General features: G+C 67.1%; 50 protein-coding genes and 1 tRNA gene (1 of these 51 only partly in view). 17 read left to right on the top strand and 34 right to left on the bottom strand.

The window, feature by feature from the left end:
- A protein-coding gene (locus FB473_RS00525) for a metallophosphoesterase (protein ID WP_167168766.1) crosses the window boundary here: on the top strand, positions 1-686 show its 3' portion. It extends 220 nt beyond the left edge of the window; the window shows 686 of its 906 coding nt (coding positions 221-906); its start codon lies off the left edge, out of view; its stop codon occupies positions 684-686.
- A 357-nt stretch (positions 687-1,043) separates the two neighbouring features.
- Positions 1,044-1,120 (top strand) — tRNA-Pro (locus tag FB473_RS00520).
- A gap of 32 nt (positions 1,121-1,152) precedes the next feature.
- On the opposite strand, the gene FB473_RS00515 is transcribed toward FB473_RS00520, so the two are convergent.
- The 7 genes from FB473_RS00515 to FB473_RS00485 all read right to left on the bottom strand — a co-directional run bounded on the left by FB473_RS00515 (position 1,153) and on the right by FB473_RS00485 (position 8,407).
- Positions 1,153-1,695, bottom strand: a complete 543-nt coding sequence (locus FB473_RS00515) for a hypothetical protein (RefSeq protein ID WP_167163845.1) — start codon at positions 1,693-1,695, stop codon at positions 1,153-1,155.
- A 141-nt stretch (positions 1,696-1,836) separates the two neighbouring features.
- Positions 1,837-2,676 carry a hypothetical protein gene (locus FB473_RS00510; RefSeq protein ID WP_167163843.1) on the bottom strand — a complete coding sequence of 280 codons (840 nt, stop codon included), beginning with the start codon at positions 2,674-2,676 and terminating at the stop codon, positions 1,837-1,839.
- On the bottom strand, positions 2,673-3,536 hold the full coding sequence (locus tag FB473_RS00505; RefSeq protein WP_167163840.1) for a ParA family protein: 864 nt from the start codon (positions 3,534-3,536) through the stop codon (positions 2,673-2,675). Before FB473_RS00505 ends, FB473_RS00510 begins: the two co-directional genes overlap by 4 nt.
- A gap of 36 nt (positions 3,537-3,572) precedes the next feature.
- A complete protein-coding gene (locus FB473_RS00500; protein WP_167163838.1) occupies positions 3,573-5,381 on the bottom strand; it encodes an AAA family ATPase in 1,809 nt (602 codons plus the stop codon).
- A gap of 320 nt (positions 5,382-5,701) precedes the next feature.
- Positions 5,702-6,403: a DNA lyase gene (locus FB473_RS00495; RefSeq protein ID WP_167163837.1), complete on the bottom strand. Its 702-nt coding sequence runs from the start codon at positions 6,401-6,403 to the stop codon at positions 5,702-5,704.
- Positions 6,400-7,095, bottom strand: a complete 696-nt coding sequence (locus FB473_RS00490; RefSeq protein ID WP_167163835.1) for a metal-dependent transcriptional regulator — start codon at positions 7,093-7,095, stop codon at positions 6,400-6,402. Before FB473_RS00490 ends, FB473_RS00495 begins: the two co-directional genes overlap by 4 nt.
- A gap of 40 nt (positions 7,096-7,135) precedes the next feature.
- Positions 7,136-8,407, bottom strand: coding sequence for an Nramp family divalent metal transporter (locus FB473_RS00485; RefSeq protein WP_167163833.1), 1,272 nt, complete (start codon positions 8,405-8,407; stop codon positions 7,136-7,138).
- A 113-nt stretch (positions 8,408-8,520) separates the two neighbouring features.
- Here FB473_RS00485 and FB473_RS00480 point away from each other — a divergent pair, with 113 nt between their 5' ends.
- Positions 8,521-9,543, top strand: coding sequence for an LLM class flavin-dependent oxidoreductase (locus tag FB473_RS00480; RefSeq protein WP_167163831.1), 1,023 nt, complete (start codon positions 8,521-8,523; stop codon positions 9,541-9,543).
- Between the two features lie 273 nt (positions 9,544-9,816).
- Here FB473_RS00480 and FB473_RS00475 read toward each other — a convergent pair whose 3' ends face one another.
- From FB473_RS00475 to FB473_RS00455, 5 genes are read right to left on the bottom strand one after another with little or no spacing between them, the layout of a single operon-like run.
- Positions 9,817-11,547, bottom strand: coding sequence for an acetyl/propionyl/methylcrotonyl-CoA carboxylase subunit alpha (locus tag FB473_RS00475; protein WP_167163829.1), 1,731 nt, complete (start codon positions 11,545-11,547; stop codon positions 9,817-9,819).
- Positions 11,544-13,184 carry a 5-oxoprolinase subunit B/C family protein gene (locus FB473_RS00470; protein WP_167163827.1) on the bottom strand — a complete coding sequence of 547 codons (1,641 nt, stop codon included), beginning with the start codon at positions 13,182-13,184 and terminating at the stop codon, positions 11,544-11,546. The genes FB473_RS00475 and FB473_RS00470 overlap by 4 nt, the downstream gene beginning before the upstream one ends.
- 1 nt (position 13,185) lies before the next feature.
- Positions 13,186-13,959 carry a LamB/YcsF family protein gene (locus FB473_RS00465; RefSeq protein ID WP_167163825.1) on the bottom strand — a complete coding sequence of 258 codons (774 nt, stop codon included), beginning with the start codon at positions 13,957-13,959 and terminating at the stop codon, positions 13,186-13,188.
- Positions 13,960-14,006: 47 nt separating this feature from the next.
- Complete coding sequence (locus FB473_RS00460) at positions 14,007-14,816, bottom strand: putative hydro-lyase (RefSeq protein WP_341769989.1); 810 nt, start codon at positions 14,814-14,816, stop codon at positions 14,007-14,009.
- On the bottom strand, positions 14,813-16,090 hold the full coding sequence (locus FB473_RS00455; protein WP_167163823.1) for an NRAMP family divalent metal transporter: 1,278 nt from the start codon (positions 16,088-16,090) through the stop codon (positions 14,813-14,815). Before FB473_RS00455 ends, FB473_RS00460 begins: the two co-directional genes overlap by 4 nt.
- 226 nt (positions 16,091-16,316) lie before the next feature.
- Here FB473_RS00455 and FB473_RS18340 point away from each other — a divergent pair, with 226 nt between their 5' ends.
- Positions 16,317-16,973 (top strand): GntR family transcriptional regulator, encoded by a 657-nt coding sequence (locus FB473_RS18340; RefSeq protein ID WP_167163821.1) that lies wholly within the window; start codon positions 16,317-16,319, stop codon positions 16,971-16,973.
- Here the strand turns inward: FB473_RS18340 and FB473_RS00445 are convergent.
- From FB473_RS00445 to pstC, 14 genes are all read right to left on the bottom strand, one after another.
- Positions 16,913-17,110, bottom strand: a complete 198-nt coding sequence (locus FB473_RS00445; protein ID WP_167163819.1) for a hypothetical protein — start codon at positions 17,108-17,110, stop codon at positions 16,913-16,915. The two genes, FB473_RS18340 and FB473_RS00445, sit on opposite strands and share 61 nt — an antisense overlap.
- Before the next feature lie 30 nt (positions 17,111-17,140).
- Complete coding sequence (locus tag FB473_RS00440) at positions 17,141-17,914, bottom strand: phosphate ABC transporter ATP-binding protein (RefSeq protein ID WP_243863591.1); 774 nt, start codon at positions 17,912-17,914, stop codon at positions 17,141-17,143.
- Positions 17,915-18,309: 395 nt separating this feature from the next.
- Positions 18,310-19,128 carry a sortase domain-containing protein gene (locus tag FB473_RS00435; protein WP_167163817.1) on the bottom strand — a complete coding sequence of 273 codons (819 nt, stop codon included), beginning with the start codon at positions 19,126-19,128 and terminating at the stop codon, positions 18,310-18,312.
- Positions 19,129-19,385: 257 nt separating this feature from the next.
- Complete coding sequence (locus tag FB473_RS17570; RefSeq protein ID WP_208390378.1) at positions 19,386-20,252, bottom strand: hypothetical protein; 867 nt, start codon at positions 20,250-20,252, stop codon at positions 19,386-19,388.
- Positions 20,253-20,807: 555 nt separating this feature from the next.
- A complete protein-coding gene (locus FB473_RS00425) occupies positions 20,808-21,221 on the bottom strand; it encodes a response regulator (protein WP_167163815.1) in 414 nt (137 codons plus the stop codon).
- Positions 21,222-21,321: 100 nt separating this feature from the next.
- Complete coding sequence (locus FB473_RS00420) at positions 21,322-22,392, bottom strand: WxL protein peptidoglycan domain-containing protein (RefSeq protein ID WP_167163813.1); 1,071 nt, start codon at positions 22,390-22,392, stop codon at positions 21,322-21,324.
- Positions 22,393-22,717: 325 nt separating this feature from the next.
- Complete coding sequence (locus FB473_RS00415; RefSeq protein ID WP_167163811.1) at positions 22,718-23,560, bottom strand: Ig-like domain-containing protein; 843 nt, start codon at positions 23,558-23,560, stop codon at positions 22,718-22,720.
- A 728-nt stretch (positions 23,561-24,288) separates the two neighbouring features.
- Entirely contained in the window at positions 24,289-25,563 is a 1,275-nt protein-coding gene (locus FB473_RS00410; protein WP_167163809.1) for a hypothetical protein, read from the bottom strand.
- 167 nt (positions 25,564-25,730) lie between these two features.
- A complete protein-coding gene (locus tag FB473_RS00405) occupies positions 25,731-28,394 on the bottom strand; it encodes a hypothetical protein (RefSeq protein ID WP_167163807.1) in 2,664 nt (887 codons plus the stop codon).
- A gap of 53 nt (positions 28,395-28,447) precedes the next feature.
- Positions 28,448-28,723, bottom strand: a complete 276-nt coding sequence (locus tag FB473_RS00400) for a hypothetical protein (protein WP_167163805.1) — start codon at positions 28,721-28,723, stop codon at positions 28,448-28,450.
- Between the two features lie 177 nt (positions 28,724-28,900).
- Positions 28,901-30,739 (bottom strand): phosphate ABC transporter substrate-binding protein PstS, encoded by a 1,839-nt coding sequence (locus FB473_RS00395; RefSeq protein WP_167163803.1) that lies wholly within the window; start codon positions 30,737-30,739, stop codon positions 28,901-28,903.
- On the bottom strand, positions 30,736-31,083 hold the full coding sequence (locus FB473_RS00390; protein WP_167163801.1) for a hypothetical protein: 348 nt from the start codon (positions 31,081-31,083) through the stop codon (positions 30,736-30,738). Before FB473_RS00390 ends, FB473_RS00395 begins: the two co-directional genes overlap by 4 nt.
- On the bottom strand, positions 31,076-32,329 hold the full coding sequence (gene pstA, locus FB473_RS00385; RefSeq protein WP_167163799.1) for a phosphate ABC transporter permease PstA: 1,254 nt from the start codon (positions 32,327-32,329) through the stop codon (positions 31,076-31,078). Before pstA ends, FB473_RS00390 begins: the two co-directional genes overlap by 8 nt.
- 13 nt (positions 32,330-32,342) lie before the next feature.
- Positions 32,343-33,470 carry a phosphate ABC transporter permease subunit PstC gene (pstC, locus tag FB473_RS00380; protein ID WP_208390377.1) on the bottom strand — a complete coding sequence of 376 codons (1,128 nt, stop codon included), beginning with the start codon at positions 33,468-33,470 and terminating at the stop codon, positions 32,343-32,345.
- Positions 33,471-33,948: 478 nt separating this feature from the next.
- On the opposite strand from pstC, the gene FB473_RS00375 reads away from it, so the two are divergent.
- Both FB473_RS00375 and FB473_RS00370 read left to right on the top strand, forming a co-directional pair.
- Positions 33,949-35,367: a sensor histidine kinase gene (locus FB473_RS00375; RefSeq protein WP_167163797.1), complete on the top strand. Its 1,419-nt coding sequence runs from the start codon at positions 33,949-33,951 to the stop codon at positions 35,365-35,367.
- On the top strand, positions 35,364-36,038 hold the full coding sequence (locus FB473_RS00370) for a response regulator (protein ID WP_167163795.1): 675 nt from the start codon (positions 35,364-35,366) through the stop codon (positions 36,036-36,038). Before FB473_RS00375 ends, FB473_RS00370 begins: the two co-directional genes overlap by 4 nt.
- Before the next feature lie 68 nt (positions 36,039-36,106).
- Here FB473_RS00370 and FB473_RS00365 read toward each other — a convergent pair whose 3' ends face one another.
- A complete protein-coding gene (locus tag FB473_RS00365; RefSeq protein WP_167163793.1) occupies positions 36,107-36,604 on the bottom strand; it encodes a hypothetical protein in 498 nt (165 codons plus the stop codon).
- Between the two features lie 573 nt (positions 36,605-37,177).
- Between FB473_RS00365 and FB473_RS00360 the strand changes: the two genes are divergently transcribed.
- Positions 37,178-38,101: a hypothetical protein gene (locus FB473_RS00360; RefSeq protein ID WP_167163791.1), complete on the top strand. Its 924-nt coding sequence runs from the start codon at positions 37,178-37,180 to the stop codon at positions 38,099-38,101.
- Between the two features lie 328 nt (positions 38,102-38,429).
- Here FB473_RS00360 and FB473_RS00355 read toward each other — a convergent pair whose 3' ends face one another.
- A complete protein-coding gene (locus FB473_RS00355) occupies positions 38,430-39,470 on the bottom strand; it encodes a substrate-binding domain-containing protein (RefSeq protein ID WP_167163789.1) in 1,041 nt (346 codons plus the stop codon).
- Between the two features lie 207 nt (positions 39,471-39,677).
- On the opposite strand from FB473_RS00355, the gene FB473_RS00350 reads away from it, so the two are divergent.
- The gene (locus FB473_RS00350) at positions 39,678-40,955 is read left to right on the top strand and encodes an NAD(P)H-dependent oxidoreductase (RefSeq protein WP_208390376.1); all 1,278 of its coding nucleotides are present in this window, start codon (positions 39,678-39,680) and stop codon (positions 40,953-40,955) included.
- Positions 40,956-41,000: 45 nt separating this feature from the next.
- Here the strand turns inward: FB473_RS00350 and FB473_RS00345 are convergent, their stop codons facing one another.
- The 5 genes from FB473_RS00345 to FB473_RS00325 all read right to left on the bottom strand — a co-directional run bounded on the left by FB473_RS00345 (position 41,001) and on the right by FB473_RS00325 (position 46,267).
- Positions 41,001-41,771, bottom strand: coding sequence for an SDR family oxidoreductase (locus FB473_RS00345; protein ID WP_167163785.1), 771 nt, complete (start codon positions 41,769-41,771; stop codon positions 41,001-41,003).
- Positions 41,764-42,522, bottom strand: a complete 759-nt coding sequence (locus FB473_RS00340) for an SDR family NAD(P)-dependent oxidoreductase (RefSeq protein ID WP_167163783.1) — start codon at positions 42,520-42,522, stop codon at positions 41,764-41,766. The genes FB473_RS00345 and FB473_RS00340 overlap by 8 nt, the downstream gene beginning before the upstream one ends.
- A 60-nt stretch (positions 42,523-42,582) precedes the next feature.
- The gene (locus FB473_RS00335) at positions 42,583-43,944 is read right to left on the bottom strand and encodes an MFS transporter (protein ID WP_167163781.1); all 1,362 of its coding nucleotides are present in this window, start codon (positions 43,942-43,944) and stop codon (positions 42,583-42,585) included.
- A 192-nt stretch (positions 43,945-44,136) separates the two neighbouring features.
- Positions 44,137-45,264 (bottom strand): galactonate dehydratase, encoded by a 1,128-nt coding sequence (gene dgoD / locus FB473_RS00330; RefSeq protein ID WP_167163779.1) that lies wholly within the window; start codon positions 45,262-45,264, stop codon positions 44,137-44,139.
- Positions 45,265-45,544: 280 nt separating this feature from the next.
- On the bottom strand, positions 45,545-46,267 hold the full coding sequence (locus FB473_RS00325; RefSeq protein ID WP_167163777.1) for an FCD domain-containing protein: 723 nt from the start codon (positions 46,265-46,267) through the stop codon (positions 45,545-45,547).
- Positions 46,268-46,786: 519 nt separating this feature from the next.
- On the opposite strand from FB473_RS00325, the gene FB473_RS00320 reads away from it, so the two are divergent.
- The 8 genes from FB473_RS00320 (at position 46,787) to FB473_RS00285 (ending at position 54,371) form a co-directional block, all read left to right on the top strand.
- Positions 46,787-47,848, top strand: a complete 1,062-nt coding sequence (locus tag FB473_RS00320) for a FecCD family ABC transporter permease (protein WP_208390375.1) — start codon at positions 46,787-46,789, stop codon at positions 47,846-47,848.
- Entirely contained in the window at positions 47,845-48,675 is an 831-nt protein-coding gene (locus tag FB473_RS00315) for a heme ABC transporter ATP-binding protein (RefSeq protein ID WP_167163775.1), read from the top strand. Before FB473_RS00320 ends, FB473_RS00315 begins: the two co-directional genes overlap by 4 nt.
- A gap of 15 nt (positions 48,676-48,690) precedes the next feature.
- Positions 48,691-49,698 carry an ABC transporter substrate-binding protein gene (locus tag FB473_RS00310; protein ID WP_167163773.1) on the top strand — a complete coding sequence of 336 codons (1,008 nt, stop codon included), beginning with the start codon at positions 48,691-48,693 and terminating at the stop codon, positions 49,696-49,698.
- A gap of 198 nt (positions 49,699-49,896) precedes the next feature.
- Positions 49,897-50,694 carry an amino acid ABC transporter ATP-binding protein gene (locus FB473_RS00305; RefSeq protein WP_167163771.1) on the top strand — a complete coding sequence of 266 codons (798 nt, stop codon included), beginning with the start codon at positions 49,897-49,899 and terminating at the stop codon, positions 50,692-50,694.
- A 69-nt stretch (positions 50,695-50,763) separates the two neighbouring features.
- Positions 50,764-51,633 (top strand): glutamate ABC transporter substrate-binding protein, encoded by an 870-nt coding sequence (locus FB473_RS00300; protein ID WP_167163769.1) that lies wholly within the window; start codon positions 50,764-50,766, stop codon positions 51,631-51,633.
- A gap of 94 nt (positions 51,634-51,727) precedes the next feature.
- Entirely contained in the window at positions 51,728-52,381 is a 654-nt protein-coding gene (locus FB473_RS00295; protein WP_167163767.1) for an ABC transporter permease subunit, read from the top strand.
- Positions 52,378-53,334 carry an amino acid ABC transporter permease gene (locus tag FB473_RS00290; protein ID WP_167163765.1) on the top strand — a complete coding sequence of 319 codons (957 nt, stop codon included), beginning with the start codon at positions 52,378-52,380 and terminating at the stop codon, positions 53,332-53,334. The genes FB473_RS00295 and FB473_RS00290 overlap by 4 nt, the downstream gene beginning before the upstream one ends.
- Positions 53,335-53,675: 341 nt before the next feature.
- On the top strand, positions 53,676-54,371 hold the full coding sequence (locus FB473_RS00285; RefSeq protein ID WP_167163763.1) for a Pr6Pr family membrane protein: 696 nt from the start codon (positions 53,676-53,678) through the stop codon (positions 54,369-54,371).
- Between the two features lie 115 nt (positions 54,372-54,486).
- Here FB473_RS00285 and FB473_RS00280 read toward each other — a convergent pair whose 3' ends face one another.
- Positions 54,487-56,763: a family 65 glycosyl hydrolase domain-containing protein gene (locus tag FB473_RS00280; RefSeq protein ID WP_167163761.1), complete on the bottom strand. Its 2,277-nt coding sequence runs from the start codon at positions 56,761-56,763 to the stop codon at positions 54,487-54,489.
- Between the two features lie 245 nt (positions 56,764-57,008).
- On the opposite strand from FB473_RS00280, the gene FB473_RS00275 reads away from it, so the two are divergent.
- Complete coding sequence (locus tag FB473_RS00275; RefSeq protein WP_167163759.1) at positions 57,009-57,659, top strand: DUF624 domain-containing protein; 651 nt, start codon at positions 57,009-57,011, stop codon at positions 57,657-57,659.
- The last annotated feature ends 12 nt before the right edge of the window (positions 57,660-57,671 follow it).

Genomic DNA, 57,671 nt, shown 5'->3' with positions numbered 1-57,671 from the left:
GCGGGCTGCGTCCCGACCTGGTCGTCAGCACCGGCGACCATGCGTCGTCCCCTGAGGCGATCGGGCCGCTCGTGGACGCGCTGGGCCCTCTGCTGGACGTGCCGGGGGTGTTCGTGTTCGGTTCGAACGACTTCGCCGAGCCGACCTTCCACAACCCCGCGAGCTACCTCTTCCGCAACTCCACGCCCGACAAGGCGGGGGCGGAGCTGCCGTGGTGGGAGTTACAGGCGGCCTTCACCTCGCGCGGCTGGGCCGACCTCGACAACCAGCGTGCGCGCCTGGAGGTCGCCGGCCGGACGATCGACCTGCGCGGAACCGGCGACGCCCACGCGGGCCTGGACGACTACTCCGCCGTGGCCGGGCAGCCGTCGTCCGACGCCGACCTGACGCTGGGGGTCACGCACGCCCCCTACCGCCGCGTCCTCGACGCGATGGTGGCCGATGGCGTCGACATGGTGTTCGCCGGGCACACGCACGGCGGCCAGATCTGCCTGCCCGTCAACCGTGCGATCATCGACAACTGTGATCTGCCGACCAGCCAGGCCAGCGGCCTGAGTTCGTGGACGAGCGAGGGACGTACCGCGCCGCTGCACGTCTCGGCGGGCATCGGGACGAGCCCCATGGCGCCGATTCGGCTGTTCTGTCGTCCCGAGGCGACACTGTTGCGTCTGACGGCGCGAGCCTGACGCCAGAGACCAGAAGGCCACACGCCGCCATCAGCGCTATCGCACGTAGTGGTCGTCCCATCAGCACCGCTTCTCTATAAGAACTGGCACGAGGCGCACGACTCGGACCCCCGGCCGAAATCGCTGCGCGTTCGGCCGGTGCTTCAGCACGTCGCTCCGCGTCTCCGTTTCCGCGGACGAAATCTGTTGTTGCGGATGAGATCTTGTCCGCAACAACAGATTTCATCCGCGACAACAGGGCGGGCGCGCCCCTGCGGGCGATACCGCGCCCCTCCAGTGGACGCTCAGGCGGTGGCGTCGGCACGACTTGGTAGCCAGGACGCAGGTGCGTTAGGCTAGCGGTCGGCCTTCAACCATCGGGGTGTAGCGCAGCTTGGTAGCGCGCTTCGTTCGGGACGAAGAGGTCGCAGGTTCGAATCCTGTCACCCCGACCAGCGGAAAGCCGCTCTGACTAGTAAAGATAATGCTAGCGGGGCGGCTTTTGCCGTCCGGGCGTCGACGGCCCCACCGGATCGGACACCTGCGAGGGCCGCCAGAATCCCGACCCTGGCTGACGGGTTCGCCGGAGTTTGGCCCGCTGGACTGCGAGGTACACCAGGATCGTCACCGCGAGGGCAACTGCTGCGACGAACGTCACGCCGCTGAGAACCGACGACGCCTCCTCGAACCCCTTGCCGAAGATCTCTGTGGCCACCGATCCGACGCTGTCCAGCGTGTCGCCACCGTCCACCACGAAGAAGCCGAACAAGAAGACCTGAAGGTAGAGCACGGCAAGCAGTATCGCCTCGACCTCGCCTATCGTCTTGCGGCCAGCGGCGTCGAGCCCGACCGGAATCAGAAACCGGCAGACGATGAGCAGGACGCACAGAGCCGGTGCAAGCGTGACGGTGAAAATGACCATGAGCCAACCGCCCGAGCCGAATACCGCTCGTCCGAACGAAATCCACACCGGCAGGACGACCGCCATGGGCAGAATCAACTGATAGGTCGTGCGCCGGAGCCCCTCCATGGCGGGAGGTTAACATGGCGCGAGTCAACCACTTCCTCGCTGCACCCGCAGCAGTGTAGAGACACCGGGAACAACACTCATCGCTGCTTCCCGGGCAGGAGGCGGTGGGCTCTCCCCTCCGACTACCAGTCACAGGGAGTGTCATGCGTCCTTGTGCGGCTCCCCACCCCGGAAGGCCGACCCCTGCGTCGTGCCGAAGTCGACCCGCTCGACGATGCGGCCGACGAGCCGCTGCTGATCGGTCCACCGCATCGCCCGGCGATCGTAGTCCATGCCGTAGTCGCGGACGATGTCCTTGAGCTGGTCGGCATCGAGGGCGTCCAAGCGGGCTCGGAGCCCGGTCTCACCCTCCTGGCGGGCGAGTGCGTACGGGTCGAGGACGCTGGGTCGACGCCTTCCCCTGCCCGAGCCCTGCCGAGCGCTCGGCGCAACGCTCGTCGGCGTCGCTCCGGCGGACGCGAGACCTGCGGGCGCCGCATCCACCACCTCCGTGCCGGGGATCGCCGCATCAGCGGCCGAGGCCGACCGAGCGTCCGGCAGTCGTTCCTCGTCCGCCTCTGCCACGAGGACGACCTCGATCAGCTCTGCCTTCCTGGCCTTGGACAGGGCCTTGAGCCGCGGATGCGGGATCCCGCGTTCCCGGATGAGCGCCCGTAGCTCCGCCACGGTCATCGTCCCCAGCCGTTCCCGCAGGGCACCGGCGACCCCGCTCGGGCCGGACTCCTCCGTCGTCGCCACCGACTCTGTCGTCGCCGACCTCGCTCCTGGCGTACGCGCCGGCTCCACCCCCGGCGCGAGTGCCGCGACAAGGTCGGCATTGAACCGCGTCCCCTCGGCAGCGGTCTCGGCGAGCACGGCCACCAGACCAGCGAGCTGCCCCGCCAGGGCCGCGCCCTCATCATCGCGTGCCGCAAGGGCATTCAGGGCCTCGGTCGCCCGTCGGATCTGCCGCGAGGCAGCCTGCTTCGCCGCCGGGTTCATTCGCCCTCCTCGATGCGCTGCCGGAATGCCTCCGTGAGGTCGAAGAGGACGTCGTAGCAGTCGCGCGCACCGTACTTCCCCTTGAGCGACTTGAACGGGCCCTCGACCCCTCCGGAAATCTTGCTGTTCTGCGGAATGGATGGATGGAGCAGCGGCGGAATGGCCGGGTCGTTCTTCAACCGCGCCATCTGGCTCCGGTGCACCGGCGACCGCTTCTCGTGCTTCGTGACGATCGTGCCGAACTCCACCGGCTCGGGGATGCCCGCGGTCCTGGCGAACCGCTTCACCTCGCGCTGGACAGCGGATATGCCGTAGGTCGACAGCACATCGGGGATCGTCGGGATGACGTACCCCTCACTGATCCGCAGGGCACTGGCCGTCATGACCCCAAGGTTGGGCGGGCAGTCCACCAACACGTAGTCATAGGCGTCCAGGATCGGCCCGATACCCTCACGGAACATGTCCCACACCGGCGGGTCGGCCGATCGCGCCGCCGCGCTGATGGCCTCCAGGTGCGGGAGCTGCGGGATGATGTCGAGGGACGAGGGCAGCAGATCGACGTTGGCCACGTCCTTGACGTTGGAGACGTTGCGCTGCAGCGCCGTGTCCAGATCGAACCGGGGCTCGTCCCCCTCGTTCAGGGCATCGGTGAACAGCTGGGCGAGCGTGTGGCCTCCGTCGTTGAGCAGTACCCACTGCCTCTCACCCAGCATCGTGATCGACAGGCTGATCTGGGGATCCATGTCGATCAGCAGCACCTTGCGTCCGAGTTCCCCGGCGAGGAACTCCCCCAGGATCACGGTGGTCGTGGTCTTGCCGACCCCGCCCTTCATGTTCAGCAGGGATATCACGTGCGTCATCGTCGGTGGCGTCTCCTTCGGCTGGGGTTCGGCTTGTCAGAATCGGTCGGGATGCTCGCGGATGTAGCGGACCAACGCAGGCGGCAGCGAGCGCCGATGAACCACGGTCAACTCGAGATTGGCGCGCGTCAGCGCCGTGTACAGCGGACCGAGATCCCCGGCCCGTTCCCGGAAGGCGGCGGGCTCGGCGACCACCAGCGCGTCGAACTCCAGGCCCCGCGCCTGCTCGGAGGTCAGCAGACTGAACCGACGGCCCGACTCGTCCCTCCAGACCTGGCTCGCGTCGGTCCGCCAGCCCTGATCGGACGCGCGCTCCGCGACGTCGCCGACGAGCGCGGTGATCACCGCCACGACACCGTCGGGATGAGCGTCGACGAGCCGGAGTGCCTCGTCCAGCACCGTCGCGGGAAGGTCTGTTCCCCGCGCGGACGCGTCCACCACGCGAGGCGGCGCCCCGGCCCCGAGCACCGCCGGGTTGCGCCGTGCGTCCGACCTCGGCAGCAGGGAACCCGCGAAGTCGATGATCGCCTGGGTGCTCCGGTAACCGCCGGCGAGCTGTTTCTCGGGCTGCTCCTCGATGCCGAGCAGCTTGCGCACACGCTTCCACGTGCCGGGGGTGTAGCTGGTGCGCCGCTGCCGCATGTCGCCGATCAGCGTCCAGGTGCCGGCATCGAGCCTGGCCAGCACAAGCAACTCCAGCGGACGCAGATCCTGTGCCTCATCCACGATCACATGTGCGTGGCGTTCCGGCTCCGACAGCAGGACGACCAGATACGCCAGCAGCGGCCACAGGCGCATGTCATTCATCGCCGCGTCGAACGTGCGGGGCAGGGTTTCCCGCCATTCGGCGAAGTCGCGGCGCGTACCGCCCGGTGCCGCCACCCGGTTGGTCTTGAGGAAGGCGTCGTAGGCCCTGGCGGGCGTGAGCTCCGGGTCGGCGCGTAACTGATCGGCGACGACCACGGCGAGCGTCCTGCCCAGTTGTTCCGAGGTCGCGTGCACCACATCGGCGCCGTCGAACGTGCTGCGCGACGCCTGCGCGTCCGTTCCCAGCAACTCGGCCAGCACCTGTGTCAGCGATCGGACGACGATCGTGTCGGGCGTCCCCAGCTCCGCGATGACCGGCGCGATGTGCATGGCCCAGGTGGGTGTCGGACCGAGCAGCAGGACGCGTCCCAGCCGGTGCTCCCGCTCGGCATGGGTCAGCCACGCGGCGCGGTGAGTGGCCACCACCGTCTTTCCCGTACCGGCGTGGCCCTGCACCACCAGGGACACCGCAGGGTCGGCGGACACCAGAGCGTACTGCTCCGGCTGCAGCGTACCGAGCAGCGCGGTGAGCGGCGTGCGCGGGGCGAGCAGCCGCTCACGCAGCGCGTCCTCGGCTGTCAGGGACGCGTTCTCGACCCCATCGTGATCCGCGGCATCCGCATCGGGGTCGCCCTCGAAGGCCACGCCGTCCCGCTCGGTCAGCCACTCGTCCCACACCTTCGTCAGCGCATCGCCTTCGGCCGCCGCGTCGAAGTGTCGGCGCACCTTGACCAGACCCCTGTCGTAGTGCCGCTCGAAGAAGGCGGCCGCCGCCGGCGCCGCCCAGCTGACCACCTGGGTCTCGCGTCCCCCGCCCAGGTCGACGGACACGTGCGTCGGCCCGATGTAGAAGGCGTCGTCCTCGTCGTCGCCGGGATGGCGCATCCGGACTCTCCCGGTCAGAGGGCCCCGAACCGCGCGAGGCACCCGCACCCGAGTACCGTCGATCTCGGTGTACTCCGGCATCGCCGCCAGGATCTCCTGGTACCTCCGGTTGACCTCCTGCTCACGAGGAAGAACACCGCCCTGCTCGGACATGCCCCTCCCCGTTCCCCCGGCCCGCATCGTGTGCGCCGCATCGCCGCACATCGTCGTCTTCGACGTCAGTCTAGGGGCGGCATCCGACATCACGATCGGTGGCTGGGGCGCGTTAGCGGCGGGCAGGAACCCGCGGCGTGACACAGTTCCTTCAAATGACCTGGCTCGCCGCAGCGCCGCACTGATGTCCCTTGTCACAGCCTCAGACCCGGCAGTCACCACCAAATTTGAAGGAACTCAGTCACGCTGCCCCGAGGGAAAGGACGTCACGCGGTATGGCCGGCCCACCCGAGATTCTCGCCGCGCAGGAGAAAGTAGCCTCAGACCGCGGCTCGGAGCCGCGCCAACAGGACATCCCCGGCCTGTGAGCCCAACAGCTTCCCGACGGCCACGAGGAGCCCGTGCAGTTCTCCAAGATCGGCCTCCGACAAGGAGGAACGAACCATCACGGGAGCGAGTTGCGTCTGCGTAGCCGGGTATGAGCCGGGCACCGCGAACCCCAGGTCCCGCAGCACACGCCGGGCATAGGCATCGGCGACGAACACCCGCCGCCCGAACGCATAGAGCGAGATGACGTCGGCGGTCTCGGGCCCGACGCCGGGAAGCGCCAGCAGGCTGCGGCGCAACTCATCGTCCGGCATCCGGCCGATCGCCCGGCCGTCGTCCGCGTCGTTCACCTGATACCACTCGGCCATTCCCCGGCAAGCTCTCGTCTTGGCGGTCATGAATCCGGAGGGCCGGATCGCCTCGGTGAGCGTCGCCACGCCGCACGCCAGGAGCGACGCGGGATCGAGCAGGCCGAGCCCCGCGAGGTTCGTGATGCTCGTCTCGACGTTGCGCCAGCTGGTGTTCTGCACCAAGATCGCGCCGACCATCATCTCGAACGCGCTGTGCGCGGGCCACCATCCCTGCGGGCCCAACTCGGCCAGAAGGACGTCCAGCACGGGTTCCAACCGCACCTCGGCGAGCGGGCGATCACCGGAACCGGACGGACGATGCCCAGCCTCGACCGGACGGCTCACCCTTCGTCGGCGGGCCGGGCGATGACGCTGGCGAGCGTCTCGTCGCTGACCTCGAGCCGCGCACCCGAGTCGCGAAGCCGGATCGCGCGGACGCCCGGGCGCGCGTCCTCCAGTGAGAAGACCGCGCCGGGCCGGATCTGATGGTCGGCAAAGCTGCGCAACTGATCCGCGACCGCGTCGGAGATGCGCAGGATCTCGTATCGTCCGGGCTCGGCGGTGTTCATCACCCGTGCACCGGCCAGGTACGGCACCTCACCGGTGCTCGACGGGATCGGGTCGCCGTGCGGGTCGGCCTCCGGATGCCCGAGCAGGGCGTCGACCCGGTCGATCATCTCGCTCGTCGCCGCATGTTCCAGCCGCTCGGCCAGGTCGTGCACCTCGTCCCACTCGTATCCGAGCAGTTCCACGAGGAAGGTCTCCAGGATGCGGTGGCGCCGCACCATCGTCAGGGCCACCTGCTCGCCCGCGTCGGTCAACTCGATCGGACGATAGGGGTCGTGCGTGACCAGCCCCTGCGACACCAGACGCTTCAGGTTCGCCGACACCGTCGCCTTCGTCGTGGCGAACCTCTGGGCAAGGGACGACACGGTGGCCGGGCCGCCGCCCCATTCGGAGGCGGACCAGACAGCTTTGAGGTAGTCCTCGGCGACGCGATTCAGCTGGCCGTCCGGGCGCTCATCGTCCACTGGCATCCACCTCCTCCCGCGGTCGTCCGCCTCGTCCACTAGTCGTTCACTCGACCCCGGCGACGGTCAGAACGAGGAGCGCCACATTGAGCGCCACGATCAGCACCACCACCACGACCGACAGCACACGCACCACCCAGCCGTTCACGAGGTCGCCCATCACGCTACGCCTGCTCGTCAACCATGCCAGGGGAATCACGGCGAAGGGAATGCCGGCCGACAGCAACACCTGGCTGAGCACCAGCGACCATGTCGGGTCGGCACCCAGCCAGATGATGAGGATCGCCGGAATCAGGGTGATCAGCCGCCGGACGAGCAACGGGATCTGGACGTGCAGCAGTCCGCCCATGATCGCGGCGCCGGCGTAGGACCCGACCGAGGTGGACGCGAGCCCCGAGGCCAGCAGGCCGACGCCGAAGATCACCCCGATGGCAGGCCCCAGATGCGTCGAGATGGCCGCCGCGGCGCCCTCGATCGTGTCGGTGCCCGAGACGCCCGGCAGCGCGGCGGCGGCCATGAGCAGCATCGCGATGTTCACGGTTCCGGCGACGGCCAGGCCGCACACCACGTCCCACCGGGTGGCGGTCAGCAGACGCCGGGTCCATCGGCCCTCGCTGGAGACACCATGACGGTCGCGGACGAGCGCCGAGTGCAGGTAAATGGCGTGCGGCATCACGGTGGCTCCCAGCATGCTCGCGGCGAGCAGCACGGTGCCGGTGCCAGCGAACCGGGGCACCAGGCCGTCGACGGCACCGCCCCAGTCGACCGGGCTGACGAACAGCCCCGCCATGAAGCCGAACGTGATCACTCCGAGCAGCGCGATCACGACGCCTTCGAACCAACGTTGTCCCCCGCGCACCTGCAGGACCAGCAGCAGCATGGACGCCGCCCCGACGATGATCGCCCCGGCGAGCAACGGCGTCCCGAACAGGATGTGGAGGGCCAGCGCGCCGCCGATCACCTCGGCAAGATCGGTCGCCGCGGCCACGATCTCGGCCTGCAGCCAGAACAGGATCCTCGGGACGCGCGGCATCCGGTCGCCCAGCAGCTCGGGAAGACTTCGGCCGGTCACCAGGCCCAGTTTCGCCGACAGATACTGCACGAGGACGGCCATCGAGTTGGCCAGGACGAGCACCCATACGAGCAGATACCCGTAGCGGGAACCGGCCGACAGGTTCGCGGCCACGTTCCCGGGGTCGACGTAGGCGACCGAGGCGACGAACGCCGGACCGAACAGGCTGACCAACCGGCCGGCCTTGACCGACGGTTTCGACGGCGCGGCGTCCTGCACGGCCGGCGCGGGCGATGACAACGACATGAGCCACCTTCTCATGAAAGTTAGATGGCTCTAACTTTAGCGCGCCTCTTCTTCGGCGAAGCGCGGGAGTCCACAACGGTATGATCCGCGACTCATTGAATGTTCTACTTTCTGTGAAGAAGATCGGATTCCTTTCCTTCGGCCACTGGACGCCATCGCCCTACTCCACGACGCGATCGGCCTCCGACGCGCTCGGTCAGTCCATCGACCTGGCCGTGGCCGCCGAAGAACTGGGCGCCGACGGCGCCTACTTCCGCGTCCACCACTTCGCCCGCCAGCTCGGATCGCCGTTCCCCCTGCTGGCCGCGATCGGGGCGCGCACCAGCCGGATCGAGATCGGCACCGGGGTCATCGACATGCGCTACGAGAACCCGTTCTACATGGCCGAGGACGCCGGCGCCGCGGACCTCATCTCCGGTGGCAGACTGCAGCTCGGAGTGAGCCGGGGATCGCCCGAGCAGGTCGCCGACGGCTGGCGCTACTTCGGCTACGAGCCTGCGGAGGGACAGACCGCGGCCGACATGGCGCGCGAGCGTACCGAGACACTCCTGGGGCTGCTGGAGGGCAGGAGCTTCGCCGACCCCAACCCGCACCCGATGTTCCCCAACCCGCCGGGCCTTCTGCGGCTCGAACCCTATTCCGAGGGCCTACGCGATCGCATCTGGTGGGGTGCCGGTTCGAACTCGACCGCGGCATGGGCTGCCGGACTCGGCATGAACCTGATGAGCTCCACGCTCAAGGACGACGAGAACGGCAAGCCGTTCCACGTGCAGCAGGCCGAGCAGATCCAGGTCTTCCGCGAGGCATGGAAGGCCGCCGGGCATGAGCACGAACCTCGCGTCTCGATCAGCCGGTCGATCTTCCCGCTGGTCAACGACCAGGACTGGACCTACTTCGGCCACGGCGACCAGGACTCCGATCAGGTCGGCTACATCGATGCGACGACCCGCTCGATCTTCGGGCGCAGCTACGCCGCCGAGCCGGACGTGCTCGTCCGGCAGCTCGCCGAGGACGAAGCCATCGCCGCCGCCGACACTCTTCTGCTGACCGTCCCGAATCAGCTCGGAGTGGAGTACAACGCTCATGTGATAGAAGCGATCCTCACCGAGGTGGCACCGGAACTCGGCTGGCGGTGACGTTCCATGCCCGGGTAGAGCGGGTATCCGACCGCGGAGTCGACGAACTCGGGCCGTTCGTGTCCTTCACTGCGGGCGTCTCGCCCGACAGGCGTGACAGGATTCCTTCAAAACCACCGGATGCCCGCAAGCGCCCCGCCCTGACAAGCTGAAACGCTTGCGCCCTGCGGGCTTCGCACCAAATTGAAGGAACTGAGTCACGGCCGTCCGGACAGACCGGTCTCGACGAACCCGATTGTCCCGGCTGAACGCGCCGCCCGGCCCCGAACGCGGTCACTCCACGATCCCGAGGACGCCTCCCGCCTCGACGGCGTCCCCCTCGGCGGCCGATACGGCCAGCGTCCCCGCCCGAGGGGCGAGGACCGAGGTCTCCATCTTCATCGCCTCGAGCACCGCGACAGCCTCACCCTCGGCGACCACCGCTCCGTCGGACGCCAGCCAGCGCACCAGGCTGCCAGTAATCGGCGACACGACCGCCCCCTCGGGGAGCGCGGGTGCCGCCGCCACGGCACTGCCCCCACCCGGAAGGGCGGGGGCTGCCAACGAGCCCGCCGCCAGAATCGTGGCGGGTATCCCGAGCCGCACCCGCCGGCCGTCGAGTTCCACCCACGTACGCACCACATCGGCACCGGTGGGGGGCTCCGGCAGTGGCTCCGGCTCAGTCCGAGTCACGTAGTCGGTCTCGATCCAGCGAGTGTGGGCACCGAACGGTTCCCCGGTGAAAGCCGGGTCGGCCGCCACGTCCCGGTCGAAGGGCAGGACGGTCGGCAACCCGTCGACCTCGAACTCGTCCAGCGCACGGCGCGCGCGGGCAAGTGCCGCGTCCCGCGTCGGCCCCCACACCACGAGTTTGGCCAGCAACGAGTCGAACGTCCCGGGCACCACGGAGCCGCGCCTCACCCCCGAGTCCAGTCGCACGCCCGGCCCCGACGGGGGACGAAACCCCGTCACCGTGCCGGCGACGGGCAGGAATCCCCGCGACGGGTCCTCCGCGTTGATACGGAACTCGATCGCATGCCCGTGCACGGGCGGCGGCGTCGGGTCGAGCCTGCCGCCCTCGGCCAGCCGGAACTGCTCCAACACCAGGTCGACCCTGCTGGTCTCCTCGGTGACCGGGTGCTCGACCTGGAGCCGGGTGTTGACCTCGAGGAACGAGACGGTTCCGTCCGCCGCCAGCAGGAACTCGACCGTCCCTGCCCCGATATAGCCTGCGGCTGCGCAGATGTCGCGCGCGGCCCCGGTGATCAGCGCATGCTGGGCGGCGGTGAGGAACGGAGCCGGAGCCTCCTCGACGAGCTTCTGATTACGGCGCTGGAGGCTGCAGTCGCGCGTCCCGACGGGGACGACCGTGCCGTGGGAATCGGCAAGGATCTGGACCTCCACATGGCGGGGGCGGTCGAGGTAGCGCTCGACGAAGCACTCGCCACGTCCGAACGCCTGCGTGGCCTCGCGAACCGCGGCGTCGTACTGCTCGGCGACGTCCTCGGCACGCCACACGACCCGCAGACCTCGGCCGCCGCCTCCGTGCGCTGCCTTGATCGCGATCGGCAGGCCGTGTTCCGCCGCGAAGGCGACGGCCTCGTCCGCACCGCCGATCGGCCCCGGGGTGCCGGGCACGAGCGGCGCCCCCACCCGCTGGGCCAGGCGCCGTGCCGCGACCTTGTCGCCCAGCAGGTCGATGACCTCGGGCGGGGGCCCGATCCACACCAGGCCCGCCGCGAGCACAGCGCGGGCGAAGTCTGCGTTCTCGGCGAGAAAACCGTAGCCAGGATGCACTGCGTCGGCGCCGGCCCGTCGCGCGATCCCGATCAACTTGGCCACGTCGAGGTAGGTCTCGGCCGGGGTTGAGCCCTCCAGCGCCCAGGCCTCGTCGGCCAGCCGCACGAACTCGGCATCGGCGTCGGCATCGGCGTAGGCCGCGATCGCGACGCGTCCGGAGTCGTGGCAGGCACGCACGATGCGGACGGCGATCTCTCCGCGGTTGGCGATCAGTATCCGGTTCATGACAGCTCCAGGGGGGTCGGGGTACGGACGAGGCGCGGGGTGAGCGAGTCACCGGCCGGCGCGAAACGGATCACGGCCCCGGGCGCCAGCTGGCCGGCGACCGCGAGCGCCCGCGTCGTCAGCACCGCGATCACCGGGTAGCCGCCGGTGACCGGATGGTCGGCGAGGAAGAGCACGGGTTGCCCGCTGGCCGGCACCTGCACAGCCCCGGGGACGACCCCTTCACTGGGTAGTTCCGCGGTGATGGCGCGTTCCAGCGGGACGTCGCCCGCCAGCCTGAGCCCGACGCGGTTCGAGTGCCGGGTCACCTGCCACGGCTGGGTGAACAAGACGTCCAGGGCGTGCGGGGTGAACCAGTCGTCCCGGGGGCCCAGTACGACCGGAAGCTCGACCACGTCGGCGGGAAGGCGGTCGGCGGGCCAGGGTTCGGGATCCCCCACCGGCGGAAGAGGGACGGAGTTCGTCGTCCGGACGCCGAGCACCGATCCCATGGTCAGGGGGGCCGGTCCGATGCCTGACATCGTGTCGCTCGCCCGGCTGCCCAGCACGGCGGGCACGTCGAAGCCGCCACGGACCGCCATGTAGTTGCGGAGCCCCTGATCAGGGACGATGGCCAGGCGCTCCCCGTTCCCGAGCGCGATCGGCGAGGGGCCCGCGATCATGTCGACGCGCCCGCTGCGCCGGGTGAGGCGCAGTTCGGCCCGTGCACCCGTGACCGCGACGACGACTTCGCCGTGCGCCCCGACCTCGCCTCCCTGGGCGAATTCGATGACTGCCTCGCCAGGGCCGTTCCCGACGAGTCTGTTCGCCGCGTGGAGCGCCGGACGGTCCAGCGCCCCCGACCCGGTGACGCCGAGGCCCGCGACGCCGACCCGGCCCTCGTCCTGCAGCACGGCTTGTGCCCCGGGACGCAGCACCTCGAGAGCGGGTCCGGAATGATCGACGACGCGCCGGGGGGTCACGGTGTCCGATGGGGCGGCTGCCCGCACGACGGCGGCTCTCGCGGGTCCCGCGTCGAGGAACCTCACCCGATCGCCGGGTTGCAGGGTCGCAGGTGGTGTGCGGTCGAGGTCCCACATCACCATGTCCGTGTGGCCGATGAGCTGCCAGCCGCCCGGGCTCTCGCGCGGATAGACCCCGGAGAACGTGCCGGCCAGGCCGACGGCGCCGGCCGGGATCCGGGTGCGCGGCGTCGCACGGCGCGGGACATCCAGCAGCGGATCACCACCCGACAGGTAGGCGAATCCGGGGGCGAACCCACCGAAGGCCACCCGGTACTCCGAGCCGCGGTGGCGCCGGACCAGCTCGTCCGCGCTGACCCCGAGGAGCCCGGCGAGATCGGCGAGATCGGCACCGTCGTAGTGGACGGGTATCTCCACCAGCCGCCCGCCGGACGAGGCACCGTCGGCCGCGTCCAACCGGGCCAGCCGGGCGGCCAGGTCGGCGTACGAGACAGCATGCGGAGCGTACTTCACCAGCACGGTGCGGGCTGCCGGAACCGCCTCGATCACGCCGTCCAGCGCTGCGGCGCGGACCTCGTCGAAGAAGCCGAGCGTCGCTGCCAGGTCGGGCAACTCCACAAGCAGCGCGTGCTCGCCCACGGGCAGGATTCGGGGCGTGGAACGCCGATCGCCCATGTCAGGCGCCCGCGAAGGCGGTGATCCGGACGCCGGCCCCGGTCAGACGGGCCCGAAGCGCACGCGCGGCCTCCACCGCACCGTCCGTGTCGCCGTGGACGCAGATCGAGTCCGCGTGCAACCGCACCTCGGTGCCGTCGATGGCTGTGATCGTCCCGGTCTCGACCAACCGCAGGATCCTGCCGGCGATCAGTTCCGGGTCGTGCAAAACGGAGCCCTCCACACGACGTGAGACCAGCTTCCCCTCGGGGGTGTAGGCCCGGTCGGCGAAGGCCTCGGTCGCGGTCGGCACCCCGGCTCGTTCGGCGAGGTGGAGGACGACCGACCCCGGCAGGCCGAGGAGCACCAGGGACGGGTCCAGCTCGGTGATCGCGGTGACCACTGCCTCGGCCTGCCGCTCGTCGTGCACGATCCGGTTGTACAGCGCCCCGTGCGGCTTGACGTAGCTCACGCGGGTGCCCGCTCCGACGGCCAGCGCCTGCAGCGCCCCGATCTGGTAGATGACGTCGGCGATCAGATCGGGCGTGTCGACGTCCAGGTCGCGGCGGCCGAAGCCGACGAGGTCGCGATACCCGACGTGGGCTCCCACGGTGACCCCGTTGGCCGCGGCCACCGTCAGCGACCTGCGGATGCTCGACGGGTCGCCGGCATGAAAACCGCAGGCGATGTTCGCGCTGGAGACCGTCGTGAGCATGGCGGCGTCGTCGAGCGTCCAGCGCCCGAAGCTCTCGCCCACGTCGCTGTTGAGATCGACACGTGCGACTGGCTCGGTCATGCGTGTGCTTCCTTCCTTGCTCCCGGTGGCGTCCCGGGGACGATCGGTCAGGCCAGGTACCGATCGTTCGGGACGTCGGAGATGAACATGTGCCCGGGAGCGTGCGTGATCGCGAACCGGGGGCGGGACGCGACCACGGCCGCCTGCGGGGTCACGCCGCAGGCCCAGAATACGGGGACGTCGCCGGGTTCGAGGATGGGCGCGTCGCCGTAGTCGGGACGATCCAGGTCGTCGATGCCGAGGTCCTCGGGACTGCCCACGTGCACGGGTGCCCCGTGGACGAGGGGGTATCGCCCGCTCACGCGGACGGCCTCGTCCACCAGGTCGGCCGGGATGCCGCGCATCGACACCACGAGCGGGCTGGAGAACGCCCCCGCCGACGCGCACGGCACGTTCGTCCGGTACATGGGGACGTTGCGGTCGGCCGTGATGTGGCGGACGGGGATGCCCTCGTCCAGCAGCGCCCATTCGAAGGTGAAGCTGCATCCGATGAGGAAGCTCACCAGCTCGCCAGGGTCGCCCCAGGCCTTTGTGGCGTCGCTCACCTCGTCGACGAGTTCGCCGTCCCGCCAGACGCGGTAGAGCGGCAGGTCGACCCGAAGATCGGCCCCGGACGCGATCGCCGGGGTGACCGTGCCCTCCAGCACGTCGAGCAGAGGGCAGGGCTTGGGGTTCAGCCGGGCGAACTCGCGGAAGTCGGCGGCATCGGTGCGCGGCAGCGTGATGAGGTTGGCCTGCGCGTGGCCCTGCGACAGCCCCGCGGTCGGGCGGATCACCCCTGACCGGAAGGCGGCTCGCGCCTCGGCCGGGGTCGAGGACGCGCCGAGTACGGGCACTGCTGTCTCCACCGTGCTCACTTCCCGAGGAACTGGAACACCGGGACGATCGAGACGATCGCCATGTACCACGACAGTGCTGCGGCGAGGGTGCCCACCACGAGCAGGAAGCGAGAATAGGTGCCGCCCAGGAGCTTCTTGGCGTGGAACCAGCCGATGTACATGAACAAGGTCAGGCCGATCGGCAGCACGAGCCCGTTGAAGCCGCCCGCGAAGACCAGCAGCGCGGCGGGCGCGGCACCGAGCGCCAGATAGACGACCAGGCTGACCAGGATGAACCCGACCGTCCACCAGTTACGTGTGCGCTCCGTCATGCCCTCCTTGGCGAAGACTGTGATGAAGGAGACGGACGTGAACGCGGCGCCGATCACACTGGTGAGGGCTGCCGCCCAGAACACCAGGCCGAACGCACGCAGGCCGAACTCTCCGGCAGCGCTCTGGAAGGCCTGGGCGGCCGGGTTGGCGGCGCTGCTGGAGGTGTCGAGGACGACGCCCGACGAGACGACGCCGAGGATCGCGAGGAACAGCACGTAGCGCATCACACCGGTGACGGCGATGCCGGTGAGGGCCGAGCGGGTGACCTGCTTGATGTGCTCCGGGCCGGCGCTCCCGCTGTCGAGCAGCTTGTGGGCGCCGGAATACGTGATGTAGCCGCCGACCGAGCCGCCCACGATCGTCGTGATGGTGGCGAAGTTGATCGTGTCGGGCCAGACGGTCTGACGCAGCGCAGTGCCGATCGGCGGCCCCGAGACGATCGCGACGTAGAGCGTGAGGCCGATCATGACCAGGCCCAGGACGACGACCACGCGGTCGACGACCATTCCGGCCCGTTTGTAGAGGAAGATGCCGATGGCGAGCAAGGCGGAGATCAGGCCACCGATCTTGGCGTCCACACCGAGCATGGCGTTGAGGCCGAGCCCGGCACCCGCGATGTTGCCGACGTTGAACACCAGCCCGCCGAAGACGATCAGCACGCTGAGGACGTAGCCGGAGCCGGGTAGGGCGGCGTTGGCCAGGTCGCTGGCCCGCTTGCCGCTGAGGGTGATCATCCGCCAGACGTTCGTCTGGATCGCGAAGTCGATCAGCACCGAGGCGAGGATGCCGAAAGCGAACGCGGCGCCCATCGTCGAGGTGAAGGTGGCGGTCTGGGTGATGAAGCCGGGGCCGATGGCGCTGGTGGCCATCAGGAAGATGGCCCCGATGAGGGACGAGCGGCGCTTCTTGGCGAAGCTCTTCAGGTCGCCGCCCTCAGAACCGGACGGCGATGCGGGAAGGGTCGTTGACTCTGCGGTCATGGTGACTCCTGGTTTGCCGGTCGAGCCGGGGAGGGTCTGTCGGGTGCACCGAAGGCGACCACAGCCCGCGTGGTCCGCTCCTTCGGGTGGAACTGCCGTCACCCTAGGACTGTTGAACGATCTCTGGGAGATTGTTCATGTAACCATCCCGTTACGTTCACATTTCATACCGTGAACGCCCTCCAATCGATCGCCGCACGTGCGGCCTGCGCCCTACGCTGATCCCGTGACGGAAGACGACGGCCTCGACCTCGCCGAACGGACGGCGCAGATCCTGCGGGAACGGTTGATCACCGGTGCCGCGGTGCCCGGCGAGCAGCTCTCCGAAGCGGCGCTCGCCACCGACCTGGAGGTCTCGCGGAACACGCTGCGCGAGGCTTTCCGGATTCTCATCCACGAGGGTTCGCTGGAACGCATCCCCAATCGCGGCGTGTTCGTCCGCGTGCCATCGGTCTCCAGCGTCCTGGACGTCTTCCGTGTGCGGCGGGCCATCGAGGTGATGGCCGTGCGTGAGGCGCTGCCGAAGCACCCGGCGATCGCGGACGCACGCGCGGCCGTCGAACGTGCGAAGCGAGCAAGAGACATCCCCGAGTGGACGGTCGTCGGCACCGCCAACATGGAGTTTCACTCCGCCATCGTCGACCTGGCCGAAAGCCCGAGGCTGAGCACCTTCTTCCAGAACGTCCTGGCCGAACTGCGGATCGCGTTCGTGTCGCTGAGTTCCCCCGAATACCTCCACGCCCCGTTCGTCGATCAGAACGAAGACCTCACGATCTTGCTGGAACAAGGGAAGATGGCCGAAGCCGCGACCGAGCTCGAGGCCTACCTGGTGCGCAGCGAACGCCTGGTGCTCGCCGCTTTCGGACGCATGGGCTGGGGCTGATCGTCCGGACGCGGGACCGGCCCGGCGACCGCCACACCGTCCAGATGATCGAGCACCCACAACGTCGCTTCCAGGTAGGGGTCGACGTCACCGGTGGCGACGCGCAACGGCCACCCCGCGCCCAGTCCCTCTCTCACGACACGTCATTCAGCGCGGATCGTGCGGGTTTATCCGAAGCGGCCGTTGACGTAGTCGAAGGTGCGCTCATCCTGCGGCTCAGAAAACATCGCATCAGTATCCCCATACTCCACGATCTGACCCGGCATCCCCTGCGACGCCAAAAAAAACGCACACCGCTGCGACACCCGAGCAGCCTGCTGCATATTATGCGTCACAATCACAATCGTCACCTCACGACGCAACTGCCCCATCGTCTCCTCAATCACCCGCGTCGACGTCGGATCCAACGCCGAACACGGCTCATCCATCAACAACACCCGCGGCCGCACCGCCAACGCCCGAGCAATACACAACCGCTGCTGCTGACCACCCGACAACCCACCCCCCGGCTGCCGCAAACGATCCCGCACCTCCCCCCACAACCCCGCACTCACCAACGACCGCACCACAATCTCATCCCTCACATCCCGCGACACCCGCCGACCCGTCAACCTCAACCCCGACACCACATTGTCGTAAATAGACATCGCAGGAAACGGATTCGGCTTCTGAAACACCATCCCAATATCCCGACGAACATCCTGCAACCGCCACCCCCGCCCATACACATCCCCACCATCCAACAACACCTCACCAGCCAACGACGCCGACGGCACCAACTCATGCATCCTGTTCAACACCCGCAAAAACGTCGACTTCCCACACCCCGACGGACCAATCAACGCCGTCACCTCACCCGCCCCCATCACCAACGACACCCCCTCCAACACCCGATGCGACCCAAACCACGCCGACACCCCCCGCGCCTCCAACAACGACAAACCACCACCCGACACCGAAACCGGCGCCACAGGTTCCTCCTCGGCCGACCTGACCGCAGCCCCAACGTGGGTGGTCTCGCCATCGGTGGTTTCGACGTAGACGGGCTCCGTGTAGCCGCGCTCGCCGTGAGCGGCTTCGGCGTGAGCAGATCCGGCCACGTCGGCTCCGACTTCGCTCGATGTCGAGACCTCGTAGCCTGCTGGAGCCGCGGGAGTCGTCCCGGGGACGACGGGTGGCAGCACTTGCGTCTTGTCGTCAGGGCCGATCACTGCCTGCCCCGAAGCGAACTGCCCGCGCCCAGCTTGGTCGTGGGCGACCCCTCCCGGGGTTTCGTTTTCAAAGCTCATGTGTTCACGTTCCTTTTCGACATTCGGAAAATCCAACAGGTCTGGAGTTACAAAAGGTTCGGCAATGCGTTCATAACGGCATCCGCAGTGGTGACGCCCAGGGCGAGCAACACAGGAATTCCGACCACCCATGCGTGCCATTTGCCCCAATTCCTCCACAGCCATGCCACGGTCACGCCCGCGAGCACGAAGAAGACCCCCCAGAAGAACGCGATGAACCAGGCGCCCTGGTCCTGCCCCATGGCTTTCTCGCCGGCCGGCAGTGCTGAGTAGGCGATCACCTGAGCGGCCGCCTTGTTGGTCTTCGTGATGAGTTCGGCGTCCACGTGCAGCACACCGGAGGGAAACAGTGCGAGCCCATCGGCGGTCATGAGTTCCAACCGGCCCTGGCCGGATTGGAGTGCTTCGGGGAGCGGATCGCCCGCGCGGCGCAGGCCGAAAACCCGGTAGACGCTCACCCCCTGCCCGGTGGTGACGGTGATCTCGTCACCGGGTTGCAGATCCTTCAGGCTGCCGAACGGACCGCCGTACGTCAGTTGGCGCCCCAGTATCACGGTGGTGCCGGGTTGCCCCGGCATCACCGTGTCGCGTCGGTGGCCCGCGCCGCTGCGCAGCACCTCGGAGGACGACCCTTCGAGCACGGTCACGCTCAGCCCGATCGAAGGCGCCTGCAGGAGAGCCACCGGCGAACCTGCCACCACCAAATTCTCATCGGTGTTCAGCGGGCCGGTCGGCGTCTCCGCCTTCGCCAGTTCGGTGCGCAGTTGGTCGTAGGCGTTGCTCTGTGCGGCACGGAACTGAAACGAGGTGAACAGCGTGGCGTGGAACACGAAGGCGAGCAACAGCAGCGAGATCGTCAGTTCCACGACCCCGAACCACCACCGCCCGTTCCGCTCCACAGGCTGACGAGGCCTCGCCGACGCCGCCCGCAGCCGTTCGACGCGCCGCTGAATCCTCGCTGGAATCGGTCGTGCGGGAGTCTCGGTCGCCGGCGTCGTGCCCGCGCCGGGGGCGCTCCCCACTCCAGGGGACGAGCCTTCGTCGGCGGACGTGACCTGAGTGCCGCTCCCCGACGAAGCGGGCGTCAGCTGAGGGCCTTGCGTCGGACGATCAGTTCCACTGCTCACGCGGACGCCCCCGGTTTCGTAGTCGCCCCGTTGATCTGCTGTCCGTCGGCCGGCCGACCGCTGTCGGAGTCCGATTCGGACAGGACGCGCCAAACGCGCCACGCGCCGTAGGCGAGCGCCAGCACCAGTAGCACGCCGAGGATCCACCACACCGCGACAGGAACAGAGGCCAGCCAGGTGTGCGCCTGCCCCTGCCCGGTGGAGCCGATCAGCACGCTGCCCAGTGCCACCGTCTTGCACCAACCAGTGAATTGCAGAGTGTGCGCTCCGGTCGTCATGGAGTCGGACACCGTGAACGTCGCGCGCACGGTGCCCGTCTCGTCCGCGGCGAAAGTTCCGATCAGCGTCGGGTCTGAGAACACCACCAACTGCACCTGCTCACCGGCGGTGAACCGATTGGCCGTCACGTTGACGGTGTCTCCCTGGTAGTAGATGTCCTTGTCGAAGCTAGCTTCGTTGCCGGCCTTGGCCGGGGAACTCGGCACCGAGGGCTCGGTGGACGCACAACTGGTCGTATTGGCGGACGACGACGGTGTGCTCGTGACGCTGACGCCACCGCCGGTGCCTGCGTTGTTGCCGTTTCCGTTGTTGCCACTACCGCCGCCACCATTTCCGTTGTTGCCGCCGCCGTTGTTGTCCCCGTCGGCAGTAGGCGGCGTTGTAGTCGGTGGCGCCGTGGTCGGCGGCGGCGTTGTGGCGGTCGGCGTTGCCTCCGGCACCACGACGTTGATATCAGAGTCGTTGGTGGCGTTCGTTTCCGCCTGTGCGCGGGCCGCACCAGGCACCACCAGGGCTGCGCACAGCAGGACTGCCCAGCCGGCGACAAACCGGGCGCGGAGGGTGCGGCTACGGACTGACTTCACTGTGCTTTCTTCTTTCTCTCTGGCACGGTTGCCGCGGTGGCAGATTTGGGGGCAAGCATGTGCTGCCCCGGAAAAGGGGACACCGGAACACGGAATGTCGCTAACGCACCCGGCCCAGGGCCGAGGCGAGGACGGGCATGAATCGTCAACACAGGTCCTCCAATGCGCCGTGGACTGCATGCTCCTGATCGACAGCGCGACCCGGGGTTGGCGCACCACGCCGAGCCTTGGAGATTCGGCGTCTCACCCATGCTCACATCGCCCGCTACGAGGTACAAACCGTTGTGGCATGCCAATTGGGCACACAACAGGGAACCTGAACATGAACAGCAAGTGACAAGCCTGCTCTTCGACTTCGTTGCACGTCGCAACGAAGTCTGACAAGCCGCCTTACCCTTCAGGTTTGAGGGGCTGACCACAAAGCTCGCTATTCGGGCCGCATCCCGGGCAGGTCAACTCGCCGAGCAGCCGGTGAAAACCATCCAAAAGAAGGGGTGTTCCCGGGCATCGATGCCCGGAGTTCTTCTTCTCGGAGTCTGATCGCTCCGGATCGCGCTAACGACGGGCGGGTACGTACAACCGCGGCTCGGGGCCCTCAAGACGGGCGATACGTTCACCCAGCTCCCCGAGCCTGTTGTCGATCCCGGCCAGCCGCCCATCTATCTTCTCGAAACGCTGATCCATTTTCTCGAAACGCTGTTCCATCTTCTCGAAACGCTGATCCATCCTGTCGAAGCGCTGATCGACTTGCTCGAACCGTCGGTCAACCTGCTCAAGCCGTCGATTGACCTGCTCGAACCGCTCATCGACACGGACGAAACGCTCATCGACACGGGCGAAACCAGCGTCCATATCGGTCTTTATCTGCTTGTGCGACCAAGTGAACATGCCCCACATACCGACTAGCACCGCGACGAGCACGCCAAGGCCCGTGAGGATGGCACTCCACACCTCGACCGTCACGATCATGGCCTCCATTCTGCCGCACACCGGCGCGACGACACCATGACTATTGGTGACGTACCGCGCCGATGGTCAAAAGAACTCGGCCTGTGGAAAACCGCTCCCCTCAGTTCGCCGGCTGCTGCGTCTGAGCGGCGGCGAGGGCTTCGTCCAGCAGACGCCGCTCACGACGTCGCCAACGCACCAGCAGCACCACACCCGCCACCACCACGATCGCTCCGAGGATCGTCCATGGCACAGCCCACGTCATCGTCGAAGCCGTCACAGCATCCGGCAGGGGATCGGAAGCCGCCGTCCCGTCGGCCGCCAACGGAGTCACCGTCACGTCGGCGAACAGCAGCAACCACGCCGGCACGCCTTCTAGGTCCGCGGTGATGTGCGCCGTCTTCCCCGGCATCAGATTCTTCGTGTCGGCCAGTTGCCACTCATGCCGTCCTAGGCCGAACGGCCCCTTCACGACAACACTCGTGGCCGCGGACACCCGCGAGTTGCCCGCATTCGCCAGATCGAAGCTCACCCGCGCCGTGCCGTCGAACGGATTCCAGCCGCCGTCGTAGCCCGACACCAGGCCGCTCATCGTCATGCCTGGACTCACCGGGCCGTCCACCCGCAAGTACACCCGGGTGCCCACATGCACCTCCACCGGCGTGCTGATTCCGTCCGACCCCGGTTGCGTCGTCGTGTAGATCGCCGCGATCCCGCCCGCGTGGTCGCCCGGGGTCGCGTCGGCCGGCACGGTCAACGTGAATGGCACGTTGGCTTGTTCGCCGGGCTGCAGCCTCACAGCGGCACCCAATGTCGGCAGACATGCCTGCGCTTGATCGGCGGTGATGTCGGGGCAGGTGGACGCTTCGCCGTTCACCGACGTCCATGCCCCTATATCGGTGGAGGGCACGTCTGTGCCCACCAAGGTGAACTCACCGGAACCGTAGTCGGTGGTGGCGTCCTCACCCACCAGCCGAACGGTTATCTCGCTCGTCGACGAATTGGTCACGGCCACCCAGTCGCTGATCACCGTACTGGGCGCCACATTGAAGTCGAACCGCTCGCGCCCGTCGGGGCCGGTCGCCGTCGATGGCTGTACACCGAAGGTGACGTCTGCCGCGTCGGCAAACGCTTGGCTTCCACCGCCCACACCCGCGAACGAGGCCACGACGAGCAGTACGACGCTGAGCACACCGAGACGGTGGATTAGCCCATGGGCGGAAAGACGACCCGTCGTAGAACTATTCGGAGTTCGGGTAGTGAGCGGAACGAGGGAAAAAACAGAATCCGGGGCCGAAGAAGGCTCGGGAGAAAGAAGGACAGGACGGCGAGAGATCATCGGGAGCACTCCAACGGCCAGTGGCTGAAAACGTGAGCAGAGACAGGCATGGGAAACAGCGGACACAAGGTCGGAAAGCCGACGGGCATCGAAGACGGGGCGGCACCGCGCGAATGCTCCCGTCGCCCGGCATGAACCGGACGACGAGAGCACCCGAACATCATCGCTCAAGCCGGGATCAGATGAGGATCAGGGTGAGCTTCGAGGAGTAGTTGCCCGCAGCGCTGTCGCTCGGGACGACCAGTTTGAGGCCAGCGTTCACCGTGGTCGTCACGTTCGTGTCGGCCGAGGCGGCGCCGGTGGCCAGCGGCGAGGACTTCGACAGGTCGCTGGACGCACTGCCCGCTTCGCCCGCACCGGACTCCTTGCTCGGGGTCCAGCTCAGCGCGGACGCCGAGATCGTTCCCGCACCGGTGAAGTCGGAAGCCGTACCACTGAGCGTCCACGCATCGGCGCTCGCGTCCCGGCGATCGTCATTCACGGTCACCGAGCCGAGTTGGCCGGTGGCCTCCCATGCCTGGCCCTCGGAACGAGCCCCACCGGTCAGGGTGCTGACACCCGGCGCAAGGGAGATCGTCAAGCCGCCGGCCACGGTGGTGCCGCCGACCTCGGGCACGTTCACCTTGATGTTGGTGTCATTGCTGTCGCTCGGTGTAGTGGGCTCCTCTGCGGCGAGAGTGGTGAAGGTGACCGTGTTGTCCGACGCCGCGTAGGCATCATCACCGGGGTAGGCAGCGGTGAAGGTGTACTCGGTGCCCGCAGTCAGGCCCGGCACATCCGCCGTGGCCACGCCATCGGTCACCGTTCCGGTCGCGGTAATGCTGCCGCTGGTGAACGTCACCGTGCCGGTGGCCTCAGCCGGGGACACTGTGGCGGTCAACGTGGCCGAGGTCTGGGCCACATTCGAGGACGCGACCGTCGTGGTGGTCGGGGTCTTCTCCGTCGAGGTGCCGGACACGATCTTCCATGTGGTGTCGGTGTCCTTCTGGATGGTAGCGGCGAAGTACAGCGCACTATCCAACGGAGTGAGCGCGCCAGTGTTCGGATCGTAGGTGGCCTCACATGTCAGAAGAACCTTTGCCGACGCCCCTACGCTGACCTCAGTCCACGCGGCCCTGTCGTTTAGAGCCCGTGATGTGGTGGCCGCATAATTTCCGGTCAGCACGATCGCGCTGCCGTTCAAGCCGGTCGTGTTTCCGGTAGTGGAACGGATGGTTGCGATGCTGTTGAACGAGCCGGTCGCCGGATTCAACAAGACCACACGCGACCACGTCCTGTAGCCATCAGGACAGCCGGTACCGTCGGCCCGCTGGGCTGAGAGCTGCGTGAACGGCGGGGTGTCGGTCGAGTTGCCGCTCGTCGGGGTGACCGTCAACTCCCCAAGGTAGTTGGAGTCGGTGGAGTCACCTATAGCGGCGTGGGCAGAAACAGTGTTGAACATTGTAGCCGCAAGGGCACCGACGGCGGCCGCCACGAAACAGGCCCGCAACCGACGAGAGGCCTGGGATCGGTTGATAGTCATCACTAAGTACCTTTCTCGGTCTGCTGGCAACGGCCCTGGGGAACGACGTCTCCGCCCCCGGGACCTTGCTGCTTAACGACCGGCTCTACACTTCTGGTCCGAAGCGCTTCTGGGTTCAATATCCGGGCCGTAGATGACGATCCCGGGTGGTTCCGGGGCGTTGAACCGGCAACGCCCCGGAACCACGTTCTTCATCTAGGTCTCAAACGAGATCTAGATTCGATGGCTCAGGACTGGTAGGAGTTGTAGCCTGCGATTGCACCAAGCGTGTCAGCGGTGCCAGTGCCGAAGCCGTAGTTGGTGATCGTGCTCTGCAGCGCGGTGCTGCCGATCCACGGGATGTCCGCAGTGCCGCTGTTGATCAAGAACTTGGCCAGCAGCCTGTCCGCATCCGTGGTCGGGTTGGTCAGACGCGCGGTGGTGGCCACGAAGTAGACGTCCCGCTTGATCGGGAAGCTCGAGTTCAGCGCCCCGCCGCTAGTCGGAGCTACATTACCGACCGAGTTCAACTCTGCGCCGTGACGACGATCAGTCACACCGGAAAGGGTGCCCTCTGCCGCGTTGGTCTGCGCGACGTACTGCGCGATCGAGAACGGCACAATCGCCGTCTCCCAGTTCTGGTTGCCCTGCTCGGCCTGCTCGGTTTCCGTCGCAGCCTCCGGCTTAGTCACCACAAGCCCGTTGTGCTCCTGCACATCGGTCGTTGTGGTGACCTCGGTGTCGGGGTTGTACAGCCCGAATGTGTCACTCACTCCAGCCGGCAGACTGCTGTTGCTGAAGCCAAGGGTGCTCGCCCAGAACGAGCGGGTGCCCGAGCCGGACTGTGGCACGTAGACGTTCAGCTTCGTGTAGCCCGAACCGTCAGCAGGGTTGCCCGCGCCGGAGTAGAACTTGTAGGTGACGCTGCTGATCGTGCCCTCCAGATAGCCGTTACCCTGGAAGATGTTCCGCAGAGTCAGATCCGCAGGGTGGACCGTCCCCGTCTCAGAATCCCACGTTCCAACGCCATCCTGGGAGACGTCACCTTCCAAGATCCCACTCGGAATGGCCGAGTCGGACGAGGTCGCGTAGGTGACGGCGTCCACACCGACCGGCACGTAGGCCAGCGCGCTTACCGTAGAGGTCGTGTACTTGCTCGAGGAGCGAGCGATGTCAACCTGACCGGAGAGGTTCGCGCCGCCCCAGATGGTGCCCTGTGCCGAGGCGCTCAGCGCCTTGACACCGTCGCCCGAGCCGTTCGGCCGGGTGAACGACACGCCACCGGAACGGGTCTGGATCGTGGAGCTGCCGGTCGCGTCGTAGGACGCCAGCTTGAGCGTGCTGGTGCCGCTGACGTTGCCGAGCGCGGTGCTGAGGCCGTTGCCGAAGTCCTGCAGCGTATCGCTGCCGACCGCAACGAGCTGACCATAGGTGCTCGTCGAGGCCGGATCGGCGGAGGCCTGGCTGCTGAAGCCAGTCAGCGCGAGCCCGGTCGTGAGAATGCCCGCGAGGGCACCGATCACGACTCTTTTGATTGTTTTCATTTTGCCAGTTATCCTCTTCTGGTTGTATCAGGAGCCACCCAGGTGGGAGGCTCCATGCGGCCCGGTGTGACCTTTCCCAGGGGACTACGCCGGGCCGTTTCCTTCCCTTGTCCGGCGGGTGCCGGGGGAAGAAACCTTTGTGTTGTTCATTTGTCGCTCCTGCGCCGCAGGAGGAGGGGCGCCACCGCCGCGCCGACGCTGCCCACCAGGAGCATGGCGCCGAGCGCGGCGGCGCCGATGAACGCGGCGGTCGAGCCGCGCTCGGTAGTGGCGGCCTGGCTGTATTCGGTGGTCGACTGCGAGGCGTTGGAGCTCGGCGTGGAGTCGTCCGCCGATGTCGCAGGGTTCGTGGCCTGAGTGCCAGCCGACCCGTCGCCCGTCGAGGAACTCTGGTCACCATCCGAGGTCGTGCCGCCACTACCCGTGTCGCCATCACCCGTGGAGGGCAGCCAGTTGCGGATGCGCTCGGCCGCGGCCAGGGCCTGAGCCACCAGCTCATCGGTCAGTGGCGCGTAGCCCCATGGCAGCTGGCCAGGGCGGGTTCCGGACGCCTGCCCCGTGGTGACCGCGAACTCGATCAGGTCGGCGTAGGACTCCCGGTCCTCGGCGCTCACCTCAGGCAGGTCCAGCGCCCCGTAGGTCACCAGTGTGAGCGGGTAGGAGTCGCTGGAGAGCTTCGAGAAGTCGGCCCAAATGGTGCCCGACGTGTCATCCTGTGCGGTCTGCGCCGACAGCGCCGCGGTCATCGTGCCCTCGGTGGGCGAGACGAAAACGCCCTCTTGGTTGGGCAGCTGCAGCTGCGCCGTGGCTAGCGCGTTCTTCTCGGCCGAGGCCGTGTCGGTAGTGCCCAGCACCCCGATCCTGGGCGGGAATTGCACGCTGTCGCTGGTTTTCCACACGCCAGCCTCCTGTGCGCTGTTCATGGCGGTGGGGTCCCACGTCGCCCGCTTCGTGTCGGCCTTGGCCACCCGGCTCGCGACGTCGGAGAAGGTCTCGCCGTAGGGGTTGTAGGCCGTGGTGTCCGTTCGCGAGCGCACGGCGGTCGCCAGCCCACCCGCGGTTACGATCCTCCACGGAACTTCGGTCTCGTCGGCCTGCGGGAAAGTATCGATTACGCCTGTGGCAAGGTTCAGCGGGTTACCGTCGGAGTCGGTGAGCCCGACCTCGCGGTACACCGTGTTGCCGCTCGCGTCAGTCACCAGCTGGATGGTGCTGACCGTCTGTGCCCCTTCGGTCGTGACCACCTCTTCGGTCTCCGGTACCTTCGCGTTCGGATCGCCCTTGGGCAGGTAGTAGGGGTTGATCGTCATGCCAGAGTTTCCCTCGTCACCGGCCAGCACGTTGTCGGTCTTCCCCTCCAGGAAGGCCCGGGCCTTGTCGTCAGACTGCAGGTACTGCCACAGCAGGCGGATGCCGTCGGAGCCCGAGGGGCCCATGATGATCATGTCGGCCAGGCCGTAGGGATACGGGCTAACGCTGATATCGGGGTTCAGCGCCTTGAACTCGGGATCGTTCAGAAGGGTGCTCGGATTCTTGGACGACAGGTGCTCGTAGTGGAAGTTGGACGTGTAGGACGGCACCGCGGACGTGTATGACTGCGTCAAAAGCTTCGCGAGGAGCCGCGGTGTGAGCTTGATATCGTTCTGCACGCCTTTCGTGCCGATGATGTTGAAGCCGATCGTGATACCGGAGATCGCCAGCGGGGCATAGGCCACCTCGGCGTTGTCGTAGGCGTCGTAGTCCGTCTCGTCCAGCTCTTCGCGTTTGATCGCGCGCGAGGTGAGGCCGAAATCGTAGATGCCCTGTAGCAGGTTGCTGCGGGCCCGTGAGTCGGAGGCGGTGCTGTAGCTGTAGCCCTGGCCCTCGTCGGTGCAAATGCCGCGCTGCCACGATTGCATCGCCTGGATCATCAGCTGCGAGCCGCCGACGGTGTGCGTCGTGCCGGCAGCGTCGCAGGCGGTGGTTGGGGACTGGAAGTCGAGCGGGATCACGATCCGGTTGTCCCAGTAGTCCGCGTCGGTGTCCAGCGGCCCGCCCCACTGCGCCCCGGCTTGGCCGTAGGAGGCGCCGTAGTGCGAACTCGACTTACCGTAGATCGTGCCTCGGGGCACGATCACGATCGAGCAGGAGCGCGGACTCCCGTCGTCGTCGGCGCCGCAGCCCAGCCACGGCGCCGAGGTGCTGCTCTGCAGAGCGAAGTGCACCGCCGTCGTGCCGTCGGCCTTCACCGGCCAGGCCAGCACGTCGTTGGTCGTCGAGGGGCTGAGCAGATTGCCCAACAGCGAGGCACCGTCGGGGGCGAGGTACTCGTTTGACCAGTACTCCTTGTCTTGCACCGTGCGGAACGGGACAGACCCGTCGCGAGCGCCCCCATCGGTGTACACCACCGTCTGGGCGACGAGCGCCTGCGAACTACTACTGCCCAACACAAGCCCGCCCCACTGGCAGGTCTCCTCGAAATCGTCGTCCGTCGGGTCGCCCCAGCACTGCATCACCTGCAGGTAGTTCTGCACGTACGACGGGTAGCCGGTGGACGAGCTGATCCCCGGCATGCCCGAGTGTCCGGATACGCTGCCTCCCGGCATGCCCGTCACGTCGATGGTGATCGTCTGGTCGGTCAGGTCCTCGGTCTGGCTGACCGTGACCTGCAGGTTCTTGAAGTCGTCGTAGTGCGGGTTCCGCGACAGTCCCTTTTCCTCGCTCAGCCACGTCGTCTCGCGCTCCGGCTGCAGGCTGGCGGCGGTCGAATCGTCGTTCAGCCACTTCACCGTCAGCGACGAGCCCGAGTCCGTCTCGTCGGCGCTGGCCATCACCGGTGAGAGGCCGGTACTCCCGAACGCAGCGACCAGTGCCAGGGCCGCGATCAGCGCTCCGGCGCGGGGCCGAAGGCGTTTCGGCCGCGCAACTCCGGCAAACGGAAACTCCCGAGCGACGGCAGAAGACGAGCCGGAAGAGAGGGAAGAGAGGTCTGTTCCTCGACCCTCATGAGCTTCGCCTGTCGTTTGGCCAGCGCGATCTCCTTGGCCTGCGCGGAACCCTTCTTCGGGCCTTGATCCCTGTGTTTCCTGCGCAAGAGCTTCTGCTGACGCCTCTTCTGCTGCTCGCGCTCGCGTCGCCGTCGATCCTTCTGCCGTTCCATGGGGTGCGCCTCCTGGGGGATTGGTCTGTTCGCCGCGCCGGGCGGCGAGAGCGACCGGGAGCGAGGTGAATCCCTCGCCCACGGAGCATGGGAGAACGCCATTCCGGCCCATGTGGGGGGCGTTCCAGGGACGGAGGATCCCGGCCCACCGGGCACGCAGGATGCGCGACACGAGGCTCATGCCTGGTACCTCCTCGCGAACGGGATGACTTGACCGTTCCGGGGAGAAGCCGGCGCGGTCGAACTGGAAACCGGTGAAGAAGCGGGCGGGGCCGGCGGGGCAGGTGGTGGCAAGACCGAGAGATCAACCGAGAGGTCAACGGCCGGCGCACCACGGCGGCGCCGGGCGACCACCAGGGGCGGAAGCACCGCCAAGCCCACACCCATCGCGCCGACCGCGATCATGGCCAGCACCAGGAAGGGATTCGTCCAGGCGACAGGGACGGACTGCGGGCTCCCGGCCACCACGGCGGCCGCGCCGTTCTGGTTGTTCAAGCCACTGCCGGTCGACCCGTCGCTGACGGCATCAGTGGCCGCGTCCGGGTTGTCCGACGTGTTGTCGCCGTTGGTGCCATTCCCGTTGGTGCCATTCCCGCCCGTCCTGTCGCCGCCGTCACCACCACTGCTGGTGTCGGTATCCCGGGTCGTGTCGGTCTCGGTGTCCTTGGCGCCGCCGGTGCCCTTGGAGCACTGGATGGGACCCTGCTTGTCGCAGTCGGCGGGGTACGGCGCCTCGTTGGCGAGCCGGTTCGTGCCGTCGGTGGTGAATGTCGGGTTGTTGCAGTCGCCGATGCCCTTGATGGTGGGGTTTCCGCCCTTGATCTTCTGGATCTGCTTCTGACCGCCCTGCACCAGGTTGATCGGCAGGGGGCTGTAGCCCAGCGACTCGGCCTGTTGCTGGCCTTCGCACAAGAAGTAGGCTCCGAAGTCCGCGAGCGTCAGGCCCTTCTCCTCGGTGAAGTTGTAGCCCAGCGTTGTGGGCAGGATGATGTACGAATAGCTCGACAGGGGGTAGGTGCGCGCATCCGTGTCGCCATACACGTCGTGCAGGTCCTGGGTGAGGTAGTCGGGGCTCGACTCGTCCTCGTTGATATGGGCTTGCAACAACGCCACCGCCACGTTGGCGGCCGTCGGCTCGACGTAGTAGCCGGCATTGTTCAGCATTTTCACCACCGGGAACTTCGAGTTCAGGGCGTACGAGTACTCCACGAAGGTGATCGAGCCCACTGCATGCGACTGAGCCACATATCCCGCCACACCGTTGGCGCCCGCCCGCGAGACGAACCCGCTGCCCGCCACCACTGGGTAGTTCGAGGTGACGCCGCACGCCCCGTTGATGAGCGGGCGGCCCACCTTGTTGCAGTAGTCGTTCCACAGCGAGGTCTGCTCCTGGCGCATCCACAGCGTGAACTGGGCACTGGTTCCCGAGCCGTCGGAGCGCACCACCGGCACGATCGGAGTGGCCGGCAGGGCCAGCTGCGGGTTGTCCGCCTGGATCGCCGGATCGTTCCACACCGTGATCACCCCGGTGAAGATCTTCGCGATCGTCTCGCCCGACAGCCTCAGGTTGGTCACCTGCTTGCCACCGATCTGAAGGTTGTACATGAAGCTCGTGCCGCCGGCCACGATCGGCATGTAGGCGAAGCCGCGGGCCGGGCGGGAATCGCCCTCGTTGGAGTTCGAGATGGCGTAGGGAATCTCGGAGACACCGAAGTCGGCGGTGCCGTTCGCGAAGTCGTTGCGGCCTTGCGTCGAACCCGACTCGCTGTAGGTGATTTTCCACTGGTAGTTCGCCCACACATTGCGGATCCACGCCTGCAAAGCGTTGGCCGACCAGGTGGACCCGGAACCGGTGATCGGCGAGTGGAACGCACCCTCAGCCATGGCTTGCGATCCGCCCCCGAACATTCCCGCCACGACCATCGCCAGGCTGAGCAGCATCACAAGGGTGCGGCGCAGGCCCACGCGGGCAGCGCGGCGCGAACCGACGTGAAGAAGACGGGCGATGACGATCATCGTTTGTTCTCCTGGGGGGAGTCATCAGCGACAGCGGGGGCGAATCTCTCGTCAAGAATTTCGGCGAGCTTGTCGTCGTAATATGCCGACTTCTCGGGATCGGCTCCCTTCGACCGGCTCGTCACAGAGACCCGGTCTTGCTCATCGTTGTACTGGTGGTCTTCGGGGGGTGTACCGCTCGACGTGTCGAATGCTTGGGGGTTGTCGTTCACGCGATTCAGATCCAGCAAACTTGCATAACTGACGCTAGGGACAGACAAGGAAAATTCACAGCCCTTCAATGGCAACCAATGGGTGAACAAAGAGTTTCTCCTAGCCACATCGGCGTTTTGAACCTCATACACGATTGACCTCCGCCCCCTGGCGAGCCGATGAGGGCGCGCCGAAGCGTCCTTCGAGCCGTGCCAGGTCGCGACGGCTGGCGTGTCGCGTGCGAGCGAGCTGACGGGGCGTCAAAACCCCTGCGCCGTTGCCGCCGATGATGCGTCCGATCATGAACAGCAGGAAAACGAGCACCATGAGCACCGCCGCGGCACCGAAACCACGAGCGATCTGAGTGGGCTCGGGGCTCTTCACCAAGGTGAACGTGGCGAACGGCAGCGACACCATGGGGCCGCTGAACGGGTTGAGGTTGAAGAACGTCGTGTAACCGGCAGTCAAGAGCACCGGGCTGGTCTCGCCGATACCACGGGCGGTCCCCAACACGATCGCGGTCATCAGGCCAGACCGGGAGGTGGGGAGCACCACATGCCACACGGTTCGCCAACGGCTGGCGCCGGTGGCCAGGGCGGCCTCCTTCAGGGTCTGCGGCACCAGGCGCAACACCACATCGGCCGAACGAGTGATGATCGGCAGGATCATGATCGTCACCGCCAGACTCGCGGCGAACCCCGACTTGTCGAAGCCGAGCAGCAGGATGTACGTGGCATAGATGAACAGGCCGCACACGATCGAGGGCAGGGCCGTCATCGCCTCGGTCACCGTCCGCACCATCCGGGTGAACGGCGACGGGAACTCCGACATGCACACGGCCGTCAGCAGCGCCAGCGGAATCGAGATCGCCAGCGAGATCGAGATCATGTACAGGGTGCCCAGCGCCGCGTGCGCCATGCCGCCCACGGTCAACGGATCGAGCGGGCCTGCTAATGCCAGGTCCTGCACCCAGAAGTTCCAGTGCAGGAAAGCCTCCGAGCCCCGGCCCAGCGTGAACACCACCACGACCACCAAGGCCAACAGGAGCACCACAGCCGCCGAGTGGATGATCACCGCCATCACACGGTCCTTGATCGTCACCCGGTCGTCGTCGAAGCTGATCAGCACGACGAACATCCCCAGAAACAGCACATAGGCGATCAGCACGAACGGCAACCCGCCGTGGAACGGGGTCACCTGAGTGAACAGCCAACTCGTCATGCCGATCGCCCCCGCCACGGCACCGACCAGCCGGAACACGTCCTCGCGACGTATCTTCCCCAGATTGCGCCGCTGCTCTATCCCCCGCTGGGCGGTCTGCATGGAGCCATCCGGCCCCTTCTCCCGACCCGGCACATGCGTGCGCACAACAGGCGGATTCACCACAGAGATCGCCATCGCGATCTTCCTCCTAGCTCGATGCCCCGGAACGGGATCGGTTGACGATGAAGCCGGCTACGAAGTTCACGGCCATCGTGATCAGGAACAGGACCAGACCCGCGGCCATCAGGCCCGACAGCTCGAAGTCGCTCGCCTCGCCGTAGCGCAGCGCGATCAACGAGGAAATGCTGTTCGTGCCCGTCGACAGCAGATGTGGGTTGATGACGAAGATCGGGCTGATCACCAGATAGACGGCGATCGTCTCGCCCAGCGCTCGGCCCAGGCCGAGCATCGTCCCGCCGATGATGCCGCCGACACCGAACGGGTACACCACCGAGGTGATCATTCCCCACTTCGTCGACCCCAGCGCCAGCGCGCCCTCCCGCTCGCCCGTGGGAGCCTGCGCGAACACCTCACGCATGATCGAGGCAGCGATCGGGGCGACCATCATGGCCACCACCAGGCCTGCCAGCGTGGCCGACGCGGTGAACACCGTCGGGGTGGCCAACGGGTTGTCCGGATCGAACGCGGTCACCGAGAAGATGGGAATCCAGCCGAACCAGGTACTTATCCACTGCGCCACCGGCAGCAGCCTGTTCTCGAGCCAGAACATCCCCCATAGGCCGTAGACAACCGAAGGAATGGCCGCCATCAGATCGATGATGTTGGTGAACAAGCGCTTCATACCCTCGGGGGCGTATTCCGAGATGTAGGTGGCGACGCCCAATGCGAGCGGAAGGGCGACGAGGATCGCGATCAGCGCGATCGTGATCGTCCCGAACAACACCGCCGCGACACCGAAGTGACCGCTGTTGGGCTCCCAATCCTGAGTGGTGAGGAACGACCAGCCAGCGACATCGATCGCACGGAAACCTCGCCACAGCAGGAACAGGCCGACCAACGACATGATCAGCAGCACCAGTACCCCGCCGCCGTGCGCGGTGACCTTGAATATTCGATCGCCTATACCGGCGCTGCTCGCGATCGCCCGGCTCGGGTCGACCCGTGCCGCACGAGGCGCGGGCGAGGGGTCCAGCCCCAACTCGCGCATGGATCTCCGTTCCCGATCGAGTTGGTCCAGCGCGGCATCGCGCGCCGAAGCCGGAGAGGTCGGAGCCTCCCCATCGTCGGCGGGGTTCGGCCCTTCAGGAGTCAGCATGGGCGCACATAGCCTCCGGATTCCAGATCGACTGCACGCGACCGGGACGACCGCAGTACGCGGGCCCCGGGAGACGCGCTCTCGGGTACTGCACGACGCGATCATGCTCACACCCGGTCTTGACGGACTACAACCGCCACCGGTTCCACAACTCGGCAGACACAAGGAGACATGTAATTGAACAAAGGATGACGGACCCCAGTGACCGGCGCGTGTCCAGCGGCGACCAGATAGCCAGGCGCCTGCCGAGCGTCGACAAAGACCACCCGAAAGAATGGGGAATCGGCGAGAACCGGGAGCCCGTGAGGGCACTCATCGGTCGTCGTCGACCCATGGTGCCCCCGATGCTACACGCCTGGCCTCTCGAGACGCCGGGGTCAGGTGGCAGAATCTGGAATGAATGGAGGACGATCGATCCGGGGGCGGAGGACGTCCACAGACAACCTGAGCCTGAAAGCACTCCGGAAGGAGGAGCGGGTTGCCACTCGAATTGTCGACCGACGAACCCCTGCCCCGCTTCACCCGCTGGGTCGGACGAACCAACGTGCCCGTCGCGTTCGCCGCGAACATCGGTTGCTACGTGGCCGGCCTCATACTTGTCATGCAACTGGCGCCGGATACCGAGCAGCAGACCAATGCGTGGCGCCTGGTCACCGTGTCGGGCCTCATGGGAATGCAGGCCATGCAGCTCGCCTGGATGCGCAAACAGGTGGTCGGCACGATGATCGCGTCCCTGGTCATGTGGCAATCGGCCATCCTCGTGGGTGGCAACGACCCGCTCGCCGTGCAACCAGGTGTCATGTTCGCCGTGTTCACCTTCGCCACCGAATGCGCCGGGCCACTACGGCTGGCCCTGAGCCTCGGCGGCGTCCCCTGCACCGCGGCCGCGATGCTTGCTGCCGAGGCAATGTACGGGCCGATCGGCAAAGCGGTGTGGACGAGTCCCGCGCTGATCGTCCAAGCGGTGCTGATCGCGGTGGTGACCGTCGGGATGCCCGCTCTCCTCGGAGTCTGGTACGGGCAGATGCGCGACCGCTCCGAGCGAATCGCCGAACTCGCCCACCACATCATCGGCGGTGAGTCCGCGCGCACCGCCGAGGCCATCGCCGCCGAGCGTCGGACCATCGCACAGGAGATCCACGACACCACCTCGGCCCACCTGGCCGCGATGCTGGCGCTGATCATCGCCGCCCAAGCCACCACGTTGCCGCTGCCCCAGGCCAAGTTGATCGCGCAGATCCGCAATGAGGGCGAACGCCTCTACGACGGATTGCAGCGGGTGGTCACCGGCATGTACCAGGAAGATCGCACGGTCGCCACCCACTACAGAGGCGAGCGGCAAGCCGATCAACGCAGCATCGCCGAGATCGAGGCCCTCGCCGCCGAGCACCGCGCCACCGCACATGTGCCTGTCACTCTCGACACTGACACCGACCTTGACACGATCGACGAACGCCTCGGAGTATTCCGTAGCCACATTGCATATCGAGTGATCCAGGAGGCTCTCAACAACGCGCGCAAACACGCTTCGGGCGCCGCGATCACGATCACCGTCAGCGATGACGGATCCAGCGTGCTGCTGCGCGTCGAGAACAGCGGAGGTGGCTCATCGCTCAACGGCCCCGGCACCACACGACGCGGGCCCAGCCTCGGGTACGGGCTACCCGGCATGCGCGACAGGCTTGTGGCCGTGGGCGGCAGCCTGCGCACCGGCCATTTGCGCAACGGAGGCTGGAGCGTCAACGCGCTGCTGCCGCATCCCGTCGTCCGCGACCAGCACCTGCGACCGACCACTGTTCGGGACAGTGACCCGTCGGCCCCTCACAAGCACTCCCCCGTCACCCCTCCTGATGTCCCCCAAGCCCGAACGACCGGCAAGAAGGGAGTATTCGCATGATCACCACCCTCATCGTCGACGACGCGGCGGCCGTCCGGGCCAGCCTGCGACTGGTACTCGAGACCACGGATGACATCGAGGTGATCGGCGAGGCCGGGAACGGCGTCGACGCGGTGCGCCTCGCCCGTCAGCTACACCCCGACGTGGTGCTCATGGACCTGAGGATGCCCGACGGCGACGGGCTGGACGCCATCGAGGCGCTCGCGGGAATCGGCGTCGAGAAACCCGTCCCGATCATCGTGTTCACCACGTTCAACTTCGACGAATACCTCTACGGTGCGTTCGAGCGCGGGGCTGTCGGATTTCTGCTCAAGAAAAATCCCGGGGATATCGCCGCTGCGGTCCGCTCGGCCGTCAACGCGAACGCGCTGCAATCCCCCGCCGTGCGGGCGCGTCTGCAAGCCGATTTCGCGCGCGAGGCGAGTCGCAGTGGGCAACGGACACGGGCCGGCGAAGACCAGCGGCTCACCTCGGTGCTCACCGACCGGGAGCTCGAGGTCATCACCGCACTGGCCGACGGGCTGAGCAACAAACAGATCGCGAGCCGCCTCAGCCTCGGCGAGAACACCGTGAAGTGGCACATCAGCAACATGCTCGACAAGACCGGCGCCAGCGACCGCACCCAACTGGTGCTCTGGGCCGTCCAACGCGGGCTCAACCCCTCACAGTGACGGGGGCAGAGACCCCCGGCGTGAACCTACGACAGACACGAACAACCCCGGACGATCGGCACGGACGCTCACAGTGTGTAATACGTGCCCCAGCCAGGCCAGGATCCTAACGCCGCGATCGCCTTCCGCGCGTTTTGAACGACCTGTTTGCGCTGCCCCGGCAGCCACATGCGGCCGGCCACCAGCATCACTTCCGCGCCCAGCACCAACCACCATCCCCACCGATATGTCGCGGGGTCGCGTACGTACACGAGCCGCATCTCGTCGGCCTGCATGTAGACGGCTCGGGCGTCTTCGCGGGCGTCGGGTTTGCTCGCCAGGTCGTGCGCACGCATGAACAAGGACGTGTCGTCATCACGTAGGTATTCCCAGTACGCGCCACCCACCACGCGTTGATCCTGCGCGTGCTCCGCAAGCCCCAGTTCGGTCGGGTCCGCGGGACGCATCGCCAGCAGCAGGCGGCGGCGCTCCGTGCGCGAAGCGTAGAGACGATCACGCGCGGAGAACAGCACCAGCCGAGGACGGCGCAGTGGTTCGATCGCAGTACCGCCCAGATCTTCGCTCACCGTCAACTCCTCGACGCCGTGTCACCACGACCCGAAGAAGCCCCTCGGCAGTGATGCTGACACCTGCATCTCACAACAAAAACACCGTCCCCCGATGCCGGTCTCCGCGCGACCCCTGCCATTTGGCGGAGCCACCCGGCTCGGGGCGGAACCAGCGACCGCCGTCCTACTTCCGCATTTCGTGACCTGGGCCACTGACAGAGTCCCGCCAAAAGGATGGGGGCGGCCTGGTGCGACACGAGCGCGCTGGAGCAGCCATCGATCGCCTCGCCGTCGTCCGGCCGAGAACGCACCACGAACCTCGGACAAGCCGATCTCCGCAACCTACAACATGCCCCGGTCAGCATTCCCCGGACGAACTCCGGGGCGCGGCCCGTTCAGGCGGGCCGCCTGAACTCACGCGGGCCGCACAACTTCACGCGGGCGCTATACGACCCGCGGGAGCACACGACACCCGCGCGAATCACACGGCACCCGCCGGAACCCGCGGCAGGTGAACCGACGGAGAGCAGAGTTTTCCCCAAGCTGCGCCAATATGATCCGCGCACCGCCGTGACACCAACAACCAGGAGTATGAACACCACTCGATACCGAGATCTGCGCGAAAGCGGCTACACCGCCGCCGATATCCGATCGATGCAGCACAACGGCGAACTCACCCGAGCACGCCGGGACGGCTACATCGACGGCCCGCTGCCCGATCGTCCGCATGAACGACACCGCGTCCTCCTTGACACGACGCTGCCGCTGCTCGGAGGCGATCCTGTACTCAGCCATGCGTCGGCCGCACTGCTGTGGGGCCTGCCGGTGCCCTACCGCCTGCTCGATCGCGTGCATGTGACCAAAGACGCGGTGTCGGGTGGATGGGCGAGCGCCAACGTCGTCACGCATGCGCCTCCGCTCGGGCCGGACGACGCCACTCACGTCGATGGATATCGATTGACGTCGTTGCCCCGCACCGTGATCGACCTGTGCGGCCTGTGCCGCCGCGACGAAGCCCTCGGCGTGATGGACGCGGGCTGGCGAGCGCTCGGGGAGGAAAGCGCCCTTCGCGCCGAGGTGACCACCACGCGCAGACGACGGGGGGCCGGGGTCGTCCGCTGGGCATTGGCAAACGCCGATCCCCGGTCGGAGAGCCCCGGAGAGTCGATATGCCGTTACTGGATGATCCTGGGGAAGGTTCCGAAACCAGTACTGCAGTTCGAGGTCAGGGACGACGACGGCAAGCTCTTGGGACGAAGCGACTTCGGCTGGCCCGAATACGGGGTGCTGGGCGAGTTCGACGGGCGGGTGAAGTACTCCGATCTGGTTCCCGCAGGCTCCAGCGCGGCAGATGTCATCATGCACGAGAAGCGCCGGGAGAACGGTTTCCGGATGCGGGGCTGGTGGGTGCTGCGCTGGACGCAGAACGACGTGGGGGACGGTCCGGCTTTCGCCCGTAACCTCAGAAATTTCCTACTGAGCAGGCCAAACGCCAGGCATCTTGAGCGCACATGACCGCTGCACTCACCACGAGCGAGTTCACGCGGGCCGCGTAACTTCACGCGGGCGCTATACGACCCGCGGGAGTTCCGGAGACCCGCGCGAACGACGCGGCGCCCGCCGGAAGCGGCCGAGCCCACCGGCGAGAGCCGTACCAGCCGAGGGAGCATCAGCTCAGCCGGGACACGGAACCAACCGGGACGACGCGGAACCGGCAAGGCATCGATCGACTGGGAAATCACTGATCAATGTGAGCAACGCTGGCTGAGCCTGTCGAAGCCCGTTGCCGGATGGCAGTTCCACGACCCTTCGACAGGCTCAGGGATCGTTGATCAGCGTTTCCCTAGTCGCCGCCCACGGGGGGCTCCCGCAGCGGCCGGCAACTCGACCGATGGACCAACTCGGCCCTCAGCTCGATCCGGACCGGTGCCGGCGGGCGGTCGCCCTGCAGCCGGGACACGGCGATCTGCGTGCTGTGCATCGCCATCATCTTCACGGGTTGGCGGATCACCGTGAGAGCAGGCGAGAACACATCCGTCCAGGGGTTGTCGTCGAACACGACGAGGCTGAGGTCGTCGGGGACGCCGATGCCGGACTGCCTCACCCGCCTGACCGAGTTGAAGGCCTGCGCACCGTTGGCGACGATCAGGGCCGTGGGCGGGTGCGGCAACGCAAGAAGCGAACCCACCGCGTCGCTGCCGAGCGTCCCGCGATAGGCGATCGGACGCACGAGTTGCTCGTCGACCTCGACTCCCGCGTCCGCCATGGCGCCGCGGAACCCCACCAGCCGCGAGCGTGCCGAGGAGGAATGCTGCGGCCCGGTGATGATCGCGATGCGCTCGTGCCCGAGTTGCAGGAGGTGCTGGGTCGCGGTGCGTGCTGAGTTCTCGTTGTCGATGGTCACCACGTCGATGCCGGCGGAGTCGTCGAGCTCACGATCGACGCAGATCACATGGATGCCGAGGTCCACCAGGCGTCCGAAAGGATTCGTACCGCTGTCGGTGGGGGCGACGATCAGGGCGCCCACGGAACGGGTGCGAAGCGTCTGCACCAGTTCGGCCTCGAGGTGCGGGTCCTCCTGAGTGGTCAGCACCATGACGTGGACGCCACGGCTCCGGGCCTCGTACACGATCGCGTCGGCGATCCCGGAGAAGAACGGGTTGATCAGGTCGGGAACCATCAGGGCGATGGTCGTCGTGGCACCCGCCTGGAGTTCGCGGGCGGCTGCGCGCGGCCGGTAGTCCAGCTTCTCGATCGCGGCGAGCACGCGATCCCGGGTCTCGGGCGCGACGGGCCCCGAACCGGGGTTGATCGCACGCGACACCACCGCGATCGACACTCCCGCCTCACGCGCCACGTCGCGGATGGTCGCTGCCTTCAGCACGTTGCTCCCCGCCTCCCACTGGCCCCGGGAACCATCCCACCGCAGTGTGCGGATTGACGGGGCAAAGGCCATGTTATAGCGTGTGGAAACGGTTACACCTTCTTTCCATAGGAGTAAAGAATGGACCTTCACGCAATGCTGGGGTCTCGGGCGTCCGCCGGACAACCGATTCGCATCGGAATCATCGGAGCCGGAAGATTCAGCACGATGTTCCTGGCTCAAGCGCATTCCATCGACGGCATCCAGGTCGTCGCGATCGCCGACCTCAACACCTCCCGCGCGGTATCGGCGCTCACCCTCGTCGGATGGCCGGATCAGCCGGTCGACAGCGTCGAGGCGGCAGTCAGGACGCACCGTGTGGCCGTGATCGACAACGCCGCCGAGTTGTTCGACTGCGCGGAGATCGACGTCATCGTCGAGGCCACCGGCGTGCCCAGCGCGGCCATCGACCACGCGCTCCGTGCCATCGCCGCCCACAAGCACATCGTCATGGTCACGGTGGAGGCGGACGCATTCGTCGGGCCGGCGCTGGCGGACAGGGCGCGGAAAGCCGGAGTCGTGTACTCACTCGCCTACGGCGATCAGCCCGCGATCATCATGGAGTTGGTCGACTGGGCGCGATCGTGCGGGTTCCAGGTCGTCTGCGCCGGCAAGGGGACGCGTTTCGCGGACGGCTACCACGAGATGAACCCCGGAAACGTCTGGAACTTCTGGCCCTTCTCCAAGGAGCTGACAGACTCCGGACAGGTCAACCCGTACCTCCACACGTCCTTCAGGGACGGCACGAAGGCCGCTATCGAGATGGCAGCCGTGGCGAACGCGGCGCAACTGGTCCCATCAGACGACGGCCTGACGTTCTCACCCGGCAACGTCGAGCAGATCGCCTCGATCTGCCGGCCGGTCGAGGCCGGCGGCGTGCTGGGTCACGAAGGCACCGTGGACGTCATGTCGAGCCTCACGCCGGCGGGCGACCCCATCCCCTTCGACATCCAGGAAGGCGTGTACGTCGTCGTCAAGGCGACGAACCCCTATGTCTCCGGGTGTTTCCGGGAGTATCCGTGGCACGCGGACGCGTCCGGCCAGTACATGGCGCTGTACCGTCCGTGCCACTACGTCGGCCTCGAGCTCACGATCTCGATCGCGCACGCAGCCATCCTGGAGCAGCCCACCGGCGCACCACGAGGCTTCCACGGGGACGTGGTTGCGACCGCGAAACGCGCGCTCTCGGCCGGGGAACTGCTCGACGGTGAGGGCGGCTACACCGTATGGGGCAAGTTGGTCTCGGCCAGGACCTCGGTGGAACACGGCTTGCTGCCGATCGCGTGGTCGCACGGTGTGGAGTTGGTGCACGACATACCGGCGGGCCGGCAGATCCGGTGGGACGACGTGGTCATCAGCGATCCGGATCAACCTGCCCTACAGCTCAGGCGCGAGACCGAGGCGATGGCCGGCGGGGAGGACGCGCGCGGCACCGCCGGATCCTGACGCGATCGACCCCCGGCGCAGGCATCGGACACACGTGGGCGGGGCCTAGTCGGGCGCCCCACCCACGTGTGCGCCGGAGCGCTCGTAGAACCTGTTCCACGCGGGCGACACGACCAGTTCGTTGACGCACACGCGTGGTGGCTGACTCACGACGTAGTCCGCCGCCGCCGCAAGGTCCTCGGGCTGGAGCATGCGCGCGAGGTCCTCGTCCGACGGAGGCTCGGGTCGATCGAGCATGAGCGGGGTGGCCACTTCACCCGGGCACACGAGCGTTGCCCGGATGCCGTTGCGCCCCTCCTGGTCGTTGACCGACGCCACGAGCGGCCCCAGCCCGGCTTTGGACGCACTGTAAGCACTCCCGGCGAGACTCAGGTATTGCCACGCGGCCCAAGACGACACGACGACAACCCTGCCGTCGCGTCTGGTGCGCATCCCCGGAAGTACGGCGAGGATGCCATAGGCCACCGACGACAGGTTGGTGTGGACGATACGATCGAGTGCCTCGGTGGACAGGTCATCCCACCAGCGCTCCTTGACGTTTGTGCCGGCGCAGTGCACGAGAGTCTCCAGACCACCCGTCCACTCCTCGACCCGGGCCGCTGCCTCGCACACCTCCTCGGGCCGCGTCGCATCGAGGACGACGGGCGTGGCCGTCCCGCCGTCCTCGACGATCTCCGACACGACGGCGTTCACCCGGTCGCCGTCGCGGCCCGACACGGCGACTCGTCGTCCCCGAGCAGCGAGGCGGACGGCTACTGCCCGCCCGATCCCAGAACTGCCGCCGATGACCCATACGGAGCCCTGGCTGTCAGGCAAAGTACTGTCCCCCGTTGACGTCGATGATGGTGCCGGTTACGTACGACGACTCCTGTGACACGAGCCAGGTCACCGCTCCCGCAACATCGGCGGGATACCCCGGCCGGCCGAGCGGGATGCCCGCGATGATGGCGCGCTGGTCGGCTTCTGGGGTGAACGTCTCGTGGAACGGCGTGTCGAGGATGAGGCCGGGGGCCACGGCGTTGGCCGTGATCGAGCGTGGGGCGGCCTCCTTCGCGGTGGCGCGTGTGAAGGCGAAGAGCGCCGCCTTAGCTGCGGCGTAGGCCCCTACGCCCCGGGAGCCGCCGTTGCGTCCGGCCACCGAGGACACGTTGACGATGTGCCCGCCGTCGGACAGCAGGGGCAGCGCGTGCTTGGTGAACAAGAAGGTGGTCTCGACGTTGACCGCGAAGACCTCCCGCCACATGGCGAGGTCGAACTCGCCGATGTCACACCTGCCGATCAGCCCTCCCACGTTGTTGACGAGCACCTCCAGCGACCCCGTCGCGTCCACGACCGCCTGGATCGTCCGCGCCACCTCGTCCTCGTTCGTTGCCTCCAGGGAGAACGCCAACGGCGATCCGTCAGGGGCATGCCCGATCCGCTCGAGCAGCTCCTCGTCCGGCGTATGGGTGCGATGGGTCACCGCTACGGTTGCCCCTTCGTCCGCGAGCGCCAGCGCTATGCCCCGTCCGATACCGACGCCACCGCCGGTTACCAGCGCGACCCTGCCATCGAGCCGTCCTGTCATGTCATGTCCTTTCAACCGTTGTCGCCGCCCGGCCGATCGCCAGGCGGATGGTGTTTGGGATTACGCTCCGTCCCGGAGGTCCGTCAGGTCGCGACCGGCGACCTCCCGCATCGCGATCCCGGCGCCCAGTGCGCACAGGGCGAAGACCAGCATCTCGATGGCCACTGCCCACCAATGCCCGGTCCAGGCGATCAGCGAGGATGCCAGCAGCGAGCCGAGACCGACGCCGAATCCGCCGAACTCCCGCGTCACCGCCATGCGCGTGAACCGGTTCCTCGCGCCGAACACCTCGGCGAGCGTCGCGGGTTCCACCGCGGTCAGCGTCTGGGGTCCGAGGGTGTAGATGGCCACGAATCCCACGAACACCAGGGGAATCGCCACGGAATTGATCAGAAGCATCGTCGGGACGATGAGCACGATCGTCACGATGGAAAAGATGATGTACGAAAGGCGGCGCCCGATTCGATCGCTGAGCGTGCCGACCAGGGGCACCACTGCGAACGAAGCAACCGAGCCGATCATCAGCGCGTTGGCGCCCACACTCTTGTCGACCCCGAGGTTGGTGGCGAGGTAGGCCACGAGGCTGACCGTGATGATGCCGTAGTTGCCAGACATGCCGAACCGGAGCAGGAACGCGATGACGACCGCGCGCATGCCCGAGTGCGATTTCTTCTCGTCGGCACCAGGAAGGGCCGTCGCGGCCTCGCCTTCAGCGTCCCCAGACCCCTCGACCACACCCGCCTGCTCGAGCCGCACGAACACGGGGCTCTCCTTGAGCTTGCGACGCACCCACAGCGCGAAGGCCAGGATGAGGCAGGAGCCGAGGAACGGGATGCGCCATCCCCACGACATCAGGTCCTCGCTGGGAAGCACCGCGATCAGCAGGCTCCAGATCCCGGAGGCCAGGAAGGTGCCCGAGTTCGTTCCCAGGCCGACCAGCGAGCCAACCAGACCGCGCCGGTTGGCCGGGGAATACTCACACATGAGCACGGACGCGCCCGAAAGTTCGCCGCCCGCACCGAAGCCCTGCAACAGGCGCAGGCACACGAGCAGGATCGGCGCGGCGATGCCGATCTGCTCATAGGTGGGCAGCACGCCGATGAGCGTGGTCGCCGAGCCCATGAGGATGATGGTGACGACGAGCACGTGTTTGCGACCGTAGCGGTCTCCCATCCTCCCGAAGAACAGAGCGCCGAGCGGCCGGACGAAGTACCCCGTCGCATACGTCGCAATGGCGGCGACGACCGCCACCCCCGGGGCCGCGCCGGGGAAGAACAGGTGGTTGAAGACCAAGGCGGCCGCGAGGCCGTACAGCTGGAAGTCGACATATTCAAGAGCGGTGCCGGCCCAGCCAGATACGGCGGCCCGGATGATGTCCTTCATTGAGTATTGGGACGTGTCGGACGTCACGGTCGTGGACATACAGGAACTCCTTTGTTGCGCAGTCCGTTGGTGGTGATCGAGAGCAGGCAGGGGCTGACGTCCTGCCGTTGCGGGTGCTGGTGGGTGATTTCGACAAGCTCAACCAGCGTTTCAGTGGGCCCCTGAGCTCGTCGAAGGGCCCCTGAGCCCGTCGAAGGGACGGCTTCGACGAGCTCAACCGGCGTCGTCTTCCTAGACGTCGGCTACGGATCCGTCCGCCCGGAAGGCCGCAGACGGGACGACCATCTCTGCGGGTGGGACGGCCTTCAAGGCGTTCACATCGAGATCGACTCCGAGCCCGGGCAGGTCGGGGACGAGGAGCCGACTGCCCTCCCGGCTCCACGGCTCGGCGACGATCTGGGACCATCGCGGCTCGTCAATACATTGTTCGAGGATGCTGAAATTCGAGATGGCCATGGCTACATGAGCCGCGGCCGCGGTGGACACCGGCCCCGCTGGGTTGTGGGGCGCCATCTGGACGCGGTAAAGGTCGGCGAGCGAGGCGATCTTCATCGTCTCGGTGATCCCGCCAGCGTGACACAGGTCGGGCTGGGCCACGTCGATGAGCTGGCGTTCCAGCACCGTCCGGAAATCCCAGCGCGAGAACAGGCGCTCGCCCAGCGCGATCGAGATCCCGTGACGGTGCGCCTCGGCGGTGACGTCCGCGATCAGTTCCGGGCTCTCCGGCGCGATGGGCTCCTCGACCCAACGGGGCCGGAACTCCGCGATGGCCTGGATGAGGCGGATCGCCTCGTCAGGAGTCGCACGTCCGTGATAGTCCACGAGGATGTCGACGTCGTCGCCCACGGCCGCGCGGATGCCCTCCATCCGCGACCGCACACGCCGGAGGCGCTCGGTCTCCGTCAACACCGAGTCCGAGACCCACGCCCCGGTCTTGATGGTGCGCACTCCGCGGTCGACGAGTGCACGGGCATCGGCCTGGAGATCGTCCGGGTCATAGATGCCGGCGTGACGGTAGGTCTCCACCCACTCGCGTGTCGGACCACCCAGCAGCCGGTACACCGGGGTCTGGAAGAACTTGCCTCTGATATCCCACAGCGCCTGGTCGATCGCCGCGACCGCGCTGGCCAGCACCGCGCCGCCACGCCAGAACCCGTGGCGAGTCGCGACCTGCCACACGCGCTCGCTCGCCAGCGCGTCCATCCCTACGAGCCGGGCGCCCAGTTCCTCGATAGCAGCGCGCATCGTGCCATGCCACAGCTCCATGGACGCCTCACCCCATCCGTAGAGTCCCTCGGCCGTCTCGACACGCACGAAGACCCAGTTCCGCACGCCTCCGAACGTCGCGTAGGTCCTCACCGCACTGATCGTCGCCCCATGGGCACCGAGCTTCCCGACGCTGCAAACAGCGGGCTCCCCTACTCCGGGGTTCGCATCTACGAGGCTCATCGTTCACCCGCCGGACGCAGGGTTGTCCGCATCATCATTGACGCTCCTAGTCATCGCCGTCGGCATCGAATCCAATTCGACAGCGTTATGGTTAACCGGTCTGACCGGTCAACCATAACGCGAGGAAGGACCCACCGCAAGAGGTGGAATGAACGGGTTCTCAGCGCCCGAGCGACCAGCGGAACAGGGTTCAGCCGAGACGTTCCAGGAAGTCGGCCAACCGGCCTCGCGCAACGGCCTCCAACGGACGATCAAGATCGGCCCCGTAGTGCTGCTGCGCGACATCGATGTGTCTCACCATGAGTTCACGAGCCGCGTCCGCGTCGTGCGCCTCGATCGCGTCGACAATTTGACGGTGCTGCGGCACAGCGAGATCCGTGACAACCGGGTCACCGAGGCTGCGCAGCATGATCTCAGCTGCGAAACCGGCCACCGAGCCGAACATCGCCTCGAGTACCTGATTCCCGCTGGCGGCAGCCACGGCCGTATGAAGTGCCAGGTCGGCCGCAATCTCATCGAGCAGCGTCGGGGCGTTCGCGAAGTCATCCAAGGCCTCACGCATATGACCGAGATCGTCCGCAGTCCGCGCCAGCGCCGCCAGTGCCGCATTCTCGCCCTCGATCACCCGGCGGGCGACGATCACTTCCCGGGCGGTCACACCGCTGCGGCGGAGCACGAGTCCGACCACCGGTGCAGCGTCGGTCGGACGTGACTCCCGGACGAAGGCCCCCCGGGCAGGCTCGATCGTGATGAATCCCTGCTCAGAGAGAGTGCGCAGGGCTTCACGCACCACCGACCGCGACACACCGTGACGCTCGGCCAACTCCCGCTCGGACGGCAGCTTGGAGCCGACAGGATGCGCCCCACTGGCGATCGCCTGCCGGAGCAACTGCACCACATCGTCACGCCCCACAGTCACTGTCTAGCACACAGGCGCACCACAGCCGGGCGCCTCGCGAGTCCGGTCACCAGGCCCGCCGCGCGGGGAACCGCGTTCGCAGTCCGCCCACCCGCCGGGCGATCATGCTGCCGATCCTGGCGGTGGCGCGCTCTCTCAGACGGACGCACACTTGCGACTGAGGCGACAAATCCCGAAAACGTAGCGTAGGTAGTCACGAAATCGTAGGCCAAACTATCGACGGTCGCGTCCTGGCGATCGAAGTGAAGGTCACAGCAGTGCCGAACGATGATGACGTCCACCATTTGCGGTGACTGCGCGATCAACTGCCTGATCAGGTCGTCGACACCATGGTCATCACCGTGGGCAAACGGGCCTACCGCCGGCGCGACGGCGTCGCCGTCGTCCCGCTGGCCCTGCTCGGCCCCTGACATCTCGGCGGGATGTGACGCTCCGCGACCGCGCTGACGGTCACCCTTCGTAGGTGACCCCTCTGCGCGGCAACCCCCGTTCCGCTGCTACAGTCCGTCAATAATGAATATCAGTACCGTTATGGACGCGTCGCGCGCAGCCCCCGTCCGCCGAGTGCTCGTCCTGCCGATCCTGGCGGTGGCTCTGGTTGTCGCGGCTGCCGTGGGCATCGCCGCCGGGAATGTCGGCATACCGGTCGCCGACGTCGCGAGCATCCTCGCCCAGTCGCTCGGCCTGCACGGCGGCGCCGACCACACCCTGCGCGACGTGGTGGTCGTCACCCAGATCCGGACGCCCCGCGTGGTGATCGCGGCCCTCGTCGGCGCCTCGCTCGGCGTGGCCGGGGCCGCCATGCAGGGGGTGTTCCGCAACCCGCTCGCCGAGCCGGGAGTCGTCGGCGTCTCCTCGGGAGGCGCTCTCGGCGCGGTGATCGCCCTGTCCTCCGGCCTGACCGCGTTCGGCTCGTGGGTGCTGCCGGTGTTCGCGTTCACCGGATCCGCCCTGACCATCGGGCTGGTCTTCGGCATCCAGGGAATCTCGAGGCGAAACGGCACAGCCACCCTGCTCCTGGTCGGCATAGCGCTCAACGCGCTCCTCGGCGCGGTGATCAGCGTCCTGGTCGCCACCGCCGACAACGACGACCAGCTGCGGGGAATCGTCTTCTGGCTCCAGGGCGGCCTCGACGCGCGCACCTGGGAGCACGTCCGCATGGTCGTCGTCCCGCTACTCGTCGGCCTCGTGGCCATCACCGCTTTCAGCCGTGATCTCAACGTCTTCGGCCTCGGGGACGACCAGGCGCGATCGGCCGGTGTGGACGTCGCCCGGACGCGCACCGTCATCCTGCTGCTCGCGGCACTCCTGATCGGTGTCTCGGTCGCGGTCTCCGGGACGATCTCCTTCGTCGGAGTGGTCGTGCCCCACGCCGTCCGACTCGTCATCGGGCCCGACCACCGCACGCTCATGCCCGCCAGCGCACTGGGCGGGGCGACCTTCCTCGTCCTGGCCGACCTCATCGCGCGCACCGCCTTCGAGCCGGTCGTGCTGCAGGTGGGCGTGGTGACCGCGCTGGTCGGGGCACCCGTGCTGCTCTACTTCATCGTCCGCTCGCCGCAGGCATCGCGATGACCACCCTCGTCCGCACCGCGATCGCCGCCGAGACCACGCTCAGCCTGGCCGGCGTCGGCGTCCGGCTCGGCGGCAGACGGCTCGTCCACGACATCACCACGAGCGCGCATCAGGGCGAGCTCCTCGCCGTCATCGGGCCCAACGGTGCCGGCAAGTCCACCCTCGTCCGCGCGATCGCCGGCCTGATCCCGAGCTCCGGTGACGTGCTGATCGACGGACGACCGCTCGCCGGCACCGGCGTGCGGCAGCTGGCACGCACCATCGCGACGGTGCCGCAGAGCACCGTGGTCGGCTTCGACTTCACCGTCCGCGACGTGGTGATGATGGGACGTCACCCGCACCTGCCCCGATTCGGCTCCGAGCGCCCGGACGACAGGCGCATCGTGGACGAGGCGATGCGCCGCGTGGGCGTCGCACACCTGGCCGACCGGTCGGTGGCCAGGCTGTCCGGAGGCGAACGGCAACTCGTCTGGCTGGCGAAGGCGGTCGCTCAGCGCCCCCGCCTGCTGCTGCTCGACGAGCCCACCTCCGCCCTCGATCTGGGCCACCAGCTGGCCGTTCTCGACCTGGCCCGCGCCCTGGCGCGCGAAGGCCTGTGCGTCGTCCTCGTCCTGCACGACCTCGATCTCGCGGCCCGGTACGCCGATCGGCTGCTGCTGATGCACGACGGCCGTCTGCTCGCCGACGGACCTGCCGACCAGGTGCTCACCCCCGCGCTTCTGGCGGAGGCATTCGGCGTCCGTGCGGCAGTCCGCCGCGATCCCGACCTCGGCACCCTCACGGTCACCGCCCTGGCAGCCGTGACCACGGCATCTGCGAACGAATAACCAGGAAAGAAGGACATGACACCATCTCGCAAGCCACACCCCGCCCGCCTGCTGGCGGGCCTCCTGATCGCGCCACTGGCGCTCGCCCTCGGCGCCTGCAGCGGCTCGTCAGCCGCCACGGACGAGGCTTCGGCATCGCAGGCCTCGTCCGCCGAGAGCTGGCCGAGGACCATCGAGTTCGACGGCGGTTCGGTGACCCTGGACGAAGCGCCGCAGCGGATCGTCGCCCTGTCGTCCGATGTCGCCGACGTCGCCATGCAACTGGTGGACGCCTCGCGGATCGCCGCCGTCCCCGACATCAACCGCAGCGCCGACCAGTCGCTCCAGTACGAGACGGCGGCCACCATCGAGGGCAGCCTCGCCAGCGGCGCGAACGCCGAGGTCGAGGAGGTGCTCGCCTTCGATCCTGACCTGGTGCTGGTGACCACCCGGCACGACGCGGAAACAGACGCCTTCGACCAGATGGAGCAGGCCGGCGTGCCCGTGCTCGCGATCACCAACGGCTGGGACTCCCCCGAGACCTTCCAGCAGAACGTCGCCGTGATCGGACGCGCCCTGGGCGCCGAGGACGAGGCGGCTGCGGTGAGCCAGGCCTACGGCGAGCGCTGGCAGAAGGTGACCGATGCGCTGGCCGGCGTCCCCGACGACGACCAGCCCAGCACCGCGATGCTGAGGATCATCGCCGGGAGCATCTACTACTGCGGGCCCGGCTCGATCAACCAGGCGGTGCTGTCGGCAGCCGGAGCCTCGCTGGCCTCCGAGACCATCGGTCTGACAAGCTCCCAGCGTGCCGAGGTCGAACAGGTCGTCGAGTCGGCGCCGGAGCGTATCGTCCTGCTCGACAGCACGGGTCGGGGGCGGTCCCAGTACGACGAGCTCCTGTCCAACCCCGGGCTGCAGGCCGTCCCGGCGGTGGCGGACGACCAGGTTCTGCTGGTCAGCGCAGCAGCCATGTCGTCGGGTTCCGGCGGCATCGATGCCCTCGAGCAGATCGCCGCCTGGCTGCATCCCGACCTGTTCTGACCCTTTCCAACCACAGAAAAGGGGACGCCGGCGCGCGCCGGCCGTGACCGTTTCGTGACCGGTTCGTGACCCTCCCGTGACCGGCCGCGCGGCGTCCCTGCCCTAATCCGCCCGGAATCGGCCATGCCGGTTACAGGTGCGTAACCGAGTGCGTGCCCCATTGGCGAGATGGCCCACTTGGCGTTTAGGGTGCAACCCATGGCAGTACTGGACGACGAACAAGACGCTCTCACGGAGTCGGGCATCTCTGTGGGACGGGGCGAGCCGCTTGTCGTCATCAAGGATGTCAACAAGCACTTCGGCGAACTGCACGTTCTCAAGGACATCAACACCACGGTCAACCGGGGTGAGGTGGTGGTCGTCATCGGCCCGTCCGGGTCGGGCAAGTCGACGCTGTGCCGGGCTGTCAATCGCCTGGAGACGATCGACAGCGGCACCATCACCATCGACGGCAAACCGCTGCCCGAGGAGGGCAAGGCGCTCGCACGGCTGCGCAGTGACGTCGGCATGGTCTTCCAGTCGTTCAACCTGTTCGCCCACAAGACCGTGCTCGAGAACGTCACGCTCGGGCCGATCAAGGTACGCGGGTTGAAGCGGGCCGAAGCGGACAAGCGAGCGATGGAGCTGCTCGACCGTGTCGGTGTGGCGAACCAGGCGAAGAAGATGCCCAACCAGCTGTCCGGCGGGCAGCAGCAGCGCGTGGCCATCGCGAGATCGCTGGCCATGAACCCCAAGGTCATCCTCATGGACGAGCCCACGAGCGCGCTCGACCCCGAGATGATCAACGAGGTGCTCGACGTCATGATCGGCCTCGCCCAGGACGGGATGACGATGATCGTCGTCACCCATGAGATGGGCTTCGCCCGCAAGGCCGCGGACAGGGTGTTGTTCATGGCGGACGGGCAGGTTCTCGAAGAGGCCGCGCCCGAGGACTTCTTCACCAACCCGCGGACCGACCGTGCCAAGGACTTCCTCTCGAAGATCCTCACGCACTGACAGGCTTGACCGTCTCGACGGTCGAGGCACCGGCCGTCTAGGCGGCCCGACACAGCAAAGGATGAAGACATGAAGACTAAGCGACTGTCCCTCATGGCCGTGGCCCTTGCCGGCGCAATCGCCCTGGCCGGGTGCTCGTCCAGCGACGACAGCGGCGACGACGCCACTCCGAGCGAGGCCCCGACCTTCGAAGCCGGCACGACGATGGCAGAGCTGTCCGAGGCGGGCTCGATCACGATCGGGACGAAGTTCGACCAGCCGCTCTTCGGCCTCATGGGACCTTCGGGCACTCCCGAAGGCTTCGACGTCGAGATCGGCAAGATCATCGCCAGTGAACTGGGCATCTCGGAGGACAACATCAACTGGGTGGAGACGGTCTCGGCCAACCGGGAGCCCTTCATCCAGAACGGCGAGGTCGACATCGTGGTGGCGACCTACACCATCAACGACAAGCGCAAGGAGGTCATCTCCTTCGCCGGGCCGTACTACATGGCCGGTCAGTCGATCCTCGTGCTCGCCGACAACAACGACATCACCAGCGAGGACGACCTCGTCGGCCAGCCGGTGTGCTCGGTGACGGGCTCGACCCCCGCGGCCAACCTCGAGGCCCTGGGTGCTGAGGTGCTCGCGACCGACACCTACTCGAACTGCCTCGAGCCGCTGCGCAGTGGTCAGGTGGTCGCGGTGTCGACCGACAACGTCATCCTGGCCGGTCTCGCGGCACAGAACGAGGGCGAGTTCAAGGTCGTCGGTGAGCCGTTCACCGAGGAGCCCTACGGTATCGGTCTGGCCCATGACGACACCGACTTCCGCATGTGGATCAACGACGTGCTGGAGGAGGCCTACGAGGACGGCCGCTACGAGGAGGCCTGGGACTCCACCGCGGGCACCGTCCTGCCGTACGTCGAGCCGCCGGCGGTCGACCGCTACGAGATCTGATCGGTTTCTCGCCTCCGGGTGCGCCGGGCCGGCTGATCGGTCCGGCGCACCTCGGGTGCGTGTTCGGGAATCGTGTGTTCGGGAAGGGTGACGTGTGGATCTGATCGAGCTACTGCCCGCCTTCTGGGTGGGCTTCAAGATGACTCTCCTGCTGTTGGTCATCTCGGGCACGGCTTCGCTCGTGTTCGGGACGATCATCACCGCGATGCGCATCTCGCCGATCGGGTCGCTACGCGTCTTCGCGACGGTGTGGACCGAGATCGGACGCAACACGCCGCTGACACTCGTCTTCTACTTCTTCGTTTTTGTCGTCCCGTTCTTCGGGCTGCGCTGGGACTGGAACTTCTACACGATCCTCGCCATCTGCGCCCTGACGTACTACACATCACCGTTCGTCGCCGAGGCTTTGCGCTCGGGCATCAACGGCGTCCCGGTCGGGCAGGCTGAAGCGGCACGGTCGATCGGCCTGGGCTTCGGCCAGACGGTCAGTCTGGTCGTCCTGCCGCAGGCCTTCCGCATGACCATCCCGCCGCTCATCAATGTGTTCATCGCGCTGACGAAGAACAGTTCGGTGGCCGGCGGTTTCTTCGTCGTGGATCTGTTCGCCTCGACGCGTACTCTCGCGAACGGCCACGGCGATTTGGTGATACCGATCCTGATCATCGCCGCAGCCTTCTACCTGGTGATCACCGTGCCGCTCGGTCTACTGGCCGCACGCCTGGAGAAGAAGCTGGTGGTGCAGCGATGAGCGCAGGCTCGAGCGTCCTGTTCGACGCCCCCGGACCACGTGCCCGCGCGATCTCGCGTGTCGGCTCGATCGTGGGACTGGTCCTCATCGCTGCGGTGCTCGTGTGGGCCGTCACCATCCTGGCCACCCCGCGCCAATCCGGGGGCATCACGCTGCCTGGCATGTTCGACGAGAGCCGATGGGACATCTTCGCCGAGGCCGACGTGTGGCTGTTCATCGGCCAGGGCGTGCTGAACACCCTGCGCGCCGCTGCCGTGGCCGCGGTCGGCGCGCTGGCGCTCGGTGTGGTCTTCTCGCTCCTGCGCAGCTCCGAGATCGCCTGGGTGCGCAAGCCGGTTGCCTGGCTGCTCGAGTTCCTGCGCGGCATGCCCGTGCTGCTGATGATGCTGTTCATCCTGCTCGTGGGCTCGACCGGCCAGTTCACCGCCGTCGTGGTCGCGCTGATCCTCTACAACGGCACCCTCATCGGTGAGGCGCTGCGCGCCGGCCTGGCCGCCCTGCCACGCGGACAACGCGAAGCCGCCCTGAGCGTCGGCATGCGCCCGTTCCAGTCGAAGATGCTCGTGGAGTTCCCGCAGGCCTTCCGCCAGATGCTGCCGATCATCGTCGCCCAGCTCGTCGTCCTGCTCAAGGACACCTCGCTCGGCTACATCGTGGGCTACAACGAGCTCATCCGCACGACCATGAACAACTTGAGCGCGTACTACGGCAACCGCTACCTGTTCTCGTTGTTCTTCGTCACGCTGGCCATCTACCTGACGATCAACCTGTCGCTGTCATGGTTCGCCCGCTGGCTCGCCCGGCGCGGAACCCCGGGAACGGGGCGCCGCCGCGGAACAGGCGGGCCGATGCGTCCCGACGACACGGCCGATCCGGTGCGCGCGATCCTGCTCGCTGAGGCGGCAGCCACTGCACGAGCCTCCGAAGACCAGGCTTCACAAGGCACGCCGTAGGGACGCGCGGCAGCCGCTCTCAGGAGCCGCGGCCTGCTGCCGACGCCCGTTGAGCTTGTCGAAACGAACCCGTCCCTTCGACAAGCTCAGGGACCACAAACGCCCGCTGAGCCTGTCGAAACCAACCCGTCCCTTCGACAAGCTCAGGGACCACCAACGCCCGCTGAGCCTGTCGAAACGAACCACAGACTCAGGGACCACCAACGCCCGTTGAGCCTGTCGAAACGAGCCACAAGCTCAGGGACCACAAACGCCCGTTGAGCCTGTCGAAACGAGCCACAGGCTCAGCGAGGAACACGAGAGTTCCGTAGTAAAGCCGGACCCGCAGTTACACTCGTCGCATGCGTATCGCCGTCGTGGTCTTGCGGCTCGCGGTCGCGGCCGGAATCGTCGCTGCGATCCTCGGGCAACTCCTGACGAGTCTCGGCTATTGGCGCGACGTTGTCGGGATCAGCGATCCGACGATCCAACTCGTTAGTTTCTTCAGCTTCTTCACGATCGAATCGAACATTCTTGCCGTCGGAGTGCTCGTCGCCGGAGCGGTCCTGCTGCTGATGCGACGAGACGAGGATCCGCCCTGGTTCCTCAGGTTCAGGCTCTGTGTAGTGACGTACATGGTGACTACGGGCGTCGTCTACAACCTGCTGCTGCGCGGCATCGCGCTCCCTCAGGGTACGACGCTCGGATGGTCGAACGAGGTCCTGCATGTCGTCGGACCGGTGTGGATGCTGCTCGACTGGCTGTTCGCTCCCGGCCGCGCACGGCTGCGCTGGCGAAGCACCTGGCTCGTCATCGTGTTCCCCGTGGCCTGGGCCATCTACACGCTCATCCGCGGGCCGCTCGTCCACGACGTCGTACAGCAACGCGCCTACTGGTACCCGTATCCGTTCCTCGACCCGAATCTCGCCCCGGAAGGCTACTGGTCGGTCGCGTTCTACATCGTGCTCATCTCAGCCGTCATCGGGCTCACCGGTCTCGGGGCCGTGTGGGTCTCGAGAACGACCCCGCTTCACGCCCGACGCGCTTGGTCGGAGTGAGCCTCCGCGCGCTTCGGACTGCGTCAGGTACGACCCCCGTGCGCGAGTACGTGGACGTCTCCGCGCCGGTTCATGTGACCCCGGGAAACGGCCGGTTCTCAAGAGCAGGGGCTGCTCACGCCTCCCGGAGCGGGACGACCACCTCGCCGTCGACGGCGTGAGGCACGCCGAACAACTCGACATCCATCGGCTCGCCCTCCCTGATGCCGATGCGCACGTCCTCGCGCGTGACCCGCACGTCGAGCACCCTGTCCCGGAACCCGACTGTGAACGAGTACGCGTCCCAGCGCTCCGGGCAGAAGGGGCTGAATCCGATGCGGCCGCCGCGCACCCGCATTCCCGCGAACCCCTGCACGATGGCCAGCCAGCTGCCGCTCATCGACGTAATGTGCAGCCCGTCCTCGGTGTCGGAGTTGTAGTTGTCGAGATCAAGCCTCGCGGTGCGCCGGTACAACTCGATCGCCTTGTCACGCAGGCCTACGGCGGAAGCCAGAATCGAGTGGATCGAGGCCGACAGGGACGACTCGTGCACGGTCATGGGCTCGTAGAACTCGTAGTTCCGCCTGAGCTCGTCGGGGGTGAAGTCGTCCTCGAACAGGTACATCCCCTGCAGCACGTCGGCCTGCTTGATGAAGCACGACCGCAACACACGATCCCACGACCAGTGCCGGTTGAGCGGACGCTCGGCCGGATCGAGGCTGTCGACCGTCCGTAGCTCCTTGTCGAGGAACGTGTCGTGCTGCACCTTGACGCCGAGTTCCGCGTCCTCGGGAAGATACATGCCGGACGCGATCTCGCGCCACCGCGAGCGCTCCTCGGCGCTCACCCCGAGTTCTTCCGCGCGTGCCGGCACCTCGGCCAGGGTCGTCTCGGTGAACCTCAGCACCCATGCGGCCAGGTAGTTGGTGTACCAGTTGTTGTTGACGTTGTTCTCGTACTCGTTCGGCCCGGTCACCCCGTGCAGCATGAAGGTGCCGGTGCGGGCGGAATAGTGCACCCGGTCGGCCCAGAACCGGCTGATCTCGACCAGCACCTCGATTCCCGGACCGTGGAGGTATGCGGTGTCGCCGGTGTACCGGGTGTAGTCCGCGATGGCGTAGGCGATCGCGCCGTTGCGGTGGATCTCCTCGAAGGTGATCTCCCACTCGTTGTGGCACTCGATGCCGTTGAACGTGACCATCGGATACAACGCGCCGGCCAGACCCTGCTGACCGGCGTTGTGCCGGGCCTGCGGCAGTTGGCGATACCGATAGGCCAGGAGCGCCCGGGTCACCTCGGGCCTGGCGAGCGCGAGGTACAGGGGGACGAGGTAGACCTCGGTGTCCCAGTAGGTGGCTCCGCCGTATTTCTCGCCGGTGAAGCCCTTGGGGCCGATGTTGAGCCGCTCGTCCTCGCCGTAGTAGGTGGAGAACAGTTGGAACAGGTTGAACTGGATACCCTGCTGTGCCTCGTCGTCCCCGTCGATGACGACGGCGGCGCGAGCCCAACGCTGCTCCCACAACGCAGAGCTCTCTGCCCGGTGGCGCTCGTACGAGCTGCGCCCGGCGGCGTCCAGCAGATCGGCCACTGCGGTCGCGTGGGCGTCCTCGTCCACGTCGCGTGAGGTGACGACGGCGGCGGTCTTGTGCAGGATCGCAGTGTGTCCCTCGCCGAGCTCGGCGGCGAACCGCCGCCCCACACGAGCGGGGGCATCGAACGACCCACCGTCGGCAAATCCCTCGGCACTCACCGCCATGCCAGCGGTCACCGTGAACCGCGGCGTCCCGAACGGATTGGGCCGGGTCTCCATCGACAGTGCCGGTTGATCGCCGGCCGTTCGCCAGCGCTCCTCCCAGAACTGCTCGCCGTAGTTGGAATCGAGGTTGTGGACGTTCCCGTCGAGCTGCGGCGAGACCTCGACGCGGACATCGCCCGAGACCGCCGTGAGGCGCAGCCGCTGAAGGCTCAGCTCGGTCGTGGCGATCGACAGGAAGCGCTCGAACTCCAGCCTCGTCCGGGTGCCGTCCACCAGATAGTCGAACGACCTGGTCAACACGCCGTTCCTGAGGTCGAGGCGCAGGGAGAAGTTCTCGAACCGGCCACGGAACAGGTCCACGTCCTCACCGTTGACCCGGATCCCCGTCGCGATCAGGCTCATCGCGTTGAGTGCCTTCCCGAAGTACTGCGGGTAGCCGTTCTTCCACCAGCCGACCCTCGTCCTGTCGGGGAACCAGACCCCGGCGATGTAGGTGCCCTGGTGGCAGTCGCCGCCGTAGCCTTCCTCGAAGTTCCCGCGCATGCCCATGTGACCGTTGCCCGTCGAGGTCATCGACTCGACCAGGCGCACGGCACCGGCGTCCAGGGTGTGGGTCGTGATGGCCCACGGCTCGACGTCGAACACACGCTGGGTCATGATGTCCACACCCTTCCTGGCAGTCGTGGCTGCGGTGCCTCGCCCCATGCTCGGGATTCATGCGCCCGCGCGGGGCGCGCATCGTCGGAATCGTTTCCCGTGAGACGATACCGCCTGGACGCCCGGACGCCAACAGGCCGCCCGTTCCTGGGCCGACCGATCGCTCCGTGGCGTCCGACCACACGGTCGGCACGAGTACGCTGACCCCACCGCAGCGAGTCGACGGAGATGCCCGAGGAGGCCGCATGTTCTCGCGACTGTTCAACCTCGACGCACCGGTGTGGCGCGTGATGAGCACCGTCGCCGACATCATCTGGTTGAACATCCTGACGATCGTCTTCTCGTTGCCCGTGGTGACGATCGGCGCCAGCCTCACCGCGCTCCACGACAGCGCACGTCGCATCTCCACGAGCACGGACGACGGGACGACGCGCACCTTCGTGACCTCCTTCACCTCCAACGCCCGCAAGGCAACCGCGCTGTGGGGAATCGCCGGCCCGCTGGCCGCCGCGATCGGTGCGTCCTGGATCTTCCTGCGAATCCCCGAGCTGCTCGTACTGAAAATCCTTGTGACATTCAGTTTTGTGTTGGTCTTTCCCTTCATCTGGTCGTTGCAGGCCCGCCTGGAGAACTCCGTGCGCCGCACACTGGCGAACGCCGTCCTGGTCGCCTTCGCCCGGCTCCCGTGGTCGGTGGCCGTCCTCGCGATCGAGGCGGTGATCGTGGCGCTGTTCGTGGCGGTGGGGCTCTACCTCCCCGAGGCCCTGTTCCTCCTGGTGCTGCTCGGACTCCCCCTGATCACCTTCGCCACCACGCCCGTGATCGAGCGGGCGATCGCCCCCCTCGTCGCCCAGGCGGTGAGTGGGGAGCACACGGCTGCCGAGGACGCCGGCTGAGCCCACTCCACA

The organism is Brooklawnia cerclae, assembly GCF_011758645.1.
Taxonomy (GTDB): Bacteria; Actinomycetota; Actinomycetes; order Propionibacteriales; family Propionibacteriaceae; genus Brooklawnia; species Brooklawnia cerclae.
This window is presented reverse-complemented; position numbering and strand designations above follow the sequence as displayed.

Coding starts and splice junctions, on each gene's coding strand:
- FB473_RS00405 (WP_167163807.1), bottom strand. CDS start 28,394: ATGGCCAGCGCCGACGAGACGGACTCGGGCTCGTCGCTGACGGTGAAG.
- FB473_RS00400 (WP_167163805.1), bottom strand. CDS start 28,723: ATGGAACGGCAGAAGGATCGACGGCGACGCGAGCGCGAGCAGCAGAAG.
- FB473_RS00515 (WP_167163845.1), bottom strand. CDS start 1,695: ATGGAGGGGCTCCGGCGCACGACCTATCAGTTGATTCTGCCCATGGCG.
- FB473_RS00395 (WP_167163803.1), bottom strand. CDS start 30,739: ATGATCGTCATCGCCCGTCTTCTTCACGTCGGTTCGCGCCGCGCTGCC.
- FB473_RS00490 (WP_167163835.1), bottom strand. CDS start 7,095: ATGCCAGTGGACGATGAGCGCCCGGACGGCCAGCTGAATCGCGTCGCC.
- FB473_RS00350 (WP_208390376.1), top strand. CDS start 39,678: ATGTTCCTGGCTCAAGCGCATTCCATCGACGGCATCCAGGTCGTCGCG.
- FB473_RS00310 (WP_167163773.1), top strand. CDS start 48,691: ATGACACCATCTCGCAAGCCACACCCCGCCCGCCTGCTGGCGGGCCTC.
- pstC (WP_208390377.1), bottom strand. CDS start 33,470: ATGCTGACTCCTGAAGGGCCGAACCCCGCCGACGATGGGGAGGCTCCG.
- FB473_RS00280 (WP_167163761.1), bottom strand. CDS start 56,763: ATGACCCAGCGTGTGTTCGACGTCGAGCCGTGGGCCATCACGACCCAC.
- FB473_RS00500 (WP_167163838.1), bottom strand. CDS start 5,381: ATGTCCGAGCAGGGCGGTGTTCTTCCTCGTGAGCAGGAGGTCAACCGG.
- FB473_RS00360 (WP_167163791.1), top strand. CDS start 37,178: ATGAACACCACTCGATACCGAGATCTGCGCGAAAGCGGCTACACCGCC.
- FB473_RS00300 (WP_167163769.1), top strand. CDS start 50,764: ATGAAGACTAAGCGACTGTCCCTCATGGCCGTGGCCCTTGCCGGCGCA.
- FB473_RS00275 (WP_167163759.1), top strand. CDS start 57,009: ATGTTCTCGCGACTGTTCAACCTCGACGCACCGGTGTGGCGCGTGATG.
- FB473_RS00290 (WP_167163765.1), top strand. CDS start 52,378: ATGAGCGCAGGCTCGAGCGTCCTGTTCGACGCCCCCGGACCACGTGCC.
- FB473_RS00505 (WP_167163840.1), bottom strand. CDS start 3,536: ATGACGCACGTGATATCCCTGCTGAACATGAAGGGCGGGGTCGGCAAG.
- FB473_RS00335 (WP_167163781.1), bottom strand. CDS start 43,944: ATGTCCACGACCGTGACGTCCGACACGTCCCAATACTCAATGAAGGAC.
- FB473_RS00425 (WP_167163815.1), bottom strand. CDS start 21,221: ATGATCGTGACGGTCGAGGTGTGGAGTGCCATCCTCACGGGCCTTGGC.
- pstA (WP_167163799.1), bottom strand. CDS start 32,329: ATGGCGATCTCTGTGGTGAATCCGCCTGTTGTGCGCACGCATGTGCCG.
- FB473_RS00465 (WP_167163825.1), bottom strand. CDS start 13,959: ATGACCGAGCCAGTCGCACGTGTCGATCTCAACAGCGACGTGGGCGAG.
- FB473_RS00315 (WP_167163775.1), top strand. CDS start 47,845: ATGACCACCCTCGTCCGCACCGCGATCGCCGCCGAGACCACGCTCAGC.
- FB473_RS00510 (WP_167163843.1), bottom strand. CDS start 2,676: ATGAACCCGGCGGCGAAGCAGGCTGCCTCGCGGCAGATCCGACGGGCG.
- FB473_RS00305 (WP_167163771.1), top strand. CDS start 49,897: ATGGCAGTACTGGACGACGAACAAGACGCTCTCACGGAGTCGGGCATC.
- FB473_RS00485 (WP_167163833.1), bottom strand. CDS start 8,407: ATGTCGTTGTCATCGCCCGCGCCGGCCGTGCAGGACGCCGCGCCGTCG.
- FB473_RS00370 (WP_167163795.1), top strand. CDS start 35,364: ATGATCACCACCCTCATCGTCGACGACGCGGCGGCCGTCCGGGCCAGC.
- FB473_RS00320 (WP_208390375.1), top strand. CDS start 46,787: ATGAATATCAGTACCGTTATGGACGCGTCGCGCGCAGCCCCCGTCCGC.
- FB473_RS00455 (WP_167163823.1), bottom strand. CDS start 16,090: ATGACCGCAGAGTCAACGACCCTTCCCGCATCGCCGTCCGGTTCTGAG.
- FB473_RS00285 (WP_167163763.1), top strand. CDS start 53,676: ATGCGTATCGCCGTCGTGGTCTTGCGGCTCGCGGTCGCGGCCGGAATC.
- FB473_RS00470 (WP_167163827.1), bottom strand. CDS start 13,184: ATGGGCGATCGGCGTTCCACGCCCCGAATCCTGCCCGTGGGCGAGCAC.
- FB473_RS00340 (WP_167163783.1), bottom strand. CDS start 42,522: ATGACAGGACGGCTCGATGGCAGGGTCGCGCTGGTAACCGGCGGTGGC.
- FB473_RS00475 (WP_167163829.1), bottom strand. CDS start 11,547: ATGAACCGGATACTGATCGCCAACCGCGGAGAGATCGCCGTCCGCATC.